The following is a 57,223-nucleotide window of genomic DNA, read 5'->3' as shown; positions in this document are numbered from 1 at the left end:
GTCAATGGCGCCCGCATCTGGATCTTCATCGGCGGCATGTCCTTCCAGCCGGGCGAACTCGCGAAGATCACGCTGTCCATCTTCTTCGCCGGCTACCTCTCCAGCAACCGCGACCTGATCCTGCTGGCCGGACGGAAGATCGGTCCGCTTCAGTTGCCCCGCGTGCGCGACATGGCGCCCATGGTCCTGGCCTGGATCATCAGCATCGGTGTCCTGATCCTGCAGCGCGACCTCGGCTCGGCGATCCTGTTCTTCGGCCTCTTCATGGCCATGATCTACGTCGCCACGGCGCGCATCAGCTGGATCCTCATCGGCCTCGGCCTCGTGGCGGTCGGCGGCGTGTTCGCCGTCCAGTTCATGGGTCACGTCGAACGGCGTATCAACGCGTGGATCAACGCCTTCGACCCGGAGGTCATCAACGCCCAATTCGGGTCCCATCAGATCGTCCAAGGCATGTTCGGGCTCGCCAATGGCGGCCTCTTCGGCACCGGTTTCGGCAACGGACGGCCCGACCTCGTGCCCTACGCCAATTCGGACATGATCATCACAGCGATCGGCGAGGAGCTCGGACTCATCGGCGTCATCGCCGTCGTCCTCCTCTACGTCCTGCTCGTCAGCCGCGGCATCCGCGCCGCGCTCGGCACCCGGGACGCCTTCGGCAAACTGCTCGCATCGGGGCTGTCCTTCACCATCGGCCTGCAGTGCTTCGTGGTGATCGGGGGCGTGACGCGGCTGATCCCGCTCACTGGACTGACAACGCCCTTCGTGGCCGCCGGCGGCTCGTCGCTGCTGGCGAACTGGATCATCATCGCGTTGCTGCTCTTGGTCTCGAACAATGCCCGCAAACCCGTCCCGAGCGCTGACCTGACCAACGAGGTCGTCCTGAAGAAAGGGGCGAACGCATGAACCAGGCCATCCGCAACGTCTGGATCGCGGTGATCGTCTTCTTCGTCGCGATCATGGGTTCGCTCTCCTACATCCAGTTCTTCGCTGCCGACGAGCTCAACGCCAACCCGCTGAACAAGCGGCAGCTCTTCCGCGACTTCGACCTGGCCCGCGGCGCGATTCTCGTCGACGGCAATCCGATCGCCGAATCCGTAAAGACCGACGGACAGTTCGAATACCAGCGCGTCTACAACGAGCCGGAGCTGTACTCCCACCTGACCGGCTTCTACTCGCTCGCGCACGGTTCGACCCATTTGGAGTCCTACCTCAACGACTGGCTCACCGGACGCGGCGACAGTCAGGTTTTCAACCGCATGATGAATATGATCTCGGGCAACAGCCAAGAGGGCGCGTCCGTGCAGCTGACGATCGACGGCCAGCTGCAGCAGCAGATCTACGACATCCTGCCCGACGACGTGCCGATGACCGCCATCGTCTCCGAGGTGAAGACCGGCGATATCAAGGCCATGGTCTCCAAGCCGACGTACGACACAAACGAGCTCGCGGTCCACAGCACGTCGCAGGCGACCGCCAACATGGACGCCATCCTCGGCCGCTCCAACCTGAGCCCCTACATCAACCCGGCGATCGGCCACCTGAGCGCCCCGGGCTCGACCTTCAAGATCCTCGACGTCGTGGCCGCCCTCGAGTCGGGCGACTACGATCTCGAGACGGAGATCGACAACCCGGAGACCGCGACGCCGAAAGGCACCTCGCGTCCGATCAGCAACTTCAACGAGGGCATCTGCACGCAGCAGAAGAAGGCGACGCTCCACTTCATCATCGGGCAGAGCTGCAACACCCCGTTCGTCGAGATCGCCGACTCCGTGGGTGAGGACGCCCTGCGGGACGTCGCCGAGCGCTTCGGCTTCGGCCAGCAGCTCTACATCCCGCAGCGCGTGGCCACCTCCGTCTTCCCGAGCGACATGGACGACGCGCAGCTCGCGCTCTCGTCGATCGGCCAGTTCGACGTCAAGGCCTCGGCGCTGCAGATGAACATGGTCTCGATGGGCATCGCGAACGGCGGGGTGATCATGAAGCCGAACCTCATCGACGAGATCATCGCCCCCGACCTCAAGGTGCTGGAGCAGCCGGAGCCGGAAGAGTTCAGCACAGCGACGACCAAGGAAGTCGCGGACCAGGTGACAGAGCTCATGCGCGAACCCCTCAAGGGTGGCACCGCGGCAGCCGCCCAGGTCCCCGGCCTGGAGATCGCAGCCAAGACGGGCACCGGCCAGACCGGCCGAGTCGACGCCAACGGAAATCCGACCAACACGGTGAACTCCTGGATCACGGGTTTCGCACCGGCGGACGACCCCGAGTACGCGGTGACAATCGTCGCCGAGAATATTGACTACGAGACCGGCCACACACTGACCAGTCCGAACATGAAGAAGATCCTAGAGGCGGTGTTCAACAAGTGAGGCCTACATCGGGAATCACCCTGGGCGGTCGGTTCAAACTGACCGACCGGATCGCTATCGGCGGCATGGGCGAGGTGTGGAAGGCCCAAGACCTGGTGCTCGGCCGCGTGGTCGCCATCAAGATCCTCAAGGAGGAATACACCGGCGATCCGGGCTTCCTCAAGCGTTTCCGCGCCGAGGCCCGGCACACCGCCCTGCTGAACCACAATGGCGTGGCTTCGGTCTTCGACTACGGCGAGGAAGAAGGATCCGCCTACCTCGTCATGGAGCTGGTCCCCGGCCGTCCACTCTCGGCCATCATCGAACGCGAGCGCGTCCTCAACGCCGACCGGACGCTGTCGATCATCGCGCAGACCGCCCGTGCGCTGGCCGCCGCCCACGAGCTGGGCCTCGTTCACCGTGACGTCAAGCCGGGCAACATCCTCATCCTGCCTGACGGCCGGGTGAAGATCACCGACTTCGGCATCGCCCGCCTCGCTGATCAGGTGCCGCTCACCGCCACGGGTCAGGTCATGGGAACGGCCCAGTACCTCTCCCCCGAGCAGGCCACCGGCCAGCAGGCCACGGGCTCGAGCGATGTGTACTCGCTCGGCGTCATCGGCTACGAGTGCGTTGCCGGCCGCCGTCCCTTCTCGGGCGAATCGCAGATCGCGATCGCACTCGCCCAGGTCAACGACACTCCCCCACCGCTGCCCGACACGGTGGACCCGAACGTGCGCGCGCTGCTGATGTCGATGCTGGCCAAGGACCCGGGCGACCGCCCCGCCAACGCGAACAAGCTGGCCGAGGCCGCCGAAGCGCTGCGGGCGAACAACCCGCGCGCCGCTGAGGCCGCGGTTCCTGGCATGCTGCTCTTCGCCTCGGGAACGGCCTCCACCCAGGTCATCCGTCCGGATTCCGCCCCGACCCAGGCGCAGACCGTCGCCGGCACCAACACGTCGTCGCTTCCGGTCGTGGGCCAAGGCGAGGGCGAGGGCGACGAATTCGCCTCCGTCGTCGGCGCCAGTCGCGACTGGACCCCCGGTGACGACGAGGAGTCCGAGGAGGACGCGAACGAGCTCGCGCGCAACCGCCGCAGCCCGTGGACTTGGCCGCTCATCGCCCTGCTGGTGCTCGTGGTCTTCGCGATCCTCGGCGCCCTGCTGTTCCCGCTGCTGACCGGAAACGACGACGACCCCGACGCTTCCGGTTCACCGTCGACCACCGTCTCGGAGACACCGTCGGAGACGGCGTCCGAGACCCCCTCCGACACGCCCACACCGACCGAGACCGAAACGTCCGACGGGAACGACAACGACCCCACGACACAGGCGCCCGACCCGGAGACGGCCACGATCCGGGAAAACCAGTACCTGGGTCAGCAGCTCGAATCCGTTATGGAGCGCTTGGAGGACCTGGGCTTCCGGGTCGACGCCCAAGGCGAAGAGAACCAGGAATACGCGGAGAACACCGTGTTCGCCGTCTCCCCGTCCGGGGAGCAGCGCCTGGGGACGACAATCGCCGTACGCTACGCCGTCGCACCCGAGCAGCCCTCGAAGGTGACTGTGCCCAACGGGCTCACGGGCAAGACCGAGGCCGCAGTCCGCAGCGCGCTCACGAACGCAAACCTCGTTCCGGTGCACGGCGGCACGGTGGCCTCGGACCAGCCCGCGGGCACGGTCGTCGCGGTGAACCCCGGCAGCGGCCAATCCGTGGACGAGGGCTCAGACGTGGCCTACACGGTCTCGGAGGGCCCCCAGAACACCGAGGAGTCGGAGACGCCCGAGTCAGCCCCGAACCCCACCCCGTCCGAGTCCCCCGCCAGCTAGATGACTGAGACTCGACTCCTCGACGACCGTTATGAGGTCGGCGCGCTCATCGGGCGCGGCGGCATGGCTGACGTGCACCGCGGCCGCGACACGCGCCTCGGCCGTGAGGTTGCCATCAAGCTGCTCCGCCGCGACCTCGCGCGGGATCCGATGTTCCAGACCCGCTTCCGCCGGGAGGCGCAGGCCGTCGCCGGCCTCAATCATCCGGCGATCGTTTCGGTGTACGACACGGGTGAGGAGCAGCTCGGTACGGACGCGGAGTCCGCAAGCGGGCTGAAGGTCCCGTTCATCGTCATGGAGTACGTCGACGGCCGGACGCTTCGAGATCTGCTCGCCTCCGACGAGGTCTCCTTCGACCAGGCCGTCGACTATGCGCTGGGTGTGCTCTCCGCCCTGTCCTACAGCCACCGCATGTCGATCGTGCACCGCGACATCAAGCCCGCGAACGTCATGGTCACCGCCGACGGCAGCATCAAGGTCATGGACTTCGGTATCGCCCGGGCCCTCGCCGATTCCGCGGCGACGATGACGCAGACGCAGGCCGTCGTCGGAACCGCCCAGTACCTTTCCCCCGAGCAGGCGCGTGGCGAGAACGTCGACGTCCGCAGCGACCTCTACTCCGCCGGTTGCCTGCTCTTCGAACTGCTCACGGGCCGGCCGCCGTTCGTCGGCGACTCCGCCGTGTCGGTCGCCTACCAGCACGTGGGCGAGGACGCTCTGGCGCCGAGCGCGCTGAACGACGACGTTCCCGCCGCCTTCGATCCCCTGCTCGCCAAGGCGCTGCAGAAAGACCGTGAGAACCGCTTCCAAGACGCTGCAGCCTTTGCCCACGCCCTGCGCGAAGCACGCGAAGGCGTCCCGTATTCGGACGACCCGGCTGAAGCTCCCACCCAGCTCATCGGCACCGCGGCGGCTGCGGCGGGCCTCGACGAGTCGGAGGCGGCCACCGAGGCTCTGTCGCTGCCGTCCGCGGAGACCTCGGCCCTGCCGACACATGATTCATCCGATCCCACCGTCGCGATGACCGCAGCAGCCCCGCACGCGACAACCCCCGAAGATTCGTGGCACGAGGACAGTGCGCACGAGGACAGCGGGCATACCATCGGCGCCCACGCACGCGAACGCTCCCCCTATGAGAAGCGCCGCCGCCGTGCCTGGATCATCGTTTTCACCCTCGTGACGCTGCTCGTCGTCGGCGGCGGCGGCTGGTTCGTCTGGAACTGGTCGCAACAGATTCAGGCCCAGAACGTACGGGTCGAGGTCCCGGCCGTCGAGGGCATGACCCAGACGGACGCCCAGAACGCGCTGCTCGCGGAGAACCTGCGGATTGCCGAAATCGTCGAGGAGTTCAGCGACGACGTCGAATCAGGCTTCGCGATCGGCACCCGGCCCGGCGAGGGCGAGTCCCTCCGTGTCGATTCCGCCGTCGTGCTGCTCATCTCCAAGGGCCCTTCCTCGGTGACGATCCCGGACTTGGCCGGCGCAACCGAGTCGAGCGCCCGGGCGACCCTCGAGGAACTGGGGCTCGAAGTCGAAACGGAGATGAAGGAAGAGAACAGCGCCACGGTCCCGGCCGACCGCGTCATCAGGACCAACCCGGCAGCCGGCGACCCCGTCGCCGGTGGCAGCACGGTGGAGTTGACGCTCTCGACCGGCATGGTCTCGGTGCCGGACCTGCTCAGCGGGCTGACGGTGGAGGAGGCGGAAGAACTCCTCTCCGATCCCGCCTACGGCCTGAACATCACGGTGAACGAGGTCGAGAACGCGGTCGTTTCGCCAGGTACCATCGTCGATCAGTCCCCAGAACCGGGCAACGACATCGAGCAGGGCGGGACGGTTACGGTGGACGTCGCCGTCGCTCCTCCATCACCCACGCCGTCGCCGACTCCCACCGAGGAGGAGTCAGAGGAGCCGAGCGAATCACCGTCCGCCGACGAGTCGCCGTCCGAGAGCGAAGCGCCGTCCGAGTCGCCGTCGGAAGACGACTGAGCGGACTAGCTGATGGAACTGATCAGCGGGCTGAGCGTCGCGGCCCGCTGCGCCGCGCCCTCGACGCCGAGTGACTCGAGCCAGTTGCCGAGCATCAGGTAGCCGCCCTCCGTCAGGACCGACTCCGGGTGGAACTGCACGCCCCACAAGGGTGCAGTCTTGTGGGCGAGGCCCATCACGGTGCCCCCCGGCGCAGCCTCGTTGGGCGCTGTCCACGCGGTGATCCGCAGGACGTCCGGAATCGACTCCCGCACGGCGGCCAGCGAGTGGTAGCGAGTGGCGGTGAAGGGACTGGGCAGGTTCGCGAAGACGCCCGTCCCGTCGTGGTCGACCAGCGACGTTTTGCCGTGCATGAGTTCCTCAGCGTGCGTGACGGTGCCGCCGAACGCCTCGGCCAGCGCCTGCTCGCCCAGGCACACGCCGAGCATCGGTTTCAGCTCCTCGCCGCACCAGCGGATCATCTCGATGCACACGCCCGCCCCGGCCGGATCGCCGGGGCCGGGGGAGACCAAGACGCCGTCGCGGGCCGAGGCGAGTTCGATCGCCTCGGCGAGGGTGACGTCGTCGTTCCTGACCACGGTCGTCTCCGCGCCCAGCTCCTGCAGGTAGCCCACGAGGGTGTAGACAAACGAGTCGTAGTTGTCGATCACCAGAATGCGGGCGGTCATCGCGTCACCAAACCAATCGTCGACTGAGTCCACAGGCTCAGCTGGTCGCTGACCCACGGAAAGACATACATCATCAACACCAGTATGATCCCGGCGAGCAGGACGAGCGAAATGAGAAGCCGCACCCACACCGGGCCCGGGAGCTGCCTGAACATCCATGCGTACATGAGGTCCTCCTAGTTCTGCGTGCGCTCGTAGGCGGACATGATGGCGAATTGCGGGCCGTGATCGGCCGGCCGGAAGGATTCGAGCTCCGCGTAGGCGATGATCCGCTCCCGCGTCGTGAAGAGCGGGTGGCAGCTGGTCAAGGTCAGGACCGAGGACGTCGGCTCGGCGCCCGGCTGCCGGGGGACCGGCGCCAGCACGTCGACCTGAGACGGAGAGACGATCTCCGTGCCGGTGTAGCGGTACTGGTAGAAACCCTCGCGGGTCTGCACATACACGCGGTCCCCGTCGCGCAGCTTGTCGATGTCGTAGAACACCTGACCGTGGGTCTGCCGGTGCGCTGCGACCGCGAAGTTCCCGGCCTCGCCGGGCATCTGCGTCTCCGGATAGTGCCCGATGCCGAGGTTGTTCAACACGTCCAGTCCGACGCCGCTGCTCACCGGCCGCACCCAGTCCTCCCCGAAACGCGGGACGTACATCAGAGCGAACGTGCCGGGGTCCTCGAGGGTGGCCGCCGGAGGAGGGCCGAACTGCTCCGCGTCGTCGGCTGCCTGGTCCTCCGGGTCCACGGGATCCCCCGGGGCCGCGATCGCCTCGGGCCGCTCGAAGGATTCGATCAGATTGGTGGCCGCATCGTTCTGGTTGCGGTCGGCCTCCAAGTTGGTCCACCACAGCTCCCACGCGACGAAAAGCAGCACGATGACGCCCGCGGTGATGAGCAGCTCCCCGATGACGCCGACGACGGCGCCACCGCGCGAGTACCTCCGCCGCGGCCGGCGGTCCCGGGCGGCCGCGCGTGCCCCGCCGTCGTTGAGCATGGCGTCCAGTGACCCTTCGGGTGGTGCAGACACGTGGCGCTCCTCAGGACTTGAAACGGACCGCGGCCGGGGCACGAGGTTCGCTAGTATGGTGTAACCAGACTAACGAAGACGCGACCCATATTTCAGGAGTTTCAGTGCCCGAATCCAAGACGCGCCGCAAGGCTCGCGCCCAACAGGATCCGGCGGCTTCGACCGAGCGGAAGCCACTCCCGCTCTGGTACAAGATCGTCATGTTCGGTTCGATGATCCTGGGACTGCTGTGGGTCGTGACCTACTACATCACGCAGGCCCTGTTCCCCATCGCGGCCGCCGGCGGCTGGAACATCATCATCGGTTTCGGCATCGCGATGGTCGGCTTCTTCATGACGACCCGCTGGCACTAGTCGACGAGTTTCAGCCCGACGATGCAGGCGATCAGCCCGGTGACTAGGAGAATCTTGATCCAGCTCATCGACTCGCCGCCGAAGATCATCCCGTAGGCCACGGCCAGGGAGGCTCCGATCCCAACCCAGACCGCGTACGCCGTTCCGGTGGGGATTTCCTTCATAGCCCAGGCCAGCCCGGCCATGGAGACGAGCAACCCGCCGGCGAAGACCAGCGACGGGACGAGCTTGGTGAATCCCTCCGACTTGCCGAGGGCGACCGCCCAGACGGCTTCGAATACTCCTGAAAGCACGAGAATGAACCAAGACATGACTGCCTGCCTTTCGACGGCCGTCTTGTCGCCTTCCGGGTACGGCTCCCTCGTCCGGGGACCACTGACATTCGAAGCGGCCCGACGCCAAGGTAGCACCATGGTGCCCTCGATGTCTGTGACGCCAGCTGCAGCACCCACCTCCAACTCCACCAGGACTGAGCAATGACCGAGACCACCGCCACTGCCCGCGAACCGCGCGTCTCCCCGCGCCGGTTCTACGCCGCCGTCGCCCTCGCCGAGGTGATCACCTGGGCCCTGCTGATCATCGGCATGGTCTTCAAGTACTCCGGGGTGACGGACGTTCTGGTCTCGGTCTTCGGCCTGGTACACGGCATTGCGACCGTGGCCTACGGGCTGACCAGCATCTTCGTGTGGGTCAACGAGCGCTGGAGCCTCGGCACGGGCGCCGCCTCGCTCGTCGCGGCGGTGGTCCCGTTCGCGACGCTGCCCTTCGAGAAGTGGGCCGAACGCACGGGCCGGCTCTCCGCACGATGGCGGCTCGCAGGCCCCGCGGCCGAGGCCCCGCGGACCCTCATCGAACGCGCGCAGGCCTGGTGTCTGGCCCGCCCGTTCGTGGCGCTGGGCCTCGGTGTGCTCGCCGTCGCGGCGATCACGATCGCGCTCCTGCAGGCGGGGCCGCCCGTCGGCTGACGCGCGGCCTCGCCAACGCGGTCACGGGTAGCGGCCCTCCGCGCCCTTCACGGCCCGTCGCGGGCGGGAGGATCCGACGGCGAGGGCGTACAGGACGAGCGCTATGGGCAGCGCGAGGGTCAACAGGTCGAAGGTCTTCAGGAACGCGAGGTATTCGGCCGTCTCCGCAAGCCCCGCCCCGGAACCGATGAGGGCCGCCAGGTGCGCTGGCGTCGCGTAGAGAATGACGACCGCCACCAGGCCCGCGACCGACGCGGCAGTCACTCCGGGGCCGGACCGAGCCCGGACGACGACGGCGATCGCCAGCACCGCGAGGGCCGACGCGAGACGCCAGGGGTCGAAGGTATCGGCGAGGTACGCGCCGATGTCCGCCCCGACCGGCCCGCACTCGTCGTCCACGACGCAGAGTCGGGCGGCCACATGAGCCGGCACCGGCGGCAGCAGGACCAGCAGCACACCGATCCAGACTAAGCGCCCGGCACGCCCGGCGCGGGCCGTCACGGGCGCTCCTGCCCGCCGGAAAGCCCGCGCGCAGCCGCGTAGCGCACGGCGTCACTGAGCCAATCGAGCCCGGGGGAGTCCAGCGTCCAGCGCTGCCAGTAGAGGTCCACCCCACGGACGACCTCGGGTTCGATCTCGCGCAACGCGCCTCCCAGTTCCGCCACCTGCCAGGCGGGGATCATGCCCCAGCCCATCCCAGCGGCCACCGCCCGGCCGAACTGCGCGGGGTCCGGCACGTAGCTCGCCGGCGGGCCGCCGGCGAACGGCTCGGCCGCGACGCCAGCGGAGCGCAGGACCTCGTTCTGCAGCGGATCGTCCCGACCGAAGTTCACCACGGGTGCGGCAGAGAATCCCCCGCCTCCCGGGCCGAACCAGCGATCTACGAAGTCCGGTGCGCCCATCGCCCGGTAGCGCATCACCCCCAGCGGCGTCGTCGAACACCCCTGAACCGGCTGACGCACGGTCGTGATGGCGCCCATCGCGCGGCCGGAGCGCAAGTGCTCCTCGGATTGGTTCTCGTCGTCGCGCAAGATCTCCAGGACGTACCCGTCCTCCGTGGCCGCCGCGTCGAGCACGGGCGCGAACCAGGAGGACAACGAGTCCGAAGGAACCACAATCGTCAGCACTCGCGGCGCAGCCGTGGTGCCCGCACGGGCCCCGCTGAGCTCCGCGATCGCCTCAGCCGCGACGAGCTCGACCTGGCGGGCCAGACGCACCAGTACGCGTCCCGCGGCCGTCGGTTCGGCCGGGTTGCTCCTGCGCACGACGACGGCGCCTACCTGCCGCTCGAGGGCGCGGATCCGCTGACTCACCGCGGAGGGCGTCACATGCAATCGGCCAGCGGCGGCCTCGAAGGTCCCGGTGTCCACGACGGCGGCGAAGGCGCGGAGCTGCTCTGCTGGGAAGTCCACATTAACGATGCTAATGCATCATCAGAAACATTAGCTGTACTGGATCTGTCGGCGCTTCTAGATTGTTCAGGTGACTCTCCTTCTTCCCGCCGCCTCCGGCCTGGCCATGGGCCTGTCCCTGATCGTCTCCATCGGTGCCCAGAACGCGTTCGTCCTGCGCCAAGGGCTGCGCCGCGAGCACGTCGTGGCGTGCGTCGCGGTTTGCGCGGTCTCCGACGTTCTGCTCATCCTCGTCGGCGTCGCCGGATTCGGCTCCCTCGTCGCCAACACCCCGTGGGTCCTGCAGGTCGCCCGCTTCGGCGGCGCCGCGTTCCTCGCCGCGTTCGGCCTCATGGCGCTCAGGCGCGCGGTGCGACCCGCCGCCCTCACCGCGGCCGACGCCCCGGTGGAACGGTCCGCAGCGGGCCGCACCGGCGTCGTCCTGACCTTGTTGGGGCTGACCTGGCTGAACCCGCAGGTTTACCTGGAGACGATCGTTCTGCTCGGTTCGGTTGCGGCCACGCAGGGGGAACAGCACGGCCCCGCCGCACGGTGGTATTTCGGCGGCGGGGCGATGGTCGCCAGCGTGCTCTGGTTCAGCGCACTCGGCGCAGGTGCGCGCTTGCTGCGCCCCCTCTTCGCGCGCCCATCAGCGTGGCGAGTGCTCGACGGCGCCGTGGCCGCCATGACGTTCGCGCTCGCCGCGGCGCTCATGCTGCATCCGCTCTAGCCGGTGGCCGGCAACCGTTTCGAGTACTCGACGCTAGAGCGCACCGGGCGGAAGCCGACCCGCTCATAGACGCCGCCGGCGCCCGTGGGGCTCGCCGCGTCGACACCGAGGGTGACCGCTGCCAAGCCCGCCTCCTGGGCCTGGCGCACGACGTCGGCCAGCAGCGTCGTAGCCAAGCCTCGACCCCGCGCCCGTCGCCGCGTGCCGACAAGGGCGACGTACAGCTCGTCGTCGGTGTTCTGCTGGCAGAGGACGTAGGCGTCCACGGGGTCCTCCGGGTTCGAGGTATCGAGGGCGAGCCGCGAATATTCCGGGCGGAACGTGCTGCCCGACGTGAAGTGTTCCCACTTCTCGATCGTGCCCGGCGTGTAGTTCCAGTGGTCGCGGAACGCCTCGAGATGGGCGCGGTGCGCCGGCGCGCTGAGCTCGGCGTCGATCCGTGAGGTTGTCCCCAGGATCTGCTCGACCCGCACGTCGACCGTCGGCGCCACCCATCCCTCTAGTTCGACCCGCATCTCGCGGAAGTAGCGCACGGGGGAGTAGCCCCAGTCCGCGGCGAGCGAAGCATACGAGCTCTGCGCCGTCATGTTCCAGGTGTCCAGCTGCACCTCGCGCCCCGGGTGCCGTTCCGCGGCCAGGGCCAGGGCCCGCTGCTGACCCCAACCCATGATGGCAGTACCGAGTCCCCGCCCCCTGTGCTCCGGGTGCACCGCGCCGTCGACGAAGGCCTTGGCGATCCCGTCCTCGGCGGTCAGCTGCCGCACGGAGATCTCCGCGGCGGCAATCATCACCTCCCCGTCCCACCACGAGAGGGAATCCGACGCGGGTGTGAAACCCGGCGCCTCGAGGCCTTCCGCCAGTTCCACCGGCGTGAACGTCTCGCCGAAGTCGTCGGTGGTGCTCACAGCGTTGAGCAGATCCGCCCACGGCTCGATGTCGTGCGCGGTGATCGGTCGCGGCTGGGTCATCTTGCTCCTCGTTCCATCCAGTGATTGAGTTCTACCAATCATTCTGTGACCAAACTAGTCGGATGTGGCGCCCGGAGCAAGATTGGACGCGGTGCCGGTGGACCCCCACTTATCCACTGCGCCGTGGCGCCCCACTGTGCACACGGTGTGAACTAAAGTTATCCACAGGTGGGGACAAGTCTGTTGGTAAGTGTGTTCGATTCGCTGAAATCACGCCGATCGGGGCGACTCGGACTTATCGAATCACACGCCTGTAAGTTTTCTACAGTGTGGAGAACCCCTGTGGACAACGGATCTGTTACTTGGGACACCTGAAGAGCAAATTGAGCCTTGAACCTTCTTTGATCCCTGTAAACACGGGGATTCTAGCCCTAACCATGACTTATCCACAGGCCCTGTGGGAAAGCCCCCTGTCCACAAGCATCCACAGGATCGTTCGCTGTCTGTGGATCCGTGCACATGTGTGTACCGCGGTTATCCACAGCTGGGGATAGATATGTGAATAGCGGCACCAAAAAACGGAACGGGCGCCGTCGATCGGCGGCTACATGCCGATCGACGGCGCCCGGGATCTGAAGTATTCAGTCCGAATCACACGTGTGTAAGTTATTAACAGTGTGGATAAGGCTTGTGGACAGTCAGTACAGCCGCTGCGGAACCGTAGCGGCTCCCCACACCGTCAACACCACGAGCACCAAGGCCACCGCGGCGACACCCAGTGCCTGGAGCGAGGCCCGGCGGGCATGCCGGCCGGCGGCCGAGCCGGCGTCGTGCATCTGCCCACCACGCGCCGCGAGCCGCGGGGCGTAGACCATGACGGCGGCGAGGGCGCCGCCCGTGAGCAGTCCGCCCAGGTGGGCCTGCCATGAAATGTTGAACCCGGGGATGAAGCCGATGACAAGGTTGATGCCCACCAGAATCAAGATCGGCATGAAATTCCCGCCGCGCGCCCGCGTGATCACGAGCAGCGCGCCGAAGAGCCCAAAGACCGCGCCCGAGGCGCCGACGACGCCCTGCAAAGGATGATCGAGCAGCAGAACCGCCACGGAGCCGCCGATGCCGGAGAGCACATAGAGCAGGCCGAACCGGAGCCGGCCCATCATCGGTTCGAGAATCCGGCCGATGATGTACAGCGCGTACATGTTGAAGCCAATGTGCATCAAGAAGCCCTGCGAGTGCAGGAACGTGCTCGTGAGCATGCGCCACGGCTCGAAGTCGAGCGTCGAGGCGTAAAGCCCCGCCCACTGCATCGCCTGCGTCAACCCGGGAACCGCGTACTGAGCCAGGAACGTCAGCGCGCAGAGGCCGATCAGGGTGACGGTCACGACCGGGCGACCGCCGCGCTGCACACCGCCGAGGGCGGTGCGCTGGGTCGGAATGGACTGGTTGGCCTGCTGCACGCACTCGACGCACTGCACGCCGACCGCAGCGGGGCGCTGGCACTCCGAGCAGGTTGGCCGGCCGCAGCGCTGGCAGCGCACGTAGCTCGGCCGATCGGGGTGCCGCGGGCACGCCGGGACCTGTTGATCGGGGACAGAACCGTAGGACATGTTCCTGCTCTCGACGAGGATGGTTAAAGACGAGCGGTCCTGCAGCGCAAGGGCGGCAGGACCAGCTCGGTGGTGACGCCGGCCGAAATCACGGGCGGCATCGGATCATGCTTGTCAGACGGCGACGACGTCGATGCTGGAGATCACGACGTCCTCGAGCGGCTTGTCGCGGCCGTCGGTGGCGACCGTGTTGAGCTGGTCGACGACGGCGCGGGAGGCCTCGTCGGTGACGTCGCCGAAGATGGTGTGCTTGCCCTGCAGCCACGTGGTCGGGACAGAGGTGATGAAGAACTGCGAGCCGTTGGTGCCGCGGCCCATCTGGATGCCGGCGTTGGCCATGGCCAGCTTGTACGGCTCGGTGAAGTTCAGGTCGGGACTGATCTCGTCGTCGAACTGGTAGCCCGGGCCGCCGACGCCCATGCCGAGCGGGTCGCCGCCCTGGATCATGAAGTCGGAGATGATGCGGTGGAAGATCGTGCCATCGTAGAGCGGCGTGTCCACCTGCTTCTCGCCGGTCTGCGGGTGCGTCCACTCGATTTCGCCGTTGGCCAGGCCGACGAAGTTCTGCACTGTCTTCGGAGCGTGGTTGCCGAACAAGTTGACCTCGATGTCACCGAGGTTCGTGTGGATGGTCGCCTTGTGCGTGGGGATTGCAGTCATGGCTTCATTGTTCCATGCACGAGCGCCACATGTGCGATGTGTGGCACGGGTTCACTACGCGTTCAGTGAAAATCTGCTGGGATCTCACCCCGAGGACAGGGCGAAACGTGGCCTGGCCTACACACACGGCGTAGGCTGGAGCGGGAGAGGCTAGATACCTACGGGAGGAAACCTGTGAAAAAGTCAGAACGTGTAGCCCGCGACCTGGGCGATTCGGTTACGACGTCGGTAGAGAACGCCCGCGAATGGGCCGCCCCTCGTGTTGATGCCGCCGTGACATGGGCAGCGCCGCGAGTCGAGAAGGGGCTCGAGGCCGCTTCGCCGAAGGTTCAGGCCGGCGTCCAGCGGGCAGCAACCGAACTGTCCGACGGCGTCGCGAAGGTGACCCCGCGCATTCAGGAGGAACTCTCGAAGTTCGGCCCCAAGCTGTCGAAATTCGTCGACGAGGCCTCCCCCAAGATCCAGGCGACCCTGGACAAGACCACCCCCGCGCTGCACAGCGCCCGCGACCGCGTGGTCTACGATTACATCCCGACGGCCAGCGCCAAACTCGGCGAGGCCGCGGACTACACCGCGCACCGGCTCGAGGATCTGCGCGTCCCGGAGCAGGTCGAGCGGACCGTCGCCAAGGTCACGCACAACAAGAAGACCATCAAGAAGGCCCAGAAGGCCGCGGTCGCCGCCGCGAAGCAGGCCTCCAAGGAACTCAAGAAGGCTGAGAAGGCGCGCAACAAGGGCGGCAAGAAGGGGCTCGTGATCTTCCTGGTCCTCGCCGCCGCGGCGGCTGCCGGCGTCGCGGCGTGGAAGGCCTCGAAGCCAGTCGAGGACCCGTGGAAGACCCCGACTCCGGTCGAGCCGGCGCCGGTCGCTGCCGAAAGCAACGAGTCGGAGGCCTCCGTAGCGGAGGCCAAGGACGCCGTGAACGGCGGTTCCGGCGAAAAGTAGTCCCGAGGGGAATTTTCCCCGCCCGATCAGGCACAACGGCGGCCGGTTGCGATAAGCGACCGGCCGCCGTCGTACTCTGCGCGTTCCCCGGAAGCGCACCGACACACTGGTACATTGACACTTGTGACTGGCAGACCGAGCGTTTCGATCATCATTCCGGCTTACAACGAAGAAGCAGTCATCCGGCAGTGTGTCGAGGCGGCGATCTACCAGACAGCGCCCGCGCACGAGATCATCGTGGTCGACAACCGTTCCACAGACTCGACGGCGAAGATCGTGCAGCAGGTCGCCCACGAATTTCCGGAGTCACCCATCCGACTCTTGCGCCAGGACGAGCACCAAGGGCTCATCCCAACCCGCGATTTCGGGCTGGGATCCGCCACGGGGCAGGTGCTGGGACGCATCGACGCAGATTCACTCATCGAGCCGACATGGGTGGAGCGCGTCGCCGAGACATTCGCCGACCCCGCTGTGGATGGTGCGACGGGGCCCGTCCTCTACTACGACATGCCGCTGCGCAGGTTTGGGCTCAAGGCCGACGACAGGATCCGGCAGCTCGTGCTCAAGGTGGCCTACCGGCAGTACCATTTCCTGTTCGGCTCCAACATGGCGCTGCGCGCGTCAGCCTGGGCAAAAGTCGCCGACGAAGTGTGCCGCGACGAAGAAGACCAGATGCACGAAGACATCGACATCTCCGTGCACATGGCCCAGCACGACATGCTGATCCGCTACGTGCCGGACATGATCGCCGGGATGTCGGCGCGGCGGCTGGAGGACTCGCCGAAGGACTACCGCTACTACGTGACCCGGTTCGACCGGACCTACCGCGCCCACCAGATCAATCGACCCCTGCTGAAGATCCCCCCATTGATCTTCATGGCCATCTATTATCCGGCGAAGGCGCTGCGCTACCTGCACGCGGGGCTCACTCGAACGGTTTAATAGCGGAAAGGCCCCGGGCGATGCCCGGGGCCTTTCATGCGGTGGAGGCAAGGGGACTCGAACCCCTAACCCCCTGCTTGCAAAGCAGGTGCGCTACCAATTGCGCCATGCCCCCGCACGAGGATCAGTCTACTCGATCGGTTTCCCGCGACCAGACTGCTTTTTCCTCTTCGGTTTCCCGCCATTTCCGGTAAGCGAAGATTCCCGCAACTGCAACAGCCAGTACCACCAGCTTGCGCATGCGTTCCTCCTCCGGAAGGGGATTCCGTGGGCGTACCAGGACTTGAACCTGGGACCTCTTCGTTATCAGCGAAGCGCTCTAACCGCCTGAGCTATACGCCCCCTTGGCCTCTTGGACCGAGATAAGACTCTACAACACGTGTTTGCATCCGAACAAATCGGGGCCGCGGGAACGTGTCGAAGAACACGCCCCGGCGACCCCGTCTGCCGGCCGAGTGAAGCCTAGTCGTCGGTCAGCGTGACGCCGATGCCGCCGACGAGGGAGGCCGAGATGTTGTAGAGGACGCCCGCCAGCGTGGAGATCGCGGTGATCAACACGACGTTCACCACCGCGATGATCGTCGCGAACGCTGCGACCTGGCCCAGCGACGCGATCTCCGCGAGGTTGAAGCTGCTCTCCGACCCCGCGATCTCGCTCAGGAGATTGTTGACGCTGTCGAACACGCCCGTCAGGTCGAGCACGGTCCACAGCACGACGGCGGCGACGACGGTCACGATGCCCAGCGCCACCGAGAGCAGGAACGACAACTTCAGGACGGACCAGGGATCCAGCTTGCTCACCAGCAGGCGGGCCTTACGGACCTTGGCCTTCGGTGCCGGGCGGACGAGCTTCTGCTGCTGTCCGGTCGGTCGCGCACCCGCAGGACGCTGCCCCGCCGGCTTGGCGGCCGCTGGACGCTGGCCTGCCGGTTTGGCGGCTGTCGGTGCGGGCTTCGAGCCGGCGGGCTTCTGCGGTGCAGGCCGTGCCTGGGCGGGCTTGGAACCCGTCGTTTCCTGGCCGCTGCTCGCGGGCTTACCGGCCGGCCGGGCCGCGGGTCGACCCGTCCCTGACGGGCGGGACTCCTGATTACCTGCGGGCCGGGGCGCTCCCGGACGTGGGGTGTTAGGGGTGCTCACGCGTTACCTCCGTCAGTATCGGCTGCCTCGCCCGACTCCGCTGGCGTCTCAGCCTCGAGCGGGGTCTCGGTTTGGGCGGTGGCTTCGGACGCAGTATCTACCGCGTCGTTCGTCGTTTCAGGATCCAACGGTACTGCATCCTCATCAGCGTCCGCTGAGAGTCCCCTCTCCGAGTTGCGTGCGACTGCGATGATGCGATCCTTCTTGTCCGGCTTGGCGAAGATGACTCCCATCGTGTCGCGACCCTTGGCTGGGACCTGGTCGACACGTGAACGGACAACCTTGCCGGACTCCATGACGACCAGGACCTCGTCGTCCTCGCTGACCACAATCGCGCCGGCGAGGCCTCCGCGTTGTTCGGCCAGCTTGGCGACCTTGATCCCGTATCCGCCACGGCCCTGGACGCGGTACTCGTCCATCCGGGTCCGCTTGGCGTACCCGCCGTCGGTGACGACGAGGGAGTAGGAGTCGTCGGTGACGACGTTCGCGTTGAGCAGTACGTCCTCGTCCTTGAACTTCATGCCCGTGACTCCGGAGGTGTTGCGGCCCATGGGGCGCAGTGCGTCGTTCGTCGCGGTGAAGCGCAACGACTGGCCGTTGCGGGAGACCAGCATGAGGTCGTCGGTCTCGTCGACCAGCCGAGCGGCCACGAGTTCGTCGCCGTCTCGCAGGTTGACGGCGATCAGGCCGTTGGAGCGGTTCGTGTCGTAGTCCTCGAGACGGGTTTTCTTCACGAGACCGTTGCGGGTCGCGAGCACGAGGAACGGCGCCTGGTCGTAGGACTTGAGCTCCATGACCTGCGCGATGGTCTCCTCAGGCTGGAACGCCATGAGGTTCGCCACGTGCTGGCCCTTGGCGTCGCGCCCGCCGTCGGCGAGCTCGTAGCCCTTGGCCCGGTAGACCCGGCCGTGGTTGGTGAAGAAGAGCAGCCAGTTGTGCGTCGTCGTGACGAAGAAGTGCTCGACGACGTCGTCTCCGCGCAGGGTCGCACCCTTGATGCCTTTGCCGCCGCGGTTCTGCGAACGGTACTGGTCGATGCGGGTCCGCTTGACGTACCCGCCGCGGGTGATCGTGACGACGACCTCTTCCTCGGGGATGAGGTCCTCCATCGACATGTCGCCGTCGAAGCCCATGAGGATCTTCGTGCGGCGGTCATCGCCGTACTTGTCGACGATCTCGGCGAGCTCCTCGGAGATGATCGACCGCTGGCGCACCGGGTCAGCGAGGATCGCCTTGTAATCGGCAATGCGGGCTTCGAGTTCCGCGTGCTCGTCCTGGATCTTCTGACGCTCCAGCGCGGCAAGGCGTCGCAACTGCAAGTCGAGAATCGCCTGGGCCTGCACGTCGTCGATCTCGAGCAGGGTCTTCAGACCCTCTCGGGCTTCGTCCGCGGTGGGGGAGCGCCGGATCAGGGCGATGACCTCGTCGATCGCGTCGAGGGCCTTGAGCAGACCGCGCAGGATGTGCGCGCGCTCCTCGGCCTTGCGCAGCCGGTACTTGGTGCGCCGGACGATGACCTCGATCTGGTGCGTCACCCAGTGGCGGATGAACGCGTCCAGGGACAGCGTGCGGGGTACCCCGTCGACGATGGCCAGCATGTTGGCCGAGAAGTTCGTCTGCAGGTCGGTGTGCTTGTACAGGTTGTTCAGCACGACCTTGGCGACGGCGTCGCGCTTGAGCACGACGACGAGTCGCTGGCCAGTGCGGCCCGAGGTCTCGTCGCGCATGTCGGCGATGCCCTGGATCTTCCCGTCCTTGACGAGGTCCGCGATCTTCACGGCCAGGTTGTCGGGGTTCGCCTGATAGGGGAGCTCGGTGATGACGAGGCACGTGCGCCCCTGGAGTTCCTCGACGCTGACCACTGCGCGCATCGTGATGGATCCGCGGCCGGTACGGTAGGCGTCCTCGATGCCCTTGTGCCCGAGGATGGTGGCCCCCGTGGGGAAGTCCGGCCCCTTAACACGGCGGATGAGCTCTTCGAGGAGTTCTTCCTTCGGGGCCTCTGGGTTCTTCAGGAACCACTGGACGCCGTCGGCGACCTCTCGCAGGTTGTGCGGGGGAATGTTCGTGGCCATGCCGACGGCGATGCCCGAGGAACCGTTGACGAGCAGGTTCGGGAAACGAGCCGGCAGGATCGTCGGCTCCTGGTTCTTGCCGTCGTAGTTGTCCTGCATATCGACGGTCTCTTCGTCGATGTCGCGGACCATCTCCATGGCCAGCGGGGCCATCTTGGTCTCGGTATAACGCTGAGCGGCCGCGCCGTCGTTGCCCGGGGAGCCGAAGTTGCCTTGGCCGAGCGCCAGCGGATAGCGCATGACCCAGTCCTGGATGAGGCGGACCAGGGCATCGTAGATGGCCGTATCACCGTGCGGGTGGTACTGGCCCATGACCTCGCCGACGACGCGGGCGCACTTGTTGTACGAGCGTTCCGGGCGGTAGCCGCCGTCGTACATCGCGTAGAGCACGCGGCGGTGCACCGGCTTCAGGCCGTCACGCACATCGGGCAACGCGCGGCCGACGATGACGGCCATGGCGTAGTCCAGGTAGGAACGCTGCATCTCCGTCTGCAGGTCGATCGGTTCGATCCGGTCGAGTTCTTCTTCGGTGACCGGGGCCGGCGCGATAATCGTCGTCTCGACGTCCTCGGGTGCGTTCTCCGGCTGGTTCTCTGGGTTCTCGTCGCTCATCGAGTTCTTCCTCTAACTAATTCTGCATCCGCGCAGGTCTGGTTCTCTGACTGGTGGTAACGCCGGTCAGATGTCCAGGAAACGCACGTCCTTCGCGTTCTGCTGGATGAAGTTCCGGCGCGATTCCACGTCTTCGCCCATCAGGATGGAGAAGATCTGATCCGCGGCCGCGGCGTCGTCCATGGTGACCTGCTGCAGCGTGCGCCGGGCGGGGTCCATGGTGGTGTCCCACAGCTCGGAGTAGTCCATCTCGCCGAGACCCTTGTAGCGCTGGATGCCGTTGTCCTTCGGCAGGCGGCGGTTGGCGGCCAGACCTTCGCGGACCTTCGCATCGCGTTCCGCGTCGGTGAAGACGTAGTCGTGCGCGGCGTTCGACCACTTGATCTTGTACAGCGGCGGCATCGCGAGGAACACGTAGCCGTGCTCGATCAACGGGCGCATGTAGCGGAAGAGCAGCGTCAGCATCAACGTGGTGATGTGCTGGCCGTCCACGTCGGCATCGGCCATGAGCACGATCTTGTGGTAGCGCAGCTTCGCCATATCGAACTCTTCGCCGATACCAGTACCGAAAGCGGTGATCATCGACTGGACCTCGGCGTTGCCCAGAGCCTTGTCGAGGCGGGCGCGCTCGACGTTGAGGATCTTCCCGCGCAGCGGGAGGATCGCCTGGGTGCGAGGGTCGCGGCCGCGCTTGGCGGAGCCGCCGGCCGAGTCACCCTCGACCAGGTAGACCTCGCACTCGGCGGGGTTCTTGGACGAGCAATCGGACAGCTTGCCGGGCATCCCGAACGTCTCGAGTGGGGACTTGCGACGTGCGTTGTCGCGTGCCTTGCGGGCAGCGAGCCGGGCTTGGGAAGCCATGAGCGCTTTGCGTACGATGTCGCGCGCGATGTTCGGGTTGCGCTCGAGCCAATCGCCGAGCTCCTGGTTGACCACGCCCTGGACGAATCCCTTGGCACTGGAATTGCCCAGTTTCGTCTTGGTCTGGCCCTCGAACTGCGGTTCGGAGAGCTTGACGGAGATGACGGCCGTCAGACCCTCACGGATGTCGTCGCCGGTGAGGTTGTCGTCCTTCTCCTTGAGGAGGTTCTTCTCGCGGGCGTAGCGGTTGATCAGAGACGTCAACGCCGCACGGAAGCCCTCCTCGTGGGTGCCGCCCTCGTGGGTGTTGATCGTGTTCGCGTACGTGTGTACGGACTCGGAGTACGCGGAGGTCCACTGCATCGCGATTTCGACGGAGATCTTCCGATCATCGTCCTCGGACTCGAACGCGATGACGTCCGGGTGCACCAGCTCGACCTTCTTGGAGGCGTTCAGGTGCTTGACGTAGTCGAGCAGGCCGTCTTCGTAGAGGTAATCGACGACGCGGTGCTTCGGCTCGTCGTCCGGCTCCGATGCGCCGTGTTCGAGCTCACCTGGCCCCTCGTTCTCGGGGTCGGTCACGTCGTCCGCCGAGTCGTCGGGGCGGCGTTCGTCGGTCAGCGTGATGCGCAGGCCCTTGTTGAGGAAGGCCATCTGCTGGAAGCGGGCACGCAGGGTCTCGAAGTCGAAGTCGATGGCGTCGAAGATGGAGATGTCCGGGTAGAACGTCTGCGTCGTGCCAGTTTCGGTCGTTTCTTCTTCGCGGGTCAGCTCGTTCTGGGGGACGCCGCCGTCGGCGAATCCCATCCGCCAGACGTGGCCCTGGCGGCGAACCTCGGTCTCGACGCGGCTCGAGAGCGCGTTCACCACCGAGATGCCGACGCCGTGCAGGCCGCCGGAGACGGCGTAGCCCCCGCCGCCGAACTTGCCACCGGCGTGCAGGATCGTCATGACGACCTCGACCGTGGGTTTGCCCTCGGTGGGGTGCATGTCCACGGGGATGCCGCGGCCGTTGTCCTGCACTCGGACGCCGCCGTCCGCCTGCAGGATGACCTTGATGTGATCGCAGTAGCCGGCCAGGGCTTCATCCACGGAGTTGTCCACGACTTCGTAGACCAGGTGGTGGAGGCCACGCGCACCAGTGGACCCGATGTACATTCCGGGCCGCTTGCGGACGGCTTCGAGCCCCTCGAGCACGGTGATTGCGCTGGCCCCGTAGTCGTTGGTCACCTTGTTCGGCGCCCCTGACGTCGCCCCCGTCGTGTCGTTGGGTCCCGCGACAGCGGTCCCCCCGACCAGCGTTTCGTCAGCTGGTCCTTGGGGTTCGGTGTTCTCAGTATCCACAGGCGCTGCAGACTCCTCAGTACTTAGGGAAGCGGTCTGCCACAATTCTAGCGCGTCGGACGTCAAAACTTAGTCCGTTTGGACGGCAATATGCCGCTAAAAGCCAAAAAACTGGCCCAGAACCGCGATGAACCTCGTTCGTGAGGGTCTCTATAGCTGCGGCATTGAACGCGCCCTAGGACGCTTCACCGATTCATGCGCTGCAGGGCATACTTCGTTCCTTGCATTCATCTACCCGTATGTATCCCTGGGGCCGCGCCCCTCCACTGTCCGCCGACCGCGCCGCCACGACGGCGCCTGGGGCCCCAGCACCTGGATCGTGGTGATGACCCCATGCCCCAGCTTCTCGTCGAAGGTCTTGAGCAGGTTGTGGCTGAGCAAGCGCAACTGGGTCGCCCAGCTGCTCGAATCGCAGCGAACGACGACGGTTGCCGCTTCAAAGCTCTCCGGCTGGCAATGCGCCGCGATCTGTGGTCCGACGAGTGCGTTCCATTCCGAGAGAACCGATCCGACGGCAACGGGTGACGACCACCCGCGGTTACGCACGAGCCGGTCCATGACGGCGCCCACTCCGAGCGGATCACGGCCGTTGTCGTACATAGCGGATTCCGTGCGTTTGGACCGACGGGCCCGGGCGGCCGCTTGCCGATCGGCGATGGCTGCCGCACGCTTGGCGTCGATTCTGGCTTCGCCGCGACTCTCGGCGATGAGCCGCATCCTGTTGAGCATGGCATGCGCAGCGTCGAACTGGGGCTCTGGCGTCGACTCATGCCTGGGCCCGGGTGTCGCCGCATCGCGGTCCCGGTTCATGCGCCCGGCCCCTCCCCGGCGGCGTGGATGGCTCCCGGTGTGACCCGCAGAACGTGCCCTTTGAGGGAATCCGGGACGTCGGCTTCGACGGCGGCCGTCACGAGGACCTGTTCGGCGTCTGCGACGACTTTCGCCAAGCGGGCCCGACGGTCCGCGTCCAATTCCGCGAAAACGTCGTCCAGAATGAGGATCGGCCCCGCTCCGGGCCGGGAGTCGTCCTCGAGCATGGCTTGGTATGACGCCAGCCGGAGCGACAGAGCAAGTGACCAGGTCTCGCCGTGCGAGGCGTACCCCTTCGCCGGTACACCACCGAGGGTAAGCAACAGTTCGTCGCGGTGGGGACCCACAAGGGTCATTCCGCGCTCAACCTCCTGCTGCCGCTTCGCCGTCAGCGCCGCGAGAATCCGCTCCTGGAGTTCACTGGCCGATGCCTCGAGCAGCGCCTCAGAGTTGCCATCGGGCTGGACGGCTGCATCGCCGTCGTCCTCGATGTCGGAAACGATCGTCGAGCGATAGTGGGCCGAGGCGATCTTCGATCCATCGGTTAGTGACGCGTACGCGGCGGCCAATGGCCCGGCCACTTGCCCGAGTACGTCGAATCGGCCCCGCAGTACCCGTGCTCCTGCCTGGGCCAGGTGCTGGTCCCAGACGTCAAGCGTGGCCTCATGATTCGTCGTCAGTTTCCCCGCGGCGCGGGCCGACTTCAGGAGAGCATTGCGTTGACGGAGTACCCGGTCGTAGTCACTCCGCGTTGCGGCCTGATGCGGTTGGAGGACTACCAGCAGGTCATCGAGAAACCTGCGGCGGGCCGAGGGATCCCCCTTGACCAGTGCGAGGTCCTCAGGAGCGAAGAGGACGGTTCGAACGATACCGAGGATGTCACGCGCGCGAACCGGGTTGGCGCGGTTGATGCGTACCCGGTTCATCTTGCCGCGGGTGATCTCGAGCTCGACCGACGTGGCGTGCGATGTCCGCACGACCTGCGCCCTGACGAGGGCCCGTTCGGTGCCGAAACGCAGAAGAGCGGAATCTGTCGTCACTCGGTGGGACGAGAGCGTGGCCAGATATCCGATGGCTTCCGCGACATTGGTCTTCCCCACGCCGTTCGACCCCACCATCACCGTGGTCCCAGGTGAGAGCTCGAGGTCGGCCTGGGCATAACTTCGGAAGTCCGTCAGGGAGAGGTGCGAGATGTACACGCTGCCGGCAACGCGTCTGACTAGTTGTTCGGCAAGCGCACCGGCATCACGAGGTACCGGTAGGCGTCGGAGTCGCTGCCCTCAAGGGAATCCTGAGCTGTCAACATCGCGGGTTTTGGAGCTGAGGTGAAGGAGAAGCGGACGAATTCACTCGTGAATGCGTTCAGGCCTTCGCTCAGATAAGCGGGGTTGAAGGCGACGGTGATGTCCTCGCCGTCGAGGTGGGCTTCGATGGTCTCCTCGGCCTTGGCGTCTTCGCCGGTTCCGGCGTCCAGGGTCAGCTGGCCATCGGTGAACGCGAGTCGAACCGGGGTGTTGCGTTCGGCGACGACGGCGACGCGGCGCACGACCTCGACGAGAGACTGCGTGGCGACTGTCGCATGGATCGGAGTGTTGTCCGGGAAGAGCGATCGGATCTTGGGGTAGTCACCGTCGACGAGCAGCGATGTCGTCTGGCGAGTACCACTTTGGAAGCCGATGAGGTCGCTCTTTTCACCCAGGGCGATGTTTAGTTCCCCGGCACTGGCGAGCGTCTTGGCAACTTCGCTCAGGGTCTTGGCCTTGACCAGAGCTGAGGTGGAAATTCCCGGGGTCGCCGGGCGCCAAGCGACTTCTCGCATGGCCAGGCGGTAACGATCCGTTGCCAGGAAGGTGATGAGGTCGTCCTCGATCTCCATCTTCACTCCGGTGAGGACGGGGAGGGTGTCGTCTTTAGAGGCCGCGACGATGACCTGCGTGATCGCCTGCGCGAAGGCTTCGCCATCCACGACGCCGGCGATTTCAGGAAGTCCGGGCAGGTCCGGGTATTCGGTGACCGGCATGGTCGCGAGGTTGAACCGGCTGCGTCCGCAGGCTACGAGGACCTTGGAACCTTCGGTCTCCAAGGTCACTTGTGCTTGGGGAAGGCTGCGGGTGATCTCAGCGAGAAGCTTGCCGGAGACGAGAATCGTTCCTTCTTCGGCGATGTCCGCGGGGATCTCGATACGTGCGGAGATTTCGTAGTCGAAACCGGCCAAGGTGACGGTTCCGCCTTCGGCAGTCATGAGGATGCCTGCGAGTACAGGGGACGGCGGCCGCTGAGACAGGGATCGGGCAGTCCAGGAGACTGCTTCAGCCAGCACGTCCCTTTCAACACTGAACTTCACGTAGCGATCCGCCTTTCACAGCAAGGTAGTGACAAGTATTCGGTGCAAGCTTAGCCCGAAGAGCGGGTCGACCGTTATCGGTCGTCGCTGTGCTCCCAAGCTTCTGGTTGGTGCCGTTCGATCGTCGAGTCACGGGATGGAGTCTTGTTATCTGGATGAGGGGTTTAAAGGGTTAGTAGTGTTAACAACGGTTGTGGAAACTGTGGATAACCACCCTGCGCCGTGCCAGTTCACCGAATCTGCTTGTTCACAAGCTGTGGGCGGTCTCTCGTCTGGGCAGGGGATAGCGGTGGACAAAAATCCGCGTCGTTTAAGGGATCCACAGGACCCCCTGGACTTATGCGCAGGTTTGAGGTGTCGTCCACTTAACTGTCCACAAAGTTATCCACAGGTGTGATTTTCGTGGCCTCCGCCTGCGGCGGCAGCGGCGAAAATTGCTGCTGCTATCCCTTGCGCTGCTGCTGCTTGATTCGGTTCGTCAGCTCGGTGACCTGGTTGAATACCGAGCGTCGTTCGGCCATGAGGTCGCGAATCTTGCGGTCGGCGTGGATGACCGTGGTGTGGTCGCGCCCACCGAGCTCGGCACCGATCTTCGGCAGCGACAGGTCCGTGAGTTCACGCAGCAGATACATTGCGATCTGACGGGCCGTCACGAGTGTGCGGGTCCTCGATTTGCTGTTGAGCTCTTCGATCGACAGTCCGAAGTACTCGGCAGTTTGCGCGATGATCGCTTGGGACGTGATTTCCTGGGCGTCTTCATCCGTGATCAGGTCCTTGAGAACCGTCTCGGCCAGCGCCATGTCCACGGCCTGATTGTTCAACGAAGCGAACGCGGTGACGCGGATCAGAGCGCCTTCGAGCTCGCGGATGTTGGTAGAGATCTTGGAGGCGATGTACTCCATCACGTCGTCAGGCGCGCGGAGCCCTTCGGCCTCGGCCTTCTTGCGAAGGATCGCGATGCGGGTTTCGAGTTCCGGCGGCTGGATGTCGGTGATCAGGCCCCACTCGAAGCGCGAGCGCATGCGATCTTCGAACCCTGCGAGCTGCTTGGGCGGCAGGTCGGAGGTGATGACGACCTGCTTGTTGTCGTTGTACAACGCGTTGAAGGTGTGGAAGAACTCCTCCTGCGTCGCGTCTTTGTTCGCCAGGAACTGGATGTCGTCGATTAACAGAATGTCGACGTTGCGGTACGTCTGTTTGAAGCTCGTACCCTCGTCGTCGCGGATGGAGTTGATGAAGTCGTTCGTGAACTCCTCCGAGTTCACGTAGCGGACGCGGATGCCGTTGAACAGGTGCCGTGCGTAGTGTCCGATCGCGTGCAACAGGTGTGTCTTGCCCAGCCCCGAGTCGCCGTAGATGAACAGCGGGTTGTAGGCCTTGGCCGGGCCCTCGGCGACTGCAGCTGCGGCCGCGTGCGCGAAGCGGTTGGAGGCGCCGATCACGAACGTGTCGAAAATGTACTTGGGGTTGAGCCGACCGATCTCCTGCGAGTTCGACGGCGGCGTGGGCACCGGAACCGGCTTGTTGCGGGGGCCGTGCTCATTGTCGGAGCGGGCACGGGCGACGCTGCGCAAGACTTCGTGCTGGTCGGCGGCGTTCGAGATGGCCGGCTCGGAGGAGGCCTGCTCGGCGATCTCAACGGGCTGGGGCGTCGGGAGTTCCTCGGCGGAGGTCTCGGGCTCGAGATTCGTATCGACGCTGAAAGCAACGCGGATGTCATCTTGGAAGACTTGGCGCAGCGCCGCGTCGAGCGGGGCCATCAGCTGTGTCTGCATGACGTTGCGCGTGAGGTCGTTGGGAACGGCGACCAAGAGTGTGGTCCCGATCAGTCCCTGGGGCTGTGCTAATTCGACGAATGCCCGCTGACGCGGCCTGACTTCGGTGTTGTCCTTCATCAGGTCTACGACTCGACGCCACTGGGAACCGAGATCGTTGTTTGCGTCCGTGGTCACGTTGTGTGATTTCCCTTCGCGAGGAGCCGCCGTGCTGGTCTTCGACCGCTGTGGGCCGTGCCGTCTCCCGACGGGCCGGAACGGAACGTCGGGAGATCAACTGTAGCCGACTATCCACAGATTTATTCACAGGCGGTGGATAACTTGAGCCCCAGCGCACGGTCGTCGTCGCGTTGTCCACAGAACTGCTTACACCCTTGTGATTCCAGGGATGATCGGGTCATTGTGGCGCTGCCGTTCGGGGCGTTCGCGCTACCCGTCGTCCACAGGTGTGGATTGTGAGTTCACAAGTTGTGGAGATCTGTGGGAACCTGCTTCTGACGTCCGTTGACGACAATGTCCCGTGCGTTCCAGGACGGCTGTGCTGGACGCCACTCGTCTTCCCATTTGACTGATAGTGCGGTAGACCCCTATCGTTGTTTAGTCCTGTGTGTCCGCTTTTGAGGGAACCTCAGGCCGCGACTACCGTGCAGATCTGTTGTTCAGATCGGCGCCGGCCCTCGTCTGGGGCTGGTTGGAGTCGCCGGCGAGGAGTTCGGAAGCGGCACGTGAATATCGAGCGTCAGCCTGTTCTTCCCCCTGTAGCAACGGGTTAAGGCGCATCAAATGATCGTCTTGGAGTTACTACTGTGAGCAAGCGGACTTTTCAGCCGAATAACCGCCGTCGTGCCAAGAAGCACGGCTTCCGTCTGCGTATGCGGACCCGCGCCGGCCGCGCCATCCTGGCTGCCCGCCGCACCAAGGGCCGCACCGAACTTTCTGCCTAAATAGAGCAGGCCCCTTCGTGAGCATCTCGCTGTTCCCTGCCAACAGATAGGCCTCATCGCCATGTTGCCCAAGGTGCACCGGGTGCGTTCCGCGAGGGACTACTCAACCACTGTACGTTCCGGTGCCCGTGTTGGGCGCCGGAACGTCGTGTTATATGCACGTTTTCGGGATTCGGCGCCGACGCGCTTCGGGTTCATCGTGTCCAAGGCCGTCGGGAACGCGGTGCACCGCAACCTCGTTAAGAGGAGACTGCGCGCGATCAGCGCTTCGCTCCTCGACGAGTTCCCCACCGGTTTCGACGTTGTCATGCGGGCTCTGCCCGCTGCTTCGGCGGCGCAGTGGGACGAACTGAACGAGGAAGCACATTCATTGATGCGTTCGGCTGCGAAGTCCGCGCACCACAAGAATCGCCGGCGCGTTCCGGCAGATGCGGACGGACACGGTGACTGAGGCACGGACCCGGCGCGACGCCGTCGTACGCTTCATTGTGGACCTACCGCGGAATCTGATCATCGGGTTCCTGCTGGTCTACCGCAAACTGATCTCACCCATCTATGGTGACGTCTGCAAGTACTTCCCGAGTTGCTCGGCATACGCTCTCGAGGCTGTCACCGTGCACGGGGCCATCAAGGGCGTATACCTGGCGACAAAGCGCATTTTTCGGTGCAATCCGTTCAGTCACGGGGGCATCGATCACGTTCCGGAGGGCCGACGGATTTGGCCCGATGGCAAACTGCCGCAGATCATGGTGATGAATCATCCGCCGATTCCAGCGGACGATGACGAGCACGCCGCGGACGCGGCACGAGGAGCATAACGGGTAATGGGTTTCTTTGACACGATCTTGTGGCCGTTCCAATGGGTCGTCACCTGGATCTTGCGCATCTGCCACGAGATCCTCACGGCCATCGGCCTTGACGAGACTTCCGGCTGGAACTGGACGTTGTCCATCGTGCTGCTGGTGTTGCTCATTCGTGCCGCGCTGATTCCGGTCTTCGTCAAGCAGATCAAGGCGCAGCGCGCCATGCAGGCGCTGCAGCCTGACCTGCGCAAGCTCCAGGCCAAGTACAAGGGCAAGAAGGACCAGCTCTCGCAGCAGGCCATGCTGGCCGAGCAGCGCGAACTGTTCAAGCGCCACAAGACGAACCCGCTTTCGTCCTGTCTGCCGCTGCTCATCCAGATGCCTTTCTTCTTCGCGCTGTTCCACTCGCTGAACAACGCCCGCGGAGCGTCGGAGAACAACGAGGGCATCGGGCAGCTGACGGTCAACCAGACCCACCACTTCGCCGACTCCTCGATCTTCGGCGCAGGCCTGTCCCAAACGTTCCTGGGCACGTTCAACTCGGGTTCGCCGCAGATCGCCGTCATCGTGATCTCCGTCGTCATGATCCTCGCGATGGTCGCTTCGCAGTTCATTACGCAGAAGCAGATCATGACGAAGAACATGACCAAGGAAGCCCTCGAGGGCCCCTTCATGCAGCAGCAGAAGATGATGCTGTACATCCTGCCGCTCGTCTTCGGTATCGGCGGCATCAACTTCCCGATCGGCGTGCTGATCTACTGGACCGCCACCAACTTGTGGACACTGGCCCAGCAGTACTACATCATTCGCCGCAACCCGACGCCGGGGTCTCAGGCTGAGCGCGAGCTCAATGCGCGCCGCGCCGCCAAGGGGCTGCCGCCGGTTCATGAAAAGAAGAAGAAGGCTGAGGCTGAGGCTGAGGCACCAGAGGTTCCGGAACCCCCGAAGGTCCAGCGTTCGCAGCCGCAGCGCAAGAACCGCAGGAAGAAGTAGCCATGAGCGAGATACCGGCACCAGCAGAATCCGTCGAGGCTGAAGAGATTCCGCCATCGAGACTCGAAGAAGAAGGCGACATCGCCGCTGATTACCTCGAGGAATTGCTGGACATCGCGGACATCGATGGCGACATCGATATCGAGATTCGCAAGGGGCGCACCTACATCTCGATCGTCCAGGATGAGGGCGACCAGTCGGCGTTGCGCGAACTCGTCGGCCAGGATGGTGCCGGCCTGGATGCACTCCAGGAGCTCACACGGCTGGCGGTGCTCACACAGACCGGACATCGCTCACGTTTGATCCTGGACATCCTCGAGTACCGTAAGGGGCGGTCCGCTCAACTGCAGAAGATTGCGGCAGATGCGGCCGAACAGGTGAAGGAGACTGGCGAACGTGTCACGCTCGAGCCCATGAGCGCTTACGAGCGCAAGCAGGTACACGACGTCGTCGCTGATCTCGGCCTGCACAGCGAATCAGACGGAGAAGGTTCCGGCCGCCATGTCGTCGTCTCGGCGGTTGTTTAGTTCTCAGCACATGAATCGGGCGGTCCTCGGGACCGCCCGATTTTTGAATTCAGATTCCGGGCGAGCGCCCGCCGGCTTCCGGAAGGGACAGAAGTGGAAGAGCACGCATTGACCATCGCCGAACGCGGTGCTGCGTTGGAGGTCTTCGGGGAACGCCTCGCACTGACCGAACGTTACGTCGAGCATCTCGCCACCTCCGGTATCGAGCGAGGGCTCCTCGGTCCGCGAGAAGTTCCGCGCCTCTGGGGCCGGCACGTGCTCAATTGCGCGGTGGTTACTGAGCTGATTCCTCAGGGTGCCGCAGTCGCCGATGTCGGCAGTGGCGCCGGGCTGCCCGGCCTGACATTCGCTTTGGCCCGGCCCGACCTCGATATCACGCTGATTGAACCGCTGGAGCGTCGATGCACTTGGCTGGGTGAGGTGATCGTGGATCTCGGCTTGGAGAACATCAGGGTTCTTCGTGGTCGCTCGGAACTGTTCTTCGATGAAGTCGACGTGGATGTGGTGACAGCCCGTGCAGTCTCTGCGCTCAGCAAGCTGGCCGATATCACTCTGCCGCTGCTGCACGGACGCGGAGAACTGCTCGCTTTGAAGGGCCGTAGCGCGGCCGAAGAGATTGAGAAGGCGCGTAAGGTCCTGCGGAAGCGTGGCGCTCTAGCCACGGATATTCTGACGGCAGGGGAGAACGTCCTGGAGGAACCGACAACAGTCGTTCGTGTCCGGGTAGGCTCGGCTTGAACCGATAGTCTGTACCTGTGATGATTTTCTTCAGTTTGATCCGAATGAGTTCGGACAAGTGAGGGGCACTGAACGTCGGGTGCCCTCGCTTGCCGCGTTGTTCTCGGCCGGTAGGAGCAGTTCGGGGCAGGCACGAGAATTTCAGAGCGGAAACGGAGCCGTTCGGCACAATGCGCAAAATCAACCAGTAAACGTTTCAGAGTCGACGTCATCACCTGTTTCACGTGAAACGCTTTCGGAAATCGGCAATTCGGTGGCGACCGAGCCGGTTCACCAACAACTAGAGGCACGGGTTCGGAACATTATGGACACCATGGACGACAGCACCCCATTGGCTAGTCAGCTGGTCAATGAGAACATGCGCCGAGAGCGGCTCAAGGGGCGGGGCCTGCCGAAGCCTGACCGTACGCGCTACTTCACAATCAGCAACCAGAAGGGCGGCGTCGGAAAGACGACGACGACTGTGAATGTTGCTGCAGCGCTAGCCCAATCCGGGCTCAACGTTCTCGTAGTCGACATCGATCCCCAGGGCAATGCGTCGACAGCGCTTGGTATTGAGCACCACTCGGAGATCGACAGCATCTACGATGTGCTCATCAACGATCTGCCGTTGCAGGACGTTGTCGCTCCCTGTCCGGATCTGGACAACCTGGTAGTTGCTCCCGCCACCATCGATCTTGCCGGGGCCGAAATCGAATTGGTCTCGCTCGTTGCGCGCGAACAGCGGCTACGCCGTGCGTTGGACCAGTACGCGACGTATCGTGACGCCGAAGGCATGGACCGACTGGACTATGTCTTCATTGACTGCCCGCCGAGTCTGGGGCTCTTGACCGTTAACGCGTTCGTTGCCGCGCGTGAGGTACTCATCCCGATTCAGTGCGAGTACTACGCGCTCGAGGGGCTTAGCCAACTTCTGAAGAACATCGAGATGATTCAGAAGCACTTGAACGCTGACCTCGTCGTCTCGACTATCCTGCTGACGATGTATGACGGACGGACCAACCTTGCAGCACAGGTAGCCCAGGAAGTCAGAAACCACTTCCCCAACGAGGTGCTTGAGGCGGTCATCCCGCGGAGCGTTCGAATCTCCGAGGCACCCAGCTACCAACAGTCTGTTATTACGTATGATCGCAGTTCGACAGGAGCCCTTTCCTACATGGAAGCCTCAACTGAGATTGCCGATAGGGGTGTCGCGAAGAAGACGTAGCGCCGATGCAACTGCCGCTGGTCGGCGCGGTTGCTTCTGGACCGGGTCCGAAGTCCTTGAGGGGCTTCGGACCCTTTCTTTTGCCCCACCCATGCAACTTTCCAGAGTTTCACTCCAACGGTGGCTCGCGCTTCGTTGCAGCTCCAGGCCCGACAGTACTGTGCATCTTCCAAGTGCACCGTTGTCGTTCAACTTTGTCCGGCAACGGGCCTGCCAACAGAAGCGGACCGAGTCGCCTTTAAGGTACGGCGTGTGTTGCGCGACATGGATGCACTGGCCCAGGCGATGTTTCACGTGGAACACGACACGGGGCAGGATGCCGTTCTCCCAGTATCCCGGTGAGCGCTATCGATCGCAGACTGGTGCCGGCAGATGTCAACGTTGTCGGACTGGCCCTGCGGCGTCGGAGCCCCCGGGCACGTCGATCAGCGGGGGAGTCTGGCGGGAGGAGTGGGCTTGTGCATGATCCTGAACCTGGGACCCGTTCAAGGTTTGGGAGGTCTGTGAGCTAGGCATTACCTGCTGGCGGGGCCTCCCATGGCGTGGGGATTCCAGGTGGAGATCCTCCGATTCGATGTGGTGGGCTGCCTGTACTATCTCCGGATGTGGAGAATCTGGCGTGGCAGAAGATCGGTGGGTGTTGCCACCCTGTCTGCTCTCGGCTGGACACGTGGGATAGGGGCTATATGAGGAGGCATGGGTTTCAGCTTCACCGGCCCAGATGTTTCACGTGGAACAAGGCGGGCCGGGTCAGGTTGGACTGGCTAATCGGTGAGGCTCGGAGAACATAGCGGATCTCGAATCAAGCCGATGTCCAGGCTGTTGACGTATGGGAGTCTCGGGTCATGTCGGCAGACATGACTGCGTTGCTCGTTTCACGTGAAACGTACCAGGAACTTGTATGCCCGGGAGAAACTTCCAGTAGCTGCGTGCCCCAATATGGCTTCGGCGAGCTCAGTCCGGCTCAACGGAATGGAACATACTTCAATGTTGTGTGCACAACGAACAGTGCAGGTCCACAGTTGCCTTTGGTGCTTACGCGGTGCCAAGCAAACGCACATCGCTGGAACTCCTCTCCTTCGCCTGCCACGTCTGAAGCGCTAGCAGACAGGACGTCCATTCATCGGAGCTGGCCAGCAGAGCAGCTTCCGCATAAGGAAGGTGCATGTGCAGGGGAGCGGGGCGGGTAGGCAGTTCGACTCATGGTGCGCAGAGTCCGTCAAGTGGGCGAGCTCTAACGGCCGCCTTGCGCTGGTGAGTGGGATACATGCGCGTTGACTGTGTTTGACGCCTTTGGCGCAGAGAGCTTCTTGTGGACCAAAGGAGTGGATTACCCAACGGGTCTGTCAGGCGATGCGGCGCGGAGTTGTAGCGAGTGTTCTCGTGCTCTTAGAACACTTGGCGATGACGGCCATTCTGGTGCATGCCTGCCTCGTTTCACGTGGAACATATATGGGGGAACGGCGCACTGTGCTTGATCGAAGACAATGGTCGTTGGGGCCAGCGACCCACGTGCGCCACAGGTGGCGCGAGGCGTCTCGGGTGTTCAGGTCTGGTTGTTGATGGAACTATGTTGTGGAATCTACATTTTCAGATTGCCCCGACAGCAACGTGGCCCAGTAGCCTCTCACGTTCCGGCCTGTCACCCGTGATGGCTCTTCCACGCTCATCAACTCTCGTAACCGCGGTGGAAGCGAGTTATGAGTCTATGCCGGCCAGGTGTCTAGGCCACGTGACGCGTGACTGCGGTTTGTGGAATCTAGGTAGAGACTAGAGACGGCTCTGCTGTTTCACGTGAAACGACTGCATTCGCAAACGAGGCCCCGCTCGTAGAGTTTCGCGTTCGGAACGTTCGGGCGGCAGGCCGGGTGCTACTGACGCGGGTACGTGTGCTGCTTGCGACTGTGGTTTCACGTGAAACAGGCGCGAAGGATGGATCCGGAGGCCTCCACGGGACGATTCACCAGGTCGGCGCTAAACGTCGGAATCACTGCCTGTCCTTGCCTCCTGAATGAGGGGTTGTCGACTTGCGACGAAGCGCGACTGAAGCGAATAGTCTACGACGGGACGCGGCTAACCAGTTGGAGGCAGTTGCCCAAAAGCGCGAGTAGGATTGAACTCAATCTGATGAGGCGCTATGACTTACGGTGCCTGGAGTCACTGAGAGGGAGAACATGGCAGAGAAGCGTCGTGGCCTAGGTCGCGGGTTGGGTGCACTAATCTCTAGCTCGCCGACCGCCGACACCGGACAAGATGGTCCCGGAGCGGACGAGGGCGGGGACAACAGGCCGGCCGACTCGAGTACCAAGACGTCGACTCAGAGGGCGCCCAAGCAGGCCGCCAAGCCGAGCTCGGGCACAGGGAAGGGACCCGCACCAGAGGGCGTGCGCGGTCCTGCAGGACGGCCTGAGGCTTCGAAGGACCCGTCGACCGCAACATCCGATCGTCGGCCCTCTCGGAGCCCTGAGGAGGACGAGGCGCGCGTGTCGACGACGGATCCTGCCAAGGCTGCGGGCAGAGCGGGCGCCGTTGCGCGAACCAAGGCGCGCCCAGTTGACATGTTCTTCACTCCCGGCCGCACTGCCGACGCGGATCACGACGGCAGCAAGGGATCGTCGTCGTCGACCCGAACGGCGCCGTCGAGGGGCGGCAAACGCCCCGCTATGCCAGATGTTATCGGACAGGCCCGATCGCGGTCGGCTACGTCCGCTGCCGACGCAGTAGAAGCGGAGTCACCGGTAGCTGAATCCAAGGACGAGCCGTCGCTAGTTCCTGTACCTGGGGCCACCTTCGCCGAGCTTTCCGTCGCGGCGATCCACCCGAATCGCAAGCAGCCACGTCAGGTCTTCGATGAAGAGGACATGGACGAGCTGGTACATTCCATTAAGGAGATCGGCCTCCTGCAGCCGATCGTGGTACGTCCTTCCACTGAGTCCGGCGATGCCGAATACGAACTCGTCATGGGCGAGCGCCGCTGGCGTGCCACGCAGCAGGCCGGACTGGATACGATTCCCGCCATCGTCCGTATGACCACGGACGAAGATCTCCTTCGTGATGCGCTCCTTGAGAACCTGCACCGTTCCCAACTCAATCCACTCGAAGAGGCGGCGGCGTACCAGCAGTTGCTTGGGGAGTTCGGCTGTACCCAGGAAGAGCTGTCCGAACGAATCGGCCGTTCCCGTCCGCAGATCTCCAACACGATTCGGCTCATGAAGCTCCCAGCCCTCGTCCAACGACGGGTAGCAGCGGGTGTTATCAGCCAGGGACATGCGCGCGCATTGCTGGCTCTGGCGGACCCGGCGGAGATCGAACGCCTCGCACAACGGATCGTCTCTGAGGGCCTGTCCGTTCGGGCGACCGAGGAACTGGTCGCCATGAATGAGGGCGTCGAGAAGAAGCGGCGGGAGACTAAGCCACGTAGCACCGCGCGGCACGAGCGATTGGACTATCTCGCCAATTCGCTCTCGGATCGGTTGGACACGAGCGTCAAGATCTCCCTGGGTGCAAAGAAGGGCCGGGTCGCTATCGAGTTCGCCAGCGTCGACGACCTGAATCGCATTATGGCTCTGATCTCGCCGGACGGTGACAAGTAGTCTGGCCTGCCTGACGAAGACCGGGGTTGGTTCGTTTCACGTGAAACGAACCAACCCCGGTCTTTAACAACATGCGAACGTGGAGTGCACAGTGAGTCCTGAACTCACGCCCCTTGAGGATTTGCACAGGCAGCTGTGGGTAATCGCTGAATCTGTGGAAACTCGTGAAGGATCATTGAAGGATTTCCAAGTTATCAACCGTCAAGCGGTGGATAACTTGTAGAACTGTGGAGAACCGACGCTGTCAGCGCCCACAACGGCGAGCATAGAAAAGCGGAGCAGGGGTAGCCCCTGCTCCGCTCTTCGATGCACACTCAGACCTAGAGGTATTCGGCGAACTCCTGCTCGATGACCTGCTTAGGCTTGGCCCCGATGGAGCTGGCGACGTGTTCGCCACCCTTGAAGACGTAGACGGCCGGAATCGAGGTGATGCCGTACTTTGCGGCGATGGCCGGGTTCTCGTCGACGTTGATTTTGACGACGTCGACCTTCTCCGAGTGCTCGTCGGCGATCTGATCGAGGATCGGGGACAGCATGCGGCAGGGGCCGCACCACTCGGCCCAGAAGTCGACGATCACGGCCTTGTCGTTCTCCAGCACGTCAGACTGGAATGAGGCGTCGGTGACGTCCTTGGCGTTGCTCATGACGAATCCTTTCGGGTATGAACTCTGTTCTTGGTGAAAATCTAGACTGCGGCCGTTGCGGCGCCGGATTCCTCCGTGGCGCCAAGTGTACCGAGGTAGTGCTCGACGTCCACGGCGGCGACGCAGCCCGAACCCGCCGCGGTAATAGCCTGCCGGTAGGTCGGGTCGATGACATCGCCGGCAGCGAAAACGCCCTTCAGGCTCGTCTTGGAAGTACGACCATCGACGGCGATGTTTCCGCCGCCGGTCAGCTCGAGCTGATCCTTGACGAGGTCGACGCGTGGGTCCGAGCCGATGGCCACGAACAGACCCGTCACGGCGAGGGAAGAGACCGAACCATCGATCAGATTCCTGACCTTCACTCCGGTCAGCTTTCCGTCGCCCTCGTAGGCGTCGACAGCGCTGTTCCAGATGAACTCGATCTTCGGGTCGGCGAGGGCGCGGTCCGCCATGGTCTTCGAGGCTCGTAGGCCCTCGCGACGGTGAATCACGGTGACCTTGGACGCGAACTTGGTCAGGAAGAGGGCTTCCTCCATGGCTGAATCGCCGCCGCCGACGACGGCGATCTCCTGGTCGCGGAAGAAGAATCCATCACACGTCGCACACCACGACACGCCGTGTCCGGAGAGTTCTTTTTCTCCGGGCAAGCCGAGCTCGCGGTAGGCGGAGCCCGTGGAAATGATGACGGCACGTGCTCGGTAGGTCGTGCCGTTGGCGAGCGTGACGGTCTTGATCTCGCCGGTCAGTTCCGTCGACTCGACGTCCTCGTACATGATCTCGGCGCCGAAGCGGTCCGCCTGAGCGCGCATGTGCTCCATGAGTTCGGGACCCATGACGCCGTCGGGGAAACCCGGGAAATTCTCGACGTCGGTGGTGTTCATCAGGTCGCCACCAGCAGTGACGGAACCTGCGATCACCAACGGATTCAGGTTGGCGCGTGCGGTGTAGATCGCCGCGGTGTAACCCGCTGGGCCGGACCCGACGATGATGACGTTGCGGATCGATTCAGCTGCTTCAGTGGCCACTCGAAGTGAACCTCTCTTTGTGGTCGGCGCCTGCGCGCCTGCTGGTCTGATGTGCTCTGCCTAGGTCAACCATGCGGCTCCCAGTGCTATTCCCCGGCTGCGGGGGCCGCCTGCGGCGGCGCCCCGCATCGTTGCTAGGAAACCTTGAACTCCGCCACCTGCAGTCCGAACGGACGCGACTCGTTGAGCGGGTTGGAGAGGCGCGGCAACTCGGTGACATTGAAGAACACGTACTTGCCGGTGGCCGCCTCTTCATCGGTAACGGGTACGGACACCGTGGGACCCGTAAACGAACCCTGGGTGACGGACGTCGCAGCGCCGAGATCATTGGTCTCGCCGATGGCGATCTCGAAGGAACCGCCCGTGCCGTTCAGGCCTGACAGCTCGACCTGACTGACCTTGGCGGCGTCCTCGAGTTCAAGCACGAGGACCATGTTCGAAGCATATCCGCCGAAGGCCGGCTGCGAGTAGGTGTACGTGGAGTACAGCGTCGCCTCATTGCCATCGATGGCACGGACCAGCGTGTTATCGGTCTCCGCGTTGAGTTCCTGGTTGCCGGGCACGACGCGCTGGATACCGCTGACAACAGGGTCTGCCGCCGGAGTCTCGGACTCCGAGGGTTCATCGCTTTCGCCGGGTTCGTCCGAAGTGGACGGGTCGCCATCTGCGGAGGTCGACGTATCTCCTCCCGCACGCGGTGCTTCGTCGCCGCCGAGGCCACCGAGCATGTTGAACGCGAAGACAACCGCGACGATCAGCACGAGGCCCAGCACAGCGCCGACGATCAGTCGCGTCCAGCGGTTGCCGCCCTCTTCTTCTTCCTCTTCGCCGTCGTCGTAGCCGGAGCCCGCTCCGCCGGCAGCGGCACCCGCGACTGCCGTCTCTTCCTCGTAGCCGCGTGCCGCAGCTGGGAACGTTGCCGCAGGACGCACATCGTCGGGGTCGTAGTCGGTGCGAGGAGTAGCTGCGGTCGGGGCCGGGCCTGCAGCAGCGCTTGCAGTCGCAGCCCCGGCGCCAGCACTTGCGGCGTCGTCCTCATCGTCGTCTCCGTAGATCTCGACCTTGGGCGCAGCGGCCGTAGCGGCCGCGGGAGGTACGACAGGCGTCTCCTCAGTGCTGGGCGAATCGAACCTGCTTTCCTCGGCGACAGGTTCGACGGCGGAGTTCTCCTCCGTGCTGGGGGAGCCTGCCGTGTCGGTGTCGTCCTGGTGAGCGGAGGCGCCCGCGGCGGCGCCGGCTGCCGCACCGCCGCCCGTGACGCCGGCCACGCCGCGGCTGAGCCGGCTACGGAGTCCGGAGAACCGGTTGGCAAGCGGGGTCCTGCGCTCGTTCTCCTCGAGTTCGGCGTAGTACTCGTCGTCGTCCTCGTAGCGCTGGGGCTGCCGCGACCGTGCCTCGCCGAAGATCTCCGAGCCGAGGGTGTCCGTGTAGAACGGCTCGACGTAGGTGGTCTCTTCGAGCAGCTCCATCAGTTCGCCGGAATCCGCGGTGTTGGTGATCAGGTAAGTCGCGTGTTCAGACACCCCGAGGTCCAGGACCTGGACGTTGCTGGGGCGCTCGCCCGTGGCGATTTCGCGGGCGCTGGCCGTCATCCGGGCAGTGTTGTCCGCGCTGGCGATGAGGATGCTGACGGCCCTGTTCAGGACCTGGTCCATGCCGTCTAGGACCATGTCACCCTCGGTCGAGCTCAGCACGGTGCTCGTCACCTTGTACCGTCCGCCGAGCACGGTTCCGACGTCGATGGGCTGCGACACTATTGACTCCCAAGCTTGGTTTTTGGGTGCGGGGCACCCAATAGATGTGTTGCTTGAGTCCATGCTACCGGGCGCGTCGAGCCACTGCGCGCGGCGGCGTCGACTAGCGGGGGCCGTCTTCTCCACGACGACGGGGCGTCGCCTTCGCGCTCGCGCGGCGCCGGGAGAGGTCCGGGATCCTGCGCGCCAGGGGCCCGATGAACTCGTCGAGCTCCTCGAGGCGCGCGGCTTTCAGCAGCAGCAGGTAGACGACGATCATGACGACCCCGCAGATCGCGAGCGTGGCGACGGCGGGGAAGATGCCGGAGAACGCGAACCCGAACGAGAATCCGCCCAGCAGCCAGAGCGCGACGGAGCCGGCGGCTCCCGCGATGAGGGCGAACCATCCGACACGGATGTAGGTATCGACGACCCGGCCTACCCCGTAGTCGCCGTGCCGGCGCACGACCAGGAAATGGGCGAGGATCGCGCTGAGGACATTCGTGGCGCCGTAGAGCAGCGCGATCCCCATCACGATGTTCGTCGGGGGGATGAGCGCCGCCATCGTGAAGGCGGCGATGAGTCCGACGACCGCGATCGCGGTCTGGATCAGCATGGGCGTCTTCGTGTCCTCCTGCGCATAGAAGACGCGGATGAGGAAGAAGTGGGCGCTCTTGAAGGGGAGCCCCAGCGCGGTCAGCAGCAGCAGCTGCCCGATGGCCGCGCCGGCCGCCGCGGCGTCGACGGACGTGCCGCCGAAGAGCCGCCCGAGTGGACCGGCGAGGACGACGATGGCGACGGACGCGAAGACGATGGGCACCGCCGTCGTGCGCAGTCCCTTGGAGAGAAGGGCGGGCACGTCGTGCGCGCGGTCGTCGTGGAAGGCCCGGGTGAGCTCGTTGAAGATCACCGTGGCCAGCGAGAGCGCGAAGATCGAGTGCGGCAGGACCGTGATGAGCTGCGAGGTGTTCAGCGCGTACTCGCCAGCGACCGAGGCGCCGCCGGCGGAGAGGCTTTCGCGGGCGGCCGTCGCCTCGGAGGCGATGCGCGAATAGAGCAGCGAGGCGAGGTTGCCGACCATCATCGATGCGAGGGTCCACGCGGCGATCTTCCCGACGTGGGTCAGGCCCATGCCTCGGAAGCGGAAGTTCGGACGAATCCGCAGGCCCGTGGTGCGCAGCGGGGCGAACAGCACGAGGGCCTGGAGGGCGATGCCCAGCGTCGAACCGCCGGCGAGCAGGACGGTCTGGGCGGTTGTCCACTCGGCGAGCTGGTCGGTGTCCGCGCGGAACGCGCCGAACAGGCCGATGTAGGTGCCGATCACGGCGATCTGCACGATGTTGTTCACGACGGGTGCCCACATGAACCAGCCGAACCGCCCGTGCGCGTTGAGCACTTGGCCGACGACCGAGTAGACGCCGTAGAAGAAGACCTGGGGCAGGCACCAGTAGGCGAACGCCGTGGCGAGAGCCAACATTGGCTCCGACCAGCCGACCGTGAGCGCCGAGATGATCGGCCCGGCCAGCAGGGTCAGCAGGATGGTCGCCGCCGCCATGAACGTCACCGTGAGGGTGATGAGCTTGGACGTGTACGCGGACCCGCGATCCGCGTTCTTGGAGGCCTTGATCAGCTGCGGGACGAGGACCACGTTGAAGATGCCGCCCGCGACGAGCATGAAGATGATCGTCGGGATGACATTGGCCTTCTCGAAAATATCGCCGATCGGGGTGTTCGATCCGATGGCGACGGCGAGCAGGGCCGTCCGCGCGAAGCCCAGCACGCGGGAGACCGTGGTGCCGCTGGCCATAAGGGCGTAGGCGCGAGAGTTCGATTGGGGGGCCGGCGCGTCGGGGATCTCCGGCTCGACACCGCCGGCCTCGGCTGCCGGCCGTTCGCTACTCGACATGCTGCGGCAGGACCTCGCGGGCCAGATCGGCGATGCGCCGTTCGTTGGGGAAGGACAGTCTCCGGCCGAGGTCCCTGAGCGGGACCCAGGCCACGTCGACGGCCTCCTGGTCCGGGTCGTTCTCGATCGTCAGCTCGCCGCCGGTGGCCTTGAGCAGGAAGTGGTGGACCGTCTTGTGCACGCGGTAGGTCGAGACCGTGAACCAGTAGTCGATGCTGCCCAGCGCGGCGAGGACCTCGCCGGCGATGCCGGTCTCCTCCTCGACTTCGCGGACCGCGGCCTGCTCGTTGGATTCCGCGCCCTCGGGATGCCCCTTGGGCAGGCACCATTCGAGGCGTCCGCCGCGGTTGTAGCGGGCGATGATCGCCACTGGGAGCTCGGGTTTGCCGAGGTCGACGACGACGCCACCGGAGGAGACTTCCTCCACGGTGGGCAGTGTGTGCTGGCCCTGCTGCTGCGAGTGCGCATGGGCCATTGACGCAGTCAACGGGGTGCGCTTCGGAGCACGAGGAACTGGATGGGCCATGCACTCCACTCTATCTATCTTTTGGCTCGACTTCCGTTCTTCCCCATGTCCGCCGCGAGTGCGCCGGGCCCGGCGTGGATCCCGCGTGAAAATCTGACACCATTAAGGGACTATGCACCAGCTTCCCGAACCCGCGGCTCTGCGCGAGAGCCTGCCAGCCGTCGTCTTCGACCTCGCGGACCGTTTCAGCGCCGCCGGATTCGAGCTGTCGCTGGTCGGTGGTCCCGTCCGCGACCTGTTCCTGGGCCGCGTCTCCCCGGACCTCGATTTCACGACCGACGCCACGCCCGAGCAGACGCTCGCGGCGATCGACGGCTTCGCGGACGCGGTGTGGGAAGTCGGGCGCGAGTTCGGCACCATCGCCTTCCGCGTCGGCCGCGACACGATCGAGGTCACCACCTACCGGGCCGAGGCCTACGATCCGGCCTCCCGCAAGCCGATCGTGGCGTTCGGCACGAGCCTCGAAGACGACCTCTTCCGCCGCGACTTCTCGATGAACGCGATGGCGCTGCGGCTGCCGAAGCTCGAACTGGTCGATCCCTTCGGCGGCTACACCGACCTCGAAGCGGGCGTGATCCGCACTCCGGGCGCGCCGTCGTCGTCCTTCTCCGACGATCCGCTGCGCATGATGCGCGCGGCGCGTTTCGCCTCCCAGCTGGGCGTCGACGTGCACGACGACGTCCGCACCGCCATGGTCGACATGGCCGAGCGGATCTCGATCATCTCGGCCGAGCGGGTCCGCGACGAGCTCGTCAAGCTCATCTGCGGCGCGCACCCGCGCGCCGGCGTCGACCTGCTCGTCGAGACGGGTCTGGCCGACCGGGTGCTGCCCGAAGTCTCCGCGCTGCAGCTCGAGACCGACGAGCACCACCGCCACAAGGACGTCTACCAGCACAGTCTGCAGGTCCTCGAGCAGGCCGCCGGGTTGGAGACGGACGCCGACGGGCCGGTGCCGGGTCCGAGCTTCGTCCTGCGTTTCGCCGCCCTCATGCACGACGTCGGCAAACCGGCGACGCGCCGCTTCGAACCCTCGGGGTCGGTCTCCTTCCGCCACCACGACGTCGTCGGCTCCAAGCTCGTCAAGAAGCGCATGCGCGCCCTGCGCTTCGACAACGACTCGATCAAGGCGGTGGCCCGCCTCGTCGAGCTGCACATGCGCTTCTACGGGTACGGGGAGGCCGGGTGGTCGGACTCGGCCGTACGCCGGTACGTGAACGACGCCGGCGACCTGCTCGAATTCCTGCACCGGCTCACTCGTTCGGACGTCACCACGCGTAATCGGCGCAAGGCCGAGCGCCTGGCGCACGCCTACGATGATCTGGAGCGCCGCATCGAGCAGCTCGCCGAGCAGGAGGAGCTCGCCTCCGTCCGCCCTGACCTGGACGGCAAGGCGATCATGGACCTGTTGGGCATCCGCCCGGGCCCCGTGGTGGGCCGCGCCTACAAGCACATGCTCGAACTTCGGCTCGATAACGGGCCGATGGAACACGACGACGCCGTCGCCGCCCTGCGCGCCTGGTGGGCCTCCCAGCCGGAGAGCACCACAGCCCCGGCCGCAACCGGCGACTGAGCGCGACGCGAGGAGAATCATGACGAATCGACCGACCCTGTGGCTCGTGCGCCACGGCGAGACGGAATGGTCGCGTTCCGGCCAGTACACCGGCCTGACCGACCTGCCGCTGCTGCCCGAGGGCGAGGCGCAGGCCGTCGATGCCGGACGCACCCTGGCCGCGACCGGCGTCGAATTCGATCTGGTGCTCTCCAGCCCGCTGCAGCGCGCCTGGCGCACGGCCGAGCTGGCGGGTTTCGCCGACGTCGAACGCGTGCCGACCGCGCACGAGTGGGACTACGGCGACTACGAGGGCGTGGCCAGCGCCGACGTGCGCGCCAAGGACCCGTCCTACCGGATCTGGAACGACGGCGTGCCCGGCGGCGAGACGCTCGCCCAGGTCGCGGCGCGCGCCGACGGCATCGTCGAGCGCGTGCGCGCCGAACTGGGGGAGGGCGAGAACGCGATCCTCTTCTCCCACGGCCACTTCAGCCGGGTCATGGTAGCTCGCTGGCTCGGGCTGCCGGCCGATACGGGCCGGCACTTTCTGCTGGGCACGGCGAAGGTATCGAAGCTCGGCTGGGACAAGACGACGCCGGCCGTGGAGGCCTGGGGCCTCTAGCGCCAGCTGGGCGCGCGCCAGTAGGTGAACGCCCGGAACAGCCCTTCGAGCGGACCGCGCTCGAAGCGGCGCATCCAGAAGGCGCTGAAGGCCAGCTGCGCGGCGAACACGCCGAGGCAGATGAGCACGGCCGCCCCCGGGTGGACTCGCCCGCCCAGGTCGAGACCGTAATCGGTGTAGACCAGCGCCATGACCGCCGACTGGGTCAGGTAGTTGGTCAGTGCCATACGCCCGGCCGGGGCGAGGGCGGCCCTTAGCTTCGCGCCCGCCCCGGAGCGGAACGCCAGCAGCAGGGCGGTCACGTACGCGGCCGTCAGGAAAGGGCCCGTGAGCGTCGCGATTCCGAACGCGAAGAGCTCGGCGGGCAGCGAACCGGCGTACACCTGCAGCCAGCCCGTGGCGACGGCACCCGGCAGGCCCACCGCGAGGCCGACGATCAGGATCCGGCGCAGGCGCGTCGTCGTCGCGTTCTCGATCCAGCGCGACTTGGCTGCGGCCAGACCGACGAAGAACATCGCCAGCGCGACCGGCCCCTGGATGAACAACACGTTGGCGAGAGTCATCGGGTACATCCCGAGCAGGAGGTGTAGATACGGGCCCTCGAGCAGTCCCTCGAGCCCGCCGGCCTCCTCGGCTACGAGCGAGTCGAAGTCCATGAACGACTCCATTGCGAACATCATCGCCGCCAGCGCGAGTACCCCGAGCCCGATGACCACGGTCAGCACGATCGCCGTGGTGCGCGCGGCGGCGACGCTCGCGTGGCGAGCCGCCAGCAGGATCAGCCCGCAGAGGGCGTAGGTGACCAGGATGTCGCCCGTGAAGAGCAGCAGTCCGTGCGCCAGGCCGAGGACGAACAGACCCAGGAAGCGCCGGAGGGCGACGCGGGTGACGTTCGCGCCGCGGCGCGCGCTCGCGTCCCAGAGCAGGACGAAGCTGTAGCCGAAGAGGAACGAGAACAGCAGGTAGAACTTGCCCATGAAGACAGCCGCCGTCACGGCGTTGACGACGTCGCCCAGTGCGTCGGTCTCCGCACGTTGGTTGACAATCATGCCCGGGTCGACGAAGAACTGCACGTTGACTAGGAAGATGCCGAGCAGGGCGAACGCGCGCAAGGCGTCCAGATCGAGCACTCGTGACGGCGCGGGCGCAGGCGCGGCGGCCTGGGGGTGTGGGGTGTCCTCGTGGGTCATAAATTCAGACTAGTGCCGGACGGGCGCCCCCGGCGTCGGCCGTGAAGCTGAGAATTTCGCGGGCGGGGCCCGCAGCGTCCTCCTTAAGGATGATCTTGAAACACGGGGAAGAAATTCCTGTCATCCACTGGCGCGCGGCCACCGGCGCGAGTAGGCTCTATATTGCGATTGAGAAATGTCAACCGACGAAGCGTCGGGAACGGGATCAATCGGGACATCTGGCCCGAGGGCCACAGGCTTTGCCACTGCGGGAGACCGCGGTGGCCGATCGAATGAGGAGGTGGGATACGTGAACAACATGAATCAGACGCAGGCAATCGCCGCTGATGCACTCGGCTGGGGCGTTCCGTTTACGGGCGCAACCAAGACCGTCACAGGCACCGGCACGTCCAAGCGACGCCGTCCGAACAATTTCACCGCCCGCCTCCGGAGCAGCCGCCACTAGCGAATCATCGCACCGCTGCAGCCGCCGGGGGCCTCCATACCGAGGCAGACCACCAGGAAGAGCAGCGATGTCCGCGAAGTATTCGCCCCAGTCCACCCGCCATCTCGCCGCACAGTTGGCTACCGGCCACGGCGCCGAGTTCTATTTCTCCGGCCCCGAAGTCATCACCCCGCGTTCGCACAAGACGACGCACACCGACTTCGTGGACGCCCTTCTCGAGCGAGAGGAGGTGACCCTCTGATGAAGCGCAACAAGAGCAACCCCAAGGCCAGCGCCAAGCGCCGGCGCCACGAGTTCTACGATGCCGAGGCTGCGCGCCGCAAGCAGCACGCGCGCCTGGACGCCAACATCCCGCAGGAGATGTGGTTCCGGGTCCGCTGATCCGGACCGGACGGTCCCGATCAGCAAGGAGCATCATGGGATTCATTCACATTCGATCCGCAGAGCAGCCCGCCGGCTACGTCGGCGGGCTGCCGCCTTTAACGGTCGTTGCTTCGGACACGGGGCCGCGAGGAATGAAGGCAATGTCTCCCCGTGAGGCCCGACCGTTGGTAGCCTCGGCAACGTGAACAATGAAGCTCTCGACGACGCGAGCATCGCCGCGACGGCCCATCTCAAGCCCATCGCCGAGATCGCCGCCGCCGCGGGGGTCCCGGATGAAGCCCTCGAACCCTACGGACGACACCAAGGCAAGATCGATGTGGCCTGCCTCGGCGGGGGCGAACCCACTGGGGCTGTCGTGCTCGTCAGCGCGATGTCGCCCACCCCGGCGGGGGAGGGGAAATCCACAGTGACCGTCGGCCTCGGGGACGCCCTGGCCGCGGCCGGGCATCGCACGATGATCGCACTGCGCGAGCCCTCACTCGGGCCGGTCTTCGGCTTGAAGGGCGGCGCCACCGGCGGCGGAAACGCCCAGATCGTGCCGATGGTCAGTATCAACCTGCATTTCACGGGTGACTTCCACGCCATCACGAGCGCCAACAATCTCCTGGCTGCGATGGTCGACAACCACCTCCATCACGGCAACGCCTTGGACCTCGACCCGGAGTCGATCTCGTTCAAGCGCGTGCTCGACGTCAACGACCGCGCCCTGCGCCGGATTCGACTCGATTCCGGCGGCGGCCGCGAGACGGGGTTCGACATCACCGCCGCCAGCGAGGTCATGGCCGTCCTGTGTTTGGCTCGTGACATGGGTGATTTGAAAGCCAGGCTTGGCCGGATCACGGTTGGTTTCACCCGCAGCGGCCTGCCCGTGACGGCCGGAGACCTGGAGGCGTCCGGCGCCATGGCGATGCTGCTGCGCGACGCGCTCAAACCCAACCTCGTGCAGACCATCGCCGGCACCCCGGCGCTCGTCCACGGCGGGCCGTTCGCGAACATCGCCCACGGCTGCAATTCGGCGATCGCTACCGACACCGCCCGCAGGCTCGCAGACGTGGTGGTGACCGAGGCCGGCTTCGGTGCCGACCTGGGGGCCGAGAAGTTCCTCGACATCAAGGCGAGGGCCGCCGACTGCGCACCGACCGTCGTCGTGCTCGTGGCGACGGTCCGCGCGCTCAAGATGCACGGCGGACGGGACAAAGCCGACCTCGCCGGTAGTGACCCGACCGCTGTCGCGGCCGGGTTGCCGAACCTGGCGCGGCACGTGCGGAACGTGCGCCGGTACGGGTATGAGCCCGTGGTGGCTCTGAACCGCTTCGGCACGGACGGCGACGAGGAGCTCGCGGTCGTCGAGAACTACTGCGCGGACAACGGCGTGCGCTGCGCGATCACCGAGGTGCACGCCAGGGGCGCCGCTGGCGGGGCCGAGCTGGCGCGCCACGTGGGAGCGCTGCTCGGGCAGACGCCGTCGTACCGCGGGATTTACCCGCCGGGCGCGGACGTGGAGGAGCAGATCGAGGCGATCGTGCGCCAGGTCTACGGCGGGGACGGCGTCGAATTCGCCCCCGAGGCGCGCGCCCAGCTCGAGCGGATCCGCGCGCACGGCTGGGAGCGGCTGCCGGTGTGCATCGCGAAGACGCAGTACTCGTTCAGCGACGACCCGTCGCTCCTCGGCGCCCCCTCCGGGTTCACCGTCCGCGTGCGCGAACTCGTGCCGAAGACCGGGGCCGGATTCGTCGTGGCCCTGACCGGCACGGTCATGACGATGCCGGGCCTGCCCGCCGCTCCGGCCGCCGAGCGCATGGACGTGCACGACGACGGGACGGTCGCCGGGCTCTTCTAGTGCACGTCGACCGCGGGGCCTCCACGCCCGCCGGGCCCGACCCGGCGCCGTGGGATTGGGCGCCGCTAGTCGTCAGCCTGAGAGGCGGCGTGTTCCACGCTGCGGCGCAGGATCATGAAGAGCCCCACGGCGAATGCCGCCGCGGCGATGGCCAAGATCAGGGCGACGAAGAAGTGGTTTGCCAGCACCTCCTGGGCGACGCGCCCTGGCGACAGGAGACTGGCCAGCCATGAGGCACCTGTGCCGACATAGGCGCCGATCATCCACCAGGCGTGCGCGATCCACCGACGGCGCCTCGCGTGGATCCACCCCGCAGTGAAGCAGAAAAGCGCGGAGAGGGTGAGGCCCTGGGTCCAATCGAAACCCGCTGGGACGATCGCGACATTCGACAGGCAGGTCAGGCTGGCGGCTCCCAGCCAGGCCCGACCGAGGTATCGGTGAACTCTGTCTCTCGTTCGGCGAAGGAACTGGAACGGTCCGAGGGTGAGGGCGAAGAGTGCGGTAGAAACCTGGAACAGGACGACGCCTGAGGTCACCTCCATGGTCCCCTTCCTCCGCACAGCCGCGCTGACGCGATCCGCTGTATCCACGAATCTACGGGGGAACTCCAACGTGACTCAAAACTGCAGATGAAGACTGGGGATACGGCGACCCGTCAGGAAGATGCACGCCAGGCAGCAGCGTTGTTGACTATAGTGTGTGAGGCACAGTAATGTCCCACGTGTGAGTGATGTCCTGGAAACCCACCTGCAGGAACTGCGGCGCGGAACCGTGGTGTTGGCCTGTCTGCGGCTACTGCGAACCGCGGAGTACGGCTATCGGCTGCTCGAGCAACTGGAAAGCCGTGGCTTTGCCACGGATGCCAACACGTTGTATCCGCTCCTGCGGCGGTTGGAGAAGCAGGAGTACCTGACAAGCGAGTGGAACACCGACGAGGCCCGGCCGCGCAAGTTCTATCGCACGGCGGAGGCCGGGATCCGGCTCGCCGACACCATGACAGAAGAGTGGCGGTTGCTGACCACGGCAATCGCCACTCTCACCGAAGCGGAGGACTGATATGAGCACCCCGACGCCACTGACCGAGAGGTACGTCAGCGCCACGGTGAGGAGTCTCAAGCCCGCGGCGCAAGAGGACGTTCGATCCGAGTTGCAGGCTTCGATCGCCGATGCGATCGAAGCGCGGCTCGAACACGGGGAATCACGTGAGGCCGCGGAACGCGCAGTGCTCACCGAACTCGGGGACCCCGACATTCTGGCCGCCGGCTACGCGGACCGACCCTTGCACTTGCTCGGCCCCCGGTACTACCTGACATGGCTGCGGCTCCTGAAGACGCTCCTGATCATTGTTCCCCTCTGCGTCGTCGGCGGTGTGGCGCTGGCACAGACCCTGGCCGGTGCGTCCGTGGGCCAGACCATCGGCGAGGTCGCCGCCGTCGGCGCATCGACAGTCGTCCACCTGTGCTTCTGGGTGACTCTCGTCTTCGTCATGCTGGAACGCACTGGCGCGGACACCGGAACGGACTGGGATGTGGGCCAGTTGCCCGAACCGTCAGTCGACGGGGCTGGAAAAGGGGAGCTCATCGCCTCTCTGGCTTTCCTGGCGCTGGCAACCGGCGCAGTTTTCTGGGACCACTTTCGAGGGCTCATCTCAGGAGACGGTCAGGCTCTCCCGATCCTGAACCCAGCCCTCTGGCCCTGGTGGATCGGTAGCCTACTCGTCTTGATGGGGTTCGAGGCGGCGCTGGCGATCGCGCTGTACGCGCGCAAACGGTGGACCACGGACCTCGCCGTGATGAACACGATCCTGGCCGTGCTCATCATGAGCATCCTCGTGACGCTTCTGGGCAACGACCAGCTGATCAATTCCGAAGTCATCGCGTACGCCGAGGCGCAGCACGGAGTCGAACGTGACACTTTCGACGTTCTCGGAATCGTCACGGGATTCGCCATCGTGGGCATCAGCGTCTGGGACATCGTCGACGGATGGAGGAAGACAGCGCGTGCACGCGGCGTCGACGTAGCGGAGGGCTGAAACGGGCGCGTTCCGCCTCTCAACGCGAAATGCCTCCCCGGTGGGGAGGCATTTCGTGTGTCGCTGCGTGATGCAGGACCGCGTGCGGCCGAACTCGGGCGGAGCCGGCGTTAGGCGTCGCCGCGGATGAAGGCCTCAACCTTGTTGCGCGCGGTGTCGTCGTCGTACTGCTCGGGCGGGGACTTCATGAAGTAACTCGACGCGGAGAGGATCGGACCGCCGATGCCGCGGTCCTTGGCGATCTTGGCGGCGCGCACGGCGTCGATGATGACGCCGGCGGAGTTCGGGGAGTCCCAGACCTCCAGCTTGTACTCGAGCGAGACCGGGGCGTCGCCGAAGTTGCGGCCCTCGAGTCGCACGAACGCCCACTTGCGGTCGTCGAGCCACGCTACGTAGTCGGACGGGCCGATGTGCACGTTGCGGTCGTCGAGCTTGTCGGCCAGCTCGCCCTTGAGGTTGGACGTGACGGCCTGCGTCTTGGACGTCTTCTTCGACTCCAGGCGCTCGCGTTCGAGCATGTTCTTGAAGTCCATGTTGCCGCCGACGTTCAGCTGGTACGTTCGGTCCAAGGTCACGCCGCGGTCCTCGAACAGCTTGGCCATCACGCGGTGGGTGATGGTGGCCCCGATCTGGGACTTGATGTCGTCGCCGACGATCGGCACTCCGGCCGCGGTGAACTTGTCCGCCCACTCCTTCGTGCCGGCGATGAACACCGGGAGGGCGTTGACGAAGGCCACGCCGGCGTCGATCGCGCACTGCGCGTAGAACTTCGCGGCGTCTTCCGAACCGACCGGCAGGTAGCAGACCATGACGTCGACGCGGGCGTCCTTGAGGGCCTGCACGACGTCGACCGGTTCCGCAGCGGACTCGTCGATCGTCTCGCTGTAGTACTTGCCCAGGCCGTCGAGGGTCGGGCCGCGCTGCACGTTGACGCCGGTCACGGGCACGTCTGCGATCTTGATCGTATTGTTCTCGGACGCGCCGATGGCGTCGGCCAGGTCCATGCCGACTTTCTTGCCGTCGACGTCGAACGCTGCCGCGAACTCGACGTCGTTCACGTGGTAATCGCCGAACTGCACGTGCATCAGGCCGGGCACGGTGCTCTCCGGCGCGGCGTCCTTGTAGTACTCGACGCCTTGAACCAGCGAAGCGGCGCAGTTGCCCACGCCTACGATTGCGACCCGGATGGGGTTACCCGACAACTCGACTCCTAGAAACTCATGTACTGCGGGGGATCATCTTCACGCGGAAGCGGCCGCGCATCGCAGAACGGAGGGCGCGGCAAAACTCCTACGAGTCTAAGTGACGGAGCCGCCCGGGTATTCCCGCGCGCGCCCGTGCGGCCGGGACGGCTACGCTGGAACGCATGTCTGAGCACGCACCCGAGCCGGCGATCGGCATCGACATCGGCGGCACCAAGATCGCCGCCGGACTCATCGACCACGACGGTCGGATCGTGCGCGAGGTCCGCCGCGAGACCCCGCGCCACGACGCCGTCGCAGTCGAGGCCGCCGTCGTCGACGTCGTCCGCGAGCTGGGCGCCGACGCCCCCGACGCCCCCGTCGGGGTGGGCGCCGCCGGGTGGATGAACCTCGACGGCAGCGAGGTGCTCTTCAGCCCGCACCTGGCGTGGCGCAACGAGCCGCTGCAGGCCCGCCTCGAGGAGGCGCTCTCCCGCCCGGTCATGCTCACGAACGACGCCGACGCGGCCGCCTGGGCGGAGTACCGGTTCGGCGCGGCGCGCGGCGAGAGCCACGTCGTCTGCCTGACGCTCGGCACCGGGATCGGCGGGGCGATCGTCATGGGTGGAGAACTGCGCCGCGGCCGGTTCGGCGTCGCCGGGGAGTTCGGACACCAGAGCATCGTCCCCGGCGGTCATCGCTGCGCGTGCGGAAACCGCGGCTGCTGGGAGCAGTACGCCTCCGGCAACGCGCTCGGTCGCGAGGGCCGCGGGCTCGTCGCCGCCAAGTCGCCCGTCGCGCACGCCCTGCGCGCCGCCGTCGACGACGATCCGGCACTCGTGACGGGTGCCCTCGTCACCCGGCTGGCGGCCGAGGGAGATCCCGCCTGCGCTGACCTCATCGTCGAGATGGGCGAATGGCTCGGTCTCGGACTGGCCAACCTCGCCGCGGTGCTGGACCCCGGCGTGTTCGTGATCGGCGGGGGCCTCGGCTCGGCCTCTCCCGAGCTCATCGAGACCGCGGAAGCGAGCTACCGCAAATCGCTCAGCGGCCGCGGGTACCGGCCCTTCGCCCGGGTGGCCCGCGCGCAGCTGGGCGCTGCGGCCGGCCTGGTCGGCGCTGGAGACCTGGCGCGCACCCACCGCTGACGCCGCCGTAGTCGGCGCTTTCCCGCGTACGGCACCCGGGCGCTAGGGTGTCTTGCATGGCCCCACGAACGCCGAAGCGCATCACGGTCCCGTCGCGCGAGGACCCGCTCCTGCGCCGCTTCACCGAAGTGCTCGGCGGACCGCTCGGCCGGCACACCGAGCCCGGCCGCACCGAGCCCGGCTTCTTCACCCTCGAGCGCGTGCTCGTCGCGCTGACGATCATCGGGGCCCTCGCCGCCGTCGCGGCAAAGAACGCGTGCCGCGTGGGCGGCTGGGGCGGCGTGAACCCCTACGTGTGGGCCTGCTACTCGGATCTGCCGCCGCTCTTCCACGCCCGCGGGTTCGCTGAGAACCCGTTCGCGCCATTCGTCGCGGGCGCGAACTTCGAGTACCCGGTGCTGATGTCGTTCGTCGCCTCGATCACGGCGCTGCCGATCGTCCCGGGCGACTACAACCGTTCCCTCGCGTACTTCGACCTCAACGTGCTGCTGATCGCGGCGCTGTGGATCGCCGTCGTGCTTATGACCTCCCGCTCCGCCGGGCGGCGCCCGTGGGACGCGGCGATGGTCGCGATCGCGCCGGGCATGATTCTGGCCTCGACGATCAACTGGGACATTTGGGCCGTCGCCGCGCTGGCCGGCGCGGTGCTCGCGTTCTCCCGGAATCGGACCGTGCTCGCCGGGGTGCTCATCGGCGTCGGCACGGCCACCAAACTCTTCCCCATCCTGTTCCTCGGGGCCGTCGTCGTCCTCGCCCTGCGCACGGGACGCTGGCGCGCGTTCGGCACGACGACGGCCGCGGCCGCCGCCGCATGGATCGCCGTGAACCTGCCCGCGATGCTCGTGAGCTTCGAGGGGTGGAAGGTCTTCTGGACGTTCACGCGCGAGCGGGAGGCCGGCTGGTCCTCGCTCTGGCACGCCTGGAACACGATCGCCGACGCGGTCGGGGCCGGAGGGCTGAGCGCGGAGACCATCAACACGGCCGGGTTTCTCGCGTTCCTCCTCTGCTGCGCGGGCATCGCCGTCCTCGGGGTCATCGCCCCGCAGCGCCCCCGCCTGATTCAACTCGTGTTCCTGATCGTGGCGTCCTTCGTCCTCTTCAACAAGGTCTACTCGCCGCAGTTCGTGATCTGGTTGATCCCGCTCGTCGCCCTGGCCTGGCCCCGGTGGCGGGACTTCCTGGTGTGGCAGCTCGTGGAAGTCCTGCACTTCTTCGCGATCTGGGCCTTCCTCTACCAGATGACCGCCGACCTGGACGCGCAGCACGCGCTCGCCCCGGCCGCCTACGTGCTCGCCGTGTTCGCCCACATGGGCATGGTCCTCTATCTCATGGGCCGAGTGGTGCACAGCATGTGGGACCCGCACGCGGACCCCGTGCGGCGCGTGGGCCAGGACGACCCGACAGGCGGCGCCTTCGCCGGCGCCGGGGATGCGGCCTGGATCGAGCGCCTGCGCTCGACCCTCACGCGCGCCGCAACCTCTCGCCGGGGAGACGGGTCGCACGAGTCGTGACCGCGGACGCCGCCGTCGTCGGATCGGGACCCAACGGGCTCTCCGCAGCCTTGACGCTCGCTCGCGCCGGGCTGAGCGTGCGCGTCTACGAGGCCGCCGAGCATCTCGGCGGCGCCGCGTCCACGATCCGCGTCGACGGCGCGCTGCACGACACGGGCTCGGCCGTGCACCCGACCGCCCTGGTCTCGCCGTTCTTCCGCGCGATCGGCCTCGCCGACGCCGTCGACTTCGCCGTCCCGGACCTCTCCTACGCGCATCCGCTGCCCGGGGGCGAAACCGCCCTGATCTGGCGCTCGCTCGAACGCACGCTCGCCGGGCTCGAACAGCACTCACGCGCGGACGCGGCCGCCTACCGGCGCCTCATCGCGCCGCTCGCCCATCGCGGAGTGGCGCTGGGCGAGCTGCTGCTGCGGCCGCTGTTGCCCGTTCCGCCTGCGCTCGCCCCGCCGACGTTCTCCGGCACGACGGCGGCCGTGCGCCTCGGCGTCGCCACGCTCGCCGCCGCCGCAGGCAGCTCGGCCGTTGCAGCGGGCCTGCCGAATCGATACATGCCGGAAGCGGTATCCGCGGTACTCGCCGGGCTGCGCGGACATATGCCCGGCGGTTCATGCGGACCCGCGGCCCAGGGGGCCGGGCTGTTCCTCGGCGCGCTCGCCCATCACGGCTGGCCCATCCCGAGGGGCGGATCCGGGGCGATCACCGCGGCCCTCGCGGCGATGATCGACGCCGCGCTGGCCGGCACGCCGCGACCCCGGGCCGAGGAGTCCGCCGGCGGGGCGGCCCGCGCGCCGGCGAACGGCCGCGGTCGTGCGTGGCTCGAGCTCGGGCACCCGGTGGCCGACAGGGCAGAGCTCGACGAGCCGATCGTCCTCTTCGCGACCTCCGCCGAACACGTCGCCTCCGCCGTGGCTCGGATGCCCGAACGGTACCGCGCCGCCCTGCGAGACACCCGCCGGGGGCCCGGCAGCGCCGTCGTGCACCTGCTGACCAACGCCCCCATCCCGTGGGCCGACCCTCGGCTGGACGCAGCCGGGACCGTGCACCTCGGCGGGTCCGCGGCCGAGATCGTCGCAGGGGAGCGGGCCTCGAGTCGGCGCTTCGATCCGGCGAACCCGTACGTGCTGCTCAGCCAGCCGAGCCGCTTCGACCCCGCCCGCGCGCCGGCCGGACAGCACGTGGTCTGGGCGTACACACACGTCCCACACGGTGTCGAGCTGGCCGAGATCGGGGGAGAAGCGGCGGTGATCGACGCAGTGGTCGGGCAGGTCGAGCGCAGCGCACCCGGCTTCCGGGACACGATCGTGCGCTCCTGGGCGCAGGGCCCGCGACAGCTCGAGCGGGAGAACCCCGCACTCGTCGGCGGGGACATCACCGGCGGTGCCGTCGACCTGCGCGGAATGCTCGCCCGCCCGGTCTTCTCCCGCCCCACACTGTCAGGGGCGCCGTGGCGCACTCCCGTGCCGGGCGTCTACCTCGCCTCGAGCTCGGCGGCGCCCGGGCCGGCCGTGCACGGCATGGCCGGTCACCTCGCCGCGCGCGCCGCGATCGCCGACGCGTATCCTCCTCAGGGCTGAGGCGAGCCGGCCGGCGGGGGCGAAAGATCATCCGGAAGGGCGGCGCGCGCGAGCCGAACCGCGCCTAGGGTGGAGAGCATGATCGAAGTACAAGGGCTCACCAAGGACTACGGCAGCAAGCGTGCCGTCGACAACGTGACCTTCACCGTCCAGCCAGGCCGCGTGACCGGGTTCCTCGGGCCGAACGGCGCGGGCAAGTCGACGACCATGCGGATGATCATGGGTCTCGATACGCCCTCGAGCGGCACGGCCACTGTGGGCGGCAAGCGGCTCGCGCAGCACGCTGCGCCGCTGGGCGTCGCCGCCGCGCTGCTCGAGGCCAAGGGGGTGCACAAGTCCCGCAGCGCACGGAACCACCTGCGCGTGATCGCCGCGACGCACGGCATTTCGACCAAGCGCGTCGACGAGGTGATCGAGCTGACCGGGCTCGGCTCCGTGGCGCGAAAGCGCGTCGGCGGATTCTCGCTCGGCATGGGCCAGCGCCTCGGCATCGCGGCCGCGCTGCTCGGCGACCCGCAGACGCTGATCCTCGACGAGCCGGTTAACGGGCTCGACCCCGAGGGTGTGCTCTGGGTGCGCAACCTCTCCCGCCACCTCGCCTCCGAGGGGCGGACGGTCTTCCTGTCCTCTCACCTGATGAGCGAGATGGCACAGACCGCCCACCACCTGATCGTGATCGGCCGCGGGCGCATCCTCGCCGACGCCAGTATCGAGGACGTCCTCGCCTCCACCGAGGAGCAGGTCTCGCTCGTGCGGACCGACGACGTCGAGGCGCTCTTGCGCACGCTCGCCGCCGACGGCGTGCGCTGCACCGTGACCGCGCCCAACACCCTCGAGGTCCTGGGACTGCCGCCGCGCGAGATCGCCGCCGCGGCGCTCGAGGCCCGGATCCTGATCTACGAGCTCACCCCGCGCTCTTCCAGCCTGGAGGACGCCTACATGGAACTGACCAAGGCCGAGGTCGAATACGTCTCCGGAGGGATCGCATGACCGTCACCGCCGACAAGCCGCTGCGGAACCGCGACCGCGGGCGCGGCGTGGCGCACCCCACGAGTTTCCTGCGCGTGGTGCGCTCGGAGACCCTCAAGTTCCTCACGATCCCTTCACCGTTGGTCCTGATGCTCTGCACGATCGTCGTGATGGTCGGCCTCGCCGTCCTCATGGCTTTCCTGACCGGCAGCATGTCCGAGATGGCCGCCGACGACCCTGAGATGGCCGGAGTTCCGACCATGACGGCTGCCATGACGGTGTTCGCAGGGGTCGGCTTCGCGCAGCTGATCGTCGGTTCACTCGGCGTCATCATCGGCAGCAGCGAGTTCACGACGGGTATGGCCCGCACGACGTTCACCGCTGTCCCGCGCCGTCTGAGCGTGCTCGGCGCGAAGATTGTTGTCCTCGCCGTAGCAGTCGCCGTCGTCACGGCCGTCGGCGCCCTGATTTCGGCCGCCTCGGTTTGGCCGATCGCTGAGAGCTACGAGCTCGGCTTCGAGATGTGGGACGCGGAGAGCCTGCAAGGACTCTGGACGACGACGGCCTACCTGGCGGCCGTGGCGCTGATCGGCCTCGCGTTGGGGATCCTGCTGCGCAACGCGGCCGGGGGCATTGTGATCCTCGCGGCGCTGCTCTTCGTGCTGCCGACGGTCCTGACCATGGTCCCGAGCGATCTGCTGAACACGATGGCGACCTACCTGCCGGACGCGGCGTACGCGGCGGTTTCGGGCACCGGACTTGACCCGGCCGAGGCCGAGGCGATGGGCATGCAGCCGTCGCTCGAGCCCTGGCAGGGCTGGCTCACC

The 57,223-nt window shown here is 65.9% G+C and carries 55 protein-coding genes, 2 tRNA genes and 1 riboswitch (2 of these 58 running past the window's edge); of the genes, 30 read left to right on the top strand and 27 right to left on the bottom strand.

Going from position 1 to position 57,223, the window contains the following annotated elements; translation table 11 throughout:
* The 4 genes in view from EV380_RS13835 to pknB are tightly spaced (each overlapping or abutting the next) and all read left to right on the top strand, a layout consistent with a single transcriptional unit that may run on beyond the window.
* Nucleotides 1-906, top strand: partial view of an FtsW/RodA/SpoVE family cell cycle protein gene (locus EV380_RS13835; protein ID WP_130451622.1) — the 3' portion only. Its footprint begins 462 nt before the window's first position; the window shows 906 of its 1,368 coding nt (coding positions 463-1,368); its start codon lies beyond the left edge, outside the window; its stop codon occupies nt 904-906.
* On the top strand, nt 903-2,369 hold the full coding sequence (locus EV380_RS13830; protein ID WP_130451621.1) for a peptidoglycan D,D-transpeptidase FtsI family protein: 1,467 nt from the start codon (nt 903-905) through the stop codon (nt 2,367-2,369). The genes EV380_RS13835 and EV380_RS13830 overlap by 4 nt, the downstream gene beginning before the upstream one ends.
* Nucleotides 2,366-4,177, top strand: a complete 1,812-nt coding sequence (locus EV380_RS13825) for a protein kinase domain-containing protein (RefSeq protein WP_130451620.1) — start codon at nt 2,366-2,368, stop codon at nt 4,175-4,177. The genes EV380_RS13830 and EV380_RS13825 overlap by 4 nt, the downstream gene beginning before the upstream one ends.
* On the top strand, nt 4,178-6,166 hold the full coding sequence (pknB, locus tag EV380_RS13820; RefSeq protein ID WP_130451619.1) for a Stk1 family PASTA domain-containing Ser/Thr kinase: 1,989 nt from the start codon (nt 4,178-4,180) through the stop codon (nt 6,164-6,166). It abuts the gene before it with no gap.
* Nucleotides 6,167-6,171: 5 nt separating this feature from the next.
* Here pknB and EV380_RS13815 read toward each other — a convergent pair whose 3' ends face one another.
* Genes EV380_RS13815 through EV380_RS13810 form a run of 3 tightly spaced genes read right to left on the bottom strand, consistent with a single transcriptional unit; the run spans nt 6,172 to nt 7,850 of the window.
* Nucleotides 6,172-6,834: an anthranilate synthase component II gene (locus EV380_RS13815; protein ID WP_102158648.1), complete on the bottom strand. Its 663-nt coding sequence runs from the start codon at nt 6,832-6,834 to the stop codon at nt 6,172-6,174.
* Nucleotides 6,831-7,001, bottom strand: a complete 171-nt coding sequence (locus tag EV380_RS16670) for a hypothetical protein (protein ID WP_165391973.1) — start codon at nt 6,999-7,001, stop codon at nt 6,831-6,833. The genes EV380_RS13815 and EV380_RS16670 overlap by 4 nt, the downstream gene beginning before the upstream one ends.
* A 9-nt stretch (nt 7,002-7,010) precedes the next feature.
* Nucleotides 7,011-7,850: a class E sortase gene (locus EV380_RS13810; RefSeq protein WP_242607636.1), complete on the bottom strand. Its 840-nt coding sequence runs from the start codon at nt 7,848-7,850 to the stop codon at nt 7,011-7,013.
* Between the two features lie 104 nt (nt 7,851-7,954).
* Between EV380_RS13810 and EV380_RS13805 the strand changes: the two genes are divergently transcribed.
* A complete protein-coding gene (locus EV380_RS13805; RefSeq protein WP_102158647.1) occupies nt 7,955-8,203 on the top strand; it encodes a cell division protein CrgA in 249 nt (82 codons plus the stop codon).
* Here the strand turns inward: EV380_RS13805 and EV380_RS13800 are convergent.
* Complete coding sequence (locus EV380_RS13800) at nt 8,200-8,514, bottom strand: DMT family transporter (RefSeq protein ID WP_102158646.1); 315 nt, start codon at nt 8,512-8,514, stop codon at nt 8,200-8,202. The genes EV380_RS13805 and EV380_RS13800 overlap by 4 nt on opposite strands.
* Nucleotides 8,515-8,529: 15 nt before the next feature.
* A riboswitch (guanidine-III (ykkC-III) riboswitch) is annotated at nt 8,530-8,600 on the bottom strand.
* 79 nt (nt 8,601-8,679) lie between these two features.
* Between EV380_RS13800 and EV380_RS13795 the strand changes: the two genes are divergently transcribed.
* Complete coding sequence (locus EV380_RS13795) at nt 8,680-9,168, top strand: DUF3817 domain-containing protein (RefSeq protein WP_130451618.1); 489 nt, start codon at nt 8,680-8,682, stop codon at nt 9,166-9,168.
* A gap of 21 nt (nt 9,169-9,189) precedes the next feature.
* Here EV380_RS13795 and EV380_RS13790 read toward each other — a convergent pair whose 3' ends face one another.
* Nucleotides 9,190-9,669: a hypothetical protein gene (locus EV380_RS13790; protein WP_130451617.1), complete on the bottom strand. Its 480-nt coding sequence runs from the start codon at nt 9,667-9,669 to the stop codon at nt 9,190-9,192.
* Nucleotides 9,666-10,580, bottom strand: coding sequence for a LysR family transcriptional regulator ArgP (locus tag EV380_RS13785; RefSeq protein WP_130451616.1), 915 nt, complete (start codon nt 10,578-10,580; stop codon nt 9,666-9,668). Before EV380_RS13785 ends, EV380_RS13790 begins: the two co-directional genes overlap by 4 nt.
* Nucleotides 10,581-10,686: 106 nt before the next feature.
* On the opposite strand from EV380_RS13785, the gene EV380_RS13780 reads away from it, so the two are divergent.
* Nucleotides 10,687-11,289 (top strand): LysE/ArgO family amino acid transporter, encoded by a 603-nt coding sequence (locus tag EV380_RS13780; protein WP_130452248.1) that lies wholly within the window; start codon nt 10,687-10,689, stop codon nt 11,287-11,289.
* Here EV380_RS13780 and EV380_RS13775 read toward each other — a convergent pair.
* The 3 genes from EV380_RS13775 to EV380_RS13765 all read right to left on the bottom strand — a co-directional run bounded on the left by EV380_RS13775 (nt 11,286) and on the right by EV380_RS13765 (nt 14,467).
* Nucleotides 11,286-12,257, bottom strand: coding sequence for a GNAT family N-acetyltransferase (locus EV380_RS13775; RefSeq protein WP_165391972.1), 972 nt, complete (start codon nt 12,255-12,257; stop codon nt 11,286-11,288). The two genes, EV380_RS13780 and EV380_RS13775, sit on opposite strands and share 4 nt — an antisense overlap.
* A gap of 638 nt (nt 12,258-12,895) precedes the next feature.
* Nucleotides 12,896-13,807, bottom strand: a complete 912-nt coding sequence (locus EV380_RS13770) for a rhomboid family intramembrane serine protease (protein ID WP_130451614.1) — start codon at nt 13,805-13,807, stop codon at nt 12,896-12,898.
* 114 nt (nt 13,808-13,921) lie between these two features.
* Nucleotides 13,922-14,467, bottom strand: coding sequence for a peptidylprolyl isomerase (locus EV380_RS13765; protein WP_102158640.1), 546 nt, complete (start codon nt 14,465-14,467; stop codon nt 13,922-13,924).
* A 174-nt stretch (nt 14,468-14,641) separates the two neighbouring features.
* On the opposite strand from EV380_RS13765, the gene EV380_RS13760 reads away from it, so the two are divergent.
* Both EV380_RS13760 and EV380_RS13755 read left to right on the top strand, forming a co-directional pair.
* On the top strand, nt 14,642-15,412 hold the full coding sequence (locus EV380_RS13760) for a hypothetical protein (protein ID WP_130451613.1): 771 nt from the start codon (nt 14,642-14,644) through the stop codon (nt 15,410-15,412).
* Between the two features lie 123 nt (nt 15,413-15,535).
* Nucleotides 15,536-16,354 carry a glycosyltransferase family 2 protein gene (locus EV380_RS13755; RefSeq protein WP_242607635.1) on the top strand — a complete coding sequence of 273 codons (819 nt, stop codon included), beginning with the start codon at nt 15,536-15,538 and terminating at the stop codon, nt 16,352-16,354.
* A gap of 42 nt (nt 16,355-16,396) precedes the next feature.
* On the opposite strand, the gene EV380_RS13750 is transcribed toward EV380_RS13755, so the two are convergent.
* The 10 genes from EV380_RS13750 to dnaA all read right to left on the bottom strand — a co-directional run bounded on the left by EV380_RS13750 (nt 16,397) and on the right by dnaA (nt 27,489).
* Nucleotides 16,397-16,469: transfer RNA gene (locus EV380_RS13750), tRNA-Ala, on the bottom strand.
* 9 nt (nt 16,470-16,478) lie between these two features.
* Nucleotides 16,479-16,595: a DLW-39 family protein gene (locus tag EV380_RS16925; protein WP_242607634.1), complete on the bottom strand. Its 117-nt coding sequence runs from the start codon at nt 16,593-16,595 to the stop codon at nt 16,479-16,481.
* A 27-nt stretch (nt 16,596-16,622) separates the two neighbouring features.
* Nucleotides 16,623-16,696 (bottom strand) — tRNA-Ile (locus EV380_RS13745).
* Between the two features lie 120 nt (nt 16,697-16,816).
* On the bottom strand, nt 16,817-17,491 hold the full coding sequence (locus EV380_RS13740; protein WP_130451611.1) for a DUF3566 domain-containing protein: 675 nt from the start codon (nt 17,489-17,491) through the stop codon (nt 16,817-16,819).
* On the bottom strand, nt 17,488-20,178 hold the full coding sequence (gyrA, locus tag EV380_RS13735) for a DNA gyrase subunit A (RefSeq protein ID WP_130451610.1): 2,691 nt from the start codon (nt 20,176-20,178) through the stop codon (nt 17,488-17,490). Before gyrA ends, EV380_RS13740 begins: the two co-directional genes overlap by 4 nt.
* Nucleotides 20,179-20,244: 66 nt before the next feature.
* The gene (gyrB, locus tag EV380_RS13730; protein ID WP_180967317.1) at nt 20,245-22,269 is read right to left on the bottom strand and encodes a DNA topoisomerase (ATP-hydrolyzing) subunit B; all 2,025 of its coding nucleotides are present in this window, start codon (nt 22,267-22,269) and stop codon (nt 20,245-20,247) included.
* A gap of 345 nt (nt 22,270-22,614) precedes the next feature.
* Nucleotides 22,615-23,193 carry a DciA family protein gene (locus tag EV380_RS13725; RefSeq protein WP_130451609.1) on the bottom strand — a complete coding sequence of 193 codons (579 nt, stop codon included), beginning with the start codon at nt 23,191-23,193 and terminating at the stop codon, nt 22,615-22,617.
* On the bottom strand, nt 23,190-24,392 hold the full coding sequence (recF, locus tag EV380_RS13720; RefSeq protein WP_130451608.1) for a DNA replication/repair protein RecF: 1,203 nt from the start codon (nt 24,390-24,392) through the stop codon (nt 23,190-23,192). Before recF ends, EV380_RS13725 begins: the two co-directional genes overlap by 4 nt.
* Nucleotides 24,393-24,412: 20 nt before the next feature.
* On the bottom strand, nt 24,413-25,537 hold the full coding sequence (dnaN, locus tag EV380_RS13715) for a DNA polymerase III subunit beta (protein ID WP_102158633.1): 1,125 nt from the start codon (nt 25,535-25,537) through the stop codon (nt 24,413-24,415).
* Nucleotides 25,538-25,980: 443 nt separating this feature from the next.
* On the bottom strand, nt 25,981-27,489 hold the full coding sequence (gene dnaA / locus EV380_RS13710; protein WP_102158632.1) for a chromosomal replication initiator protein DnaA: 1,509 nt from the start codon (nt 27,487-27,489) through the stop codon (nt 25,981-25,983).
* A gap of 629 nt (nt 27,490-28,118) precedes the next feature.
* Between dnaA and rpmH the strand changes: the two genes are divergently transcribed.
* The 8 genes from rpmH (at nt 28,119) to EV380_RS13670 (ending at nt 36,117) form a co-directional block, all read left to right on the top strand.
* Complete coding sequence (gene rpmH, locus EV380_RS13705; protein WP_102158631.1) at nt 28,119-28,256, top strand: 50S ribosomal protein L34; 138 nt, start codon at nt 28,119-28,121, stop codon at nt 28,254-28,256.
* Between the two features lie 61 nt (nt 28,257-28,317).
* The gene (gene rnpA, locus EV380_RS13700; protein ID WP_102158630.1) at nt 28,318-28,707 is read left to right on the top strand and encodes a ribonuclease P protein component; all 390 of its coding nucleotides are present in this window, start codon (nt 28,318-28,320) and stop codon (nt 28,705-28,707) included.
* Complete coding sequence (gene yidD, locus EV380_RS13695; protein ID WP_242607633.1) at nt 28,700-29,074, top strand: membrane protein insertion efficiency factor YidD; 375 nt, start codon at nt 28,700-28,702, stop codon at nt 29,072-29,074. Before rnpA ends, yidD begins: the two co-directional genes overlap by 8 nt.
* Nucleotides 29,075-29,080: 6 nt before the next feature.
* Entirely contained in the window at nt 29,081-30,052 is a 972-nt protein-coding gene (gene yidC / locus EV380_RS13690; RefSeq protein ID WP_102158628.1) for a membrane protein insertase YidC, read from the top strand.
* A gap of 2 nt (nt 30,053-30,054) precedes the next feature.
* On the top strand, nt 30,055-30,579 hold the full coding sequence (locus tag EV380_RS13685; RefSeq protein WP_130451606.1) for a Jag family protein: 525 nt from the start codon (nt 30,055-30,057) through the stop codon (nt 30,577-30,579).
* Between the two features lie 93 nt (nt 30,580-30,672).
* Nucleotides 30,673-31,317, top strand: a complete 645-nt coding sequence (gene rsmG, locus EV380_RS13680; protein ID WP_242607632.1) for a 16S rRNA (guanine(527)-N(7))-methyltransferase RsmG — start codon at nt 30,673-30,675, stop codon at nt 31,315-31,317.
* A 241-nt stretch (nt 31,318-31,558) separates the two neighbouring features.
* Nucleotides 31,559-32,524, top strand: coding sequence for a ParA family protein (locus EV380_RS13675; protein WP_278030578.1), 966 nt, complete (start codon nt 31,559-31,561; stop codon nt 32,522-32,524).
* Nucleotides 32,525-34,698: 2,174 nt separating this feature from the next.
* Nucleotides 34,699-36,117: a ParB/RepB/Spo0J family partition protein gene (locus EV380_RS13670; RefSeq protein ID WP_130451604.1), complete on the top strand. Its 1,419-nt coding sequence runs from the start codon at nt 34,699-34,701 to the stop codon at nt 36,115-36,117.
* A 320-nt stretch (nt 36,118-36,437) separates the two neighbouring features.
* Here EV380_RS13670 and trxA read toward each other — a convergent pair whose 3' ends face one another.
* The 5 genes from trxA to EV380_RS13645 all read right to left on the bottom strand — a co-directional run bounded on the left by trxA (nt 36,438) and on the right by EV380_RS13645 (nt 41,900).
* Nucleotides 36,438-36,761 carry a thioredoxin gene (gene trxA / locus EV380_RS13665; RefSeq protein ID WP_102158625.1) on the bottom strand — a complete coding sequence of 108 codons (324 nt, stop codon included), beginning with the start codon at nt 36,759-36,761 and terminating at the stop codon, nt 36,438-36,440.
* 41 nt (nt 36,762-36,802) lie between these two features.
* On the bottom strand, nt 36,803-37,786 hold the full coding sequence (gene trxB, locus EV380_RS13660) for a thioredoxin-disulfide reductase (protein ID WP_130451603.1): 984 nt from the start codon (nt 37,784-37,786) through the stop codon (nt 36,803-36,805).
* A 134-nt stretch (nt 37,787-37,920) separates the two neighbouring features.
* Nucleotides 37,921-39,540 (bottom strand): hypothetical protein, encoded by a 1,620-nt coding sequence (locus EV380_RS13655; protein ID WP_130451602.1) that lies wholly within the window; start codon nt 39,538-39,540, stop codon nt 37,921-37,923.
* 103 nt (nt 39,541-39,643) lie between these two features.
* The gene (murJ, locus tag EV380_RS13650) at nt 39,644-41,425 is read right to left on the bottom strand and encodes a murein biosynthesis integral membrane protein MurJ (protein WP_242607631.1); all 1,782 of its coding nucleotides are present in this window, start codon (nt 41,423-41,425) and stop codon (nt 39,644-39,646) included.
* On the bottom strand, nt 41,415-41,900 hold the full coding sequence (locus EV380_RS13645; RefSeq protein ID WP_242607630.1) for an NUDIX hydrolase: 486 nt from the start codon (nt 41,898-41,900) through the stop codon (nt 41,415-41,417). The genes murJ and EV380_RS13645 overlap by 11 nt, the downstream gene beginning before the upstream one ends.
* A gap of 163 nt (nt 41,901-42,063) precedes the next feature.
* Between EV380_RS13645 and EV380_RS13640 the strand changes: the two genes are divergently transcribed.
* Both EV380_RS13640 and EV380_RS13635 read left to right on the top strand, forming a co-directional pair.
* Entirely contained in the window at nt 42,064-43,521 is a 1,458-nt protein-coding gene (locus tag EV380_RS13640; protein WP_130451601.1) for a CCA tRNA nucleotidyltransferase, read from the top strand.
* 19 nt (nt 43,522-43,540) lie between these two features.
* Nucleotides 43,541-44,122: a histidine phosphatase family protein gene (locus tag EV380_RS13635; protein ID WP_130451600.1), complete on the top strand. Its 582-nt coding sequence runs from the start codon at nt 43,541-43,543 to the stop codon at nt 44,120-44,122.
* Here EV380_RS13635 and EV380_RS13630 read toward each other — a convergent pair.
* Complete coding sequence (locus tag EV380_RS13630) at nt 44,119-45,312, bottom strand: DUF418 domain-containing protein (protein WP_130451599.1); 1,194 nt, start codon at nt 45,310-45,312, stop codon at nt 44,119-44,121. The genes EV380_RS13635 and EV380_RS13630 overlap by 4 nt on opposite strands.
* A gap of 289 nt (nt 45,313-45,601) precedes the next feature.
* Between EV380_RS13630 and EV380_RS16665 the strand changes: the two genes are divergently transcribed.
* From EV380_RS16665 to EV380_RS13625, 4 genes are all read left to right on the top strand, one after another.
* Complete coding sequence (locus tag EV380_RS16665) at nt 45,602-45,757, top strand: hypothetical protein (RefSeq protein ID WP_165391971.1); 156 nt, start codon at nt 45,602-45,604, stop codon at nt 45,755-45,757.
* Between the two features lie 67 nt (nt 45,758-45,824).
* The gene (locus EV380_RS16660; protein ID WP_165391970.1) at nt 45,825-45,998 is read left to right on the top strand and encodes a hypothetical protein; all 174 of its coding nucleotides are present in this window, start codon (nt 45,825-45,827) and stop codon (nt 45,996-45,998) included.
* Nucleotides 45,998-46,138, top strand: a complete 141-nt coding sequence (locus EV380_RS16655; RefSeq protein ID WP_165391969.1) for a hypothetical protein — start codon at nt 45,998-46,000, stop codon at nt 46,136-46,138. Before EV380_RS16660 ends, EV380_RS16655 begins: the two co-directional genes overlap by 1 nt.
* 184 nt (nt 46,139-46,322) lie before the next feature.
* Entirely contained in the window at nt 46,323-47,981 is a 1,659-nt protein-coding gene (locus EV380_RS13625; RefSeq protein WP_130451598.1) for a formate--tetrahydrofolate ligase, read from the top strand.
* A 65-nt stretch (nt 47,982-48,046) separates the two neighbouring features.
* On the opposite strand, the gene EV380_RS13620 is transcribed toward EV380_RS13625, so the two are convergent.
* The gene (locus EV380_RS13620; protein WP_130451597.1) at nt 48,047-48,523 is read right to left on the bottom strand and encodes a DUF2306 domain-containing protein; all 477 of its coding nucleotides are present in this window, start codon (nt 48,521-48,523) and stop codon (nt 48,047-48,049) included.
* Nucleotides 48,524-48,704: 181 nt separating this feature from the next.
* Here EV380_RS13620 and EV380_RS13615 point away from each other — a divergent pair, with 181 nt between their 5' ends.
* Nucleotides 48,705-49,037, top strand: coding sequence for a PadR family transcriptional regulator (locus EV380_RS13615; protein WP_102158615.1), 333 nt, complete (start codon nt 48,705-48,707; stop codon nt 49,035-49,037).
* Between the two features lies 1 nt (nt 49,038).
* On the top strand, nt 49,039-50,013 hold the full coding sequence (locus tag EV380_RS13610; RefSeq protein WP_130451596.1) for a permease prefix domain 1-containing protein: 975 nt from the start codon (nt 49,039-49,041) through the stop codon (nt 50,011-50,013).
* A gap of 110 nt (nt 50,014-50,123) precedes the next feature.
* On the opposite strand, the gene EV380_RS13605 is transcribed toward EV380_RS13610, so the two are convergent.
* Complete coding sequence (locus tag EV380_RS13605; RefSeq protein WP_102158613.1) at nt 50,124-51,215, bottom strand: inositol-3-phosphate synthase; 1,092 nt, start codon at nt 51,213-51,215, stop codon at nt 50,124-50,126.
* 164 nt (nt 51,216-51,379) lie between these two features.
* On the opposite strand from EV380_RS13605, the gene EV380_RS13600 reads away from it, so the two are divergent.
* The 5 genes from EV380_RS13600 to EV380_RS13580 form a co-directional block, all read left to right on the top strand.
* Nucleotides 51,380-52,342: an ROK family protein gene (locus EV380_RS13600; protein ID WP_102158612.1), complete on the top strand. Its 963-nt coding sequence runs from the start codon at nt 51,380-51,382 to the stop codon at nt 52,340-52,342.
* Between the two features lie 56 nt (nt 52,343-52,398).
* Nucleotides 52,399-53,853 (top strand): glycosyltransferase family 87 protein, encoded by a 1,455-nt coding sequence (locus tag EV380_RS13595; protein WP_130451595.1) that lies wholly within the window; start codon nt 52,399-52,401, stop codon nt 53,851-53,853.
* Entirely contained in the window at nt 53,850-55,427 is a 1,578-nt protein-coding gene (locus tag EV380_RS13590) for a phytoene desaturase family protein (protein WP_130451594.1), read from the top strand. The genes EV380_RS13595 and EV380_RS13590 overlap by 4 nt, the downstream gene beginning before the upstream one ends.
* Before the next feature lie 78 nt (nt 55,428-55,505).
* Complete coding sequence (locus EV380_RS13585) at nt 55,506-56,417, top strand: ABC transporter ATP-binding protein (protein ID WP_130451593.1); 912 nt, start codon at nt 55,506-55,508, stop codon at nt 56,415-56,417.
* A protein-coding gene (locus tag EV380_RS13580) for an ABC transporter permease (protein ID WP_130451592.1) crosses the window boundary here: on the top strand, nt 56,414-57,223 show its 5' portion. Its footprint extends 66 nt past the window's final position; only the first 810 of its 876 coding nucleotides appear in the window; its start codon is at nt 56,414-56,416; the stop codon falls past the right edge of the window. The genes EV380_RS13585 and EV380_RS13580 overlap by 4 nt, the downstream gene beginning before the upstream one ends.

Source organism: Zhihengliuella halotolerans, from assembly GCF_004217565.1.
Taxonomy (GTDB): Bacteria; Actinomycetota; Actinomycetes; order Actinomycetales; family Micrococcaceae; genus Zhihengliuella; species Zhihengliuella halotolerans.
The sequence above is the reverse complement of the archived record's forward strand: the minus strand, read 5'-3'. Positions and strand labels throughout refer to the sequence as shown.

Excerpts from the sequence above, each read along its gene's own strand:
- EV380_RS16660 (WP_165391970.1), top strand. The coding sequence starts at position 45,825 with ATGTCCGCGAAGTATTCGCCCCAGTCCACCCGCCATCTCGCCGCACAG.
- EV380_RS13795 (WP_130451618.1), top strand. The coding sequence starts at position 8,680 with ATGACCGAGACCACCGCCACTGCCCGCGAACCGCGCGTCTCCCCGCGC.
- EV380_RS13630 (WP_130451599.1), bottom strand. The coding sequence starts at position 45,312 with ATGACCCACGAGGACACCCCACACCCCCAGGCCGCCGCGCCTGCGCCC.
- EV380_RS13635 (WP_130451600.1), top strand. The coding sequence starts at position 43,541 with ATGACGAATCGACCGACCCTGTGGCTCGTGCGCCACGGCGAGACGGAA.
- EV380_RS13585 (WP_130451593.1), top strand. The coding sequence starts at position 55,506 with ATGATCGAAGTACAAGGGCTCACCAAGGACTACGGCAGCAAGCGTGCC.
- trxA (WP_102158625.1), bottom strand. The coding sequence starts at position 36,761 with ATGAGCAACGCCAAGGACGTCACCGACGCCTCATTCCAGTCTGACGTG.
- EV380_RS13775 (WP_165391972.1), bottom strand. The coding sequence starts at position 12,257 with ATGACCCAGCCGCGACCGATCACCGCGCACGACATCGAGCCGTGGGCG.
- EV380_RS13830 (WP_130451621.1), top strand. The coding sequence starts at position 903 with ATGAACCAGGCCATCCGCAACGTCTGGATCGCGGTGATCGTCTTCTTC.
- EV380_RS13765 (WP_102158640.1), bottom strand. The coding sequence starts at position 14,467 with ATGACTGCAATCCCCACGCACAAGGCGACCATCCACACGAACCTCGGT.
- EV380_RS16925 (WP_242607634.1), bottom strand. The coding sequence starts at position 16,595 with ATGCGCAAGCTGGTGGTACTGGCTGTTGCAGTTGCGGGAATCTTCGCT.
- EV380_RS13670 (WP_130451604.1), top strand. The coding sequence starts at position 34,699 with ATGGCAGAGAAGCGTCGTGGCCTAGGTCGCGGGTTGGGTGCACTAATC.
- EV380_RS16670 (WP_165391973.1), bottom strand. The coding sequence starts at position 7,001 with ATGTACGCATGGATGTTCAGGCAGCTCCCGGGCCCGGTGTGGGTGCGG.
- EV380_RS13610 (WP_130451596.1), top strand. The coding sequence starts at position 49,039 with ATGAGCACCCCGACGCCACTGACCGAGAGGTACGTCAGCGCCACGGTG.
- EV380_RS16655 (WP_165391969.1), top strand. The coding sequence starts at position 45,998 with ATGAAGCGCAACAAGAGCAACCCCAAGGCCAGCGCCAAGCGCCGGCGC.
- EV380_RS13685 (WP_130451606.1), top strand. The coding sequence starts at position 30,055 with ATGAGCGAGATACCGGCACCAGCAGAATCCGTCGAGGCTGAAGAGATT.
- EV380_RS13815 (WP_102158648.1), bottom strand. The coding sequence starts at position 6,834 with ATGACCGCCCGCATTCTGGTGATCGACAACTACGACTCGTTTGTCTAC.
- gyrA (WP_130451610.1), bottom strand. The coding sequence starts at position 20,178 with ATGAGCGACGAGAACCCAGAGAACCAGCCGGAGAACGCACCCGAGGAC.
- yidC (WP_102158628.1), top strand. The coding sequence starts at position 29,081 with ATGGGTTTCTTTGACACGATCTTGTGGCCGTTCCAATGGGTCGTCACC.
- EV380_RS13620 (WP_130451597.1), bottom strand. The coding sequence starts at position 48,523 with ATGGAGGTGACCTCAGGCGTCGTCCTGTTCCAGGTTTCTACCGCACTC.
- EV380_RS13725 (WP_130451609.1), bottom strand. The coding sequence starts at position 23,193 with ATGAACCGGGACCGCGATGCGGCGACACCCGGGCCCAGGCATGAGTCG.
- EV380_RS13640 (WP_130451601.1), top strand. The coding sequence starts at position 42,064 with ATGCACCAGCTTCCCGAACCCGCGGCTCTGCGCGAGAGCCTGCCAGCC.
- EV380_RS13595 (WP_130451595.1), top strand. The coding sequence starts at position 52,399 with ATGGCCCCACGAACGCCGAAGCGCATCACGGTCCCGTCGCGCGAGGAC.
- rnpA (WP_102158630.1), top strand. The coding sequence starts at position 28,318 with ATGTTGCCCAAGGTGCACCGGGTGCGTTCCGCGAGGGACTACTCAACC.
- EV380_RS13770 (WP_130451614.1), bottom strand. The coding sequence starts at position 13,807 with ATGTCCTACGGTTCTGTCCCCGATCAACAGGTCCCGGCGTGCCCGCGG.
- EV380_RS13800 (WP_102158646.1), bottom strand. The coding sequence starts at position 8,514 with ATGTCTTGGTTCATTCTCGTGCTTTCAGGAGTATTCGAAGCCGTCTGG.
- murJ (WP_242607631.1), bottom strand. The coding sequence starts at position 41,425 with ATGTCGAGTAGCGAACGGCCGGCAGCCGAGGCCGGCGGTGTCGAGCCG.
- EV380_RS13645 (WP_242607630.1), bottom strand. The coding sequence starts at position 41,900 with ATGGCCCATGCGCACTCGCAGCAGCAGGGCCAGCACACACTGCCCACC.
- pknB (WP_130451619.1), top strand. The coding sequence starts at position 4,178 with ATGACTGAGACTCGACTCCTCGACGACCGTTATGAGGTCGGCGCGCTC.
- EV380_RS13780 (WP_130452248.1), top strand. The coding sequence starts at position 10,687 with ATGGGCCTGTCCCTGATCGTCTCCATCGGTGCCCAGAACGCGTTCGTC.
- EV380_RS13600 (WP_102158612.1), top strand. The coding sequence starts at position 51,380 with ATGTCTGAGCACGCACCCGAGCCGGCGATCGGCATCGACATCGGCGGC.